This is a genomic window from Micromonospora sp. IBSANI012 (assembly GCF_052814045.1).
Window position 1 is genome coordinate 166,264 of record NZ_CP199933.1, and the last position, 56,345, is coordinate 222,608.

The following is a 56,345-nucleotide window of genomic DNA, read 5'->3' on the forward strand; positions in this document are numbered from 1 at the left end:
GCCGTCACGCTGGCCGCGGCGGCGCTCGGGCTGATGGCGCTCGCCGCCGGGGCGTACGCCGTCGCGGCGCTGCTCGCCCTCGGCGGCACGGTGGACCGGCTCCGGTCGGCCGCCGCCGGTACGACCGCGGGCCCGGACGACGTCGACGGCGTGGTCACCCTGCTGCGGGTCACCACGATCCTCTCGGCGGTGCTCACCGTCCTGGTCGGCCTGCTGCTGCTCGGTCTCGCTGCCGGGTTGCTCGCCGGCCGCCGGGGCGCCCGGGTGGCGACCTGGGTGGTCGCCGGGCTGGGGCTGCTCTGCGGCTGCTGCGGCCTGGCCGCGCTGGTCGGTCAGCGGGCCGGCCCGCTGCGGACCGACGAGCAGAGCACCGTCGAGCTGCTGGGCCTGCTCGGCGACGCCTACCCGTCCTGGTGGCTCCCGCTCAACGCGGCCCTTTCGGTGGGCCAGGTGCTCGGCTACCTTGTGGTGGCCGTGCTGCTGGCGTTGCCCGCGGCGAACGGCTGGTTCGGCCGCGCCCGGCCGACGCCGCCCCCGCCCCCGGCGCCGCTGCCGTACGGCCCGTACCCGCCGCCGCAGGCTCCGCCGCCGTCCCGCTGAGGAGCGCCCGTGACGTCCGAAACCCCGGCCACCGAACGACGGGCGCTGGTCACCGGTGCCACCGCCGGCATCGGCGAGGCGTTCGCCCGCCGGCTCGCCGCCGACGGCTGGCAGCTGGTGCTGGTGGCCCGGGACGGCACCCGGCTCGCCGAGGTGGCCGCCGACCTGACCGCCCGGCACGGTCACGGGGTGGAGACGCTCCCCGCCGACCTGTCCACCAACGACGGATGCGCGGCGGTGGAACGGCGGCTGACCGACGCCACCGCCCCGGTCGAGCTGCTCGTCAACAACGCCGGGCTCAGCCTCAACCAGCCGTTCCTGCGGTCCACCGTCGCCGACGAGACGCGGTTGCTGCGGCTCAACGTGCACGCCGTCATGCGGCTCACCCTCGCCGCCCTCGGCCCGATGACGGATCGACGAAACGGGATAGTGATAAATGTCTCTTCCGTCGCCGGTTTCGGTCCGGTGATGCCCGGCTCGACGTATCCGGCGAGCAAGGCGTGGGTGACGAGCTTCAGCGAATCCGTCGACCTGTCGGTGCGGCCGCTCGGCGTACGGGTGATGGCGCTCTGCCCCGGTTACACCGCCACCGGCTACCACGAGCGCAACGGCATCGACATGTCCGGCACGCCCCGGTGGATGTGGCTGCGGGCCGACGACGTGGTCGACGGCGCCCTGCGTGACCTGCGTAAAGGCAAGCAGATCAGCGTCCCGGACTGGAAGTACAAGCTCGCCGTGGCCGGCCTGCGGCACGCGCCGCGACGGTTGCTGCGGATGGCCTACCGGGACCGCCGAGGTCGGGTCGAGCCGACCGACGGCTGACGCCGCGACCCCCGGCCGGTGCCGGTCACGGTGGCGCCGGCAGGGTACGGGATTCCAGCGTGGTCGCACAGCGTAGCCGTCCATCGCCACCGATCGGTCGCCCGCGAGGCTGACCCAGGTGGACCCCACATCCGGCGTACAGACTCGCGCAGTACCCTCTATCGCCATGGGGCACCGCGACGACCTGCGTAAATTCATCTCCGACCTGGCTGTGGTCCACGGCCGGGTGGTGCTCTCCTCGGGCCGCGAAGCGGACTGGTACGTCGATCTGCGCCGCGTCACGCTGCATCACCAGGCTGCACCGCTGGTCGGTCGGGTGATGCGCGAGCTGACCGCGGACTGGGACTATGAGGCTGTCGGCGGGCTGACCCTCGGCGCGGATCCGATCGCGGTGTCGATGCTGCACGCCGCGGCGGAGACCGATCGACCGTTGGACGCGTTCGTGGTCCGCAAGGCGGGAAAGGCGCACGGTCTGCAACGGCGGATCGAGGGGCCTGAAGTGGCCGGTCGGCGGGTACTTGCCGTGGAGGACACCTCGACGACGGGCGGCAGCGTGTTGACCGCCGTCGAGGCGCTGCGCGAGGCCGGGGCGGAGGTCGTTGGTGTGGCGGTTATTGTTGATCGAGGAGCCGGGGACGCCGTACGTGCCGCCGGACTGCCGTATCGGGCGGCCTATACGTTGGCTGACCTCGGCCTTGTGGCGTAAAAATTTGCCGATTCGGATCTGCTGATATGCAGGCGGATCGATGCTGCTGGTGGAAGGATGGAATACGTGGGAACTGCGTTGGCTGAAATGACCATGCCTCAGATCTCGCCGCTTGCCGGCGAGCCGATCGAACGTGCCGATGCCGAGCGGCTGGCGGGGGTCCTCAAGGCCCTTGCCGACCCCGCCCGGCTCCGGCTGCTCAGCCTGATCCAGTCGGCCCCCGAGGGCGAGGCGTGCGTCTGTGACCTGACGGCGCCGCTCGGCCTCTCGCAGCCGACGGTCAGCCACCACCTGCGTATCCTCACCGAGGCCGGCTTGCTGGAGCGGGAGAAGCGCGGTGTGTGGGCCTACTACCGGTTGGTGCCGTCCGCGATCGCCACGATCGCGGATCTGCTGACCCCGCCGCGCAAGCGGGCCACCAAGAAGGCCCGCTGACCTGGTGTCCGCGCGTCGTCCCCGACCGGGGCGACGTCCGGTGACGTACCAGGGGTGGCGTCATCGGGTGGTGACTCCTGTCTGTCACCAGCCAGCTCGCTGATCCGTCCACCGGCTCCTGACGGTGGCACGAACGGCCGGTCCCTTCCGGGGCCGGCCGTTCGTCGTGGGCGAGGGTCAGCGGCCCTGGCCGTGGTCCGGGTAGCGCCGCTCGCCCTGCGGCGGCTGCTGCCGGTACGGGTGCTGCTGCTGCGGCTGGTCGTGGTGCAGGTGGTGCTCGATGGTGTCGCGGACCGCGTCGACGGCACCGGCCGCGCTGGCCGCCGCCACCACCGCGACGGCCTCGCCGCGCTTGCGGGCCTTCCGGTCGCGCAGGAACTCGAAGAAGATCGGCAGCACCGAGATCAGGATGATCAGTGCGACCACCGGCAGGATGTACCGGTCGATCTTGTCGCCGATCGCGTTGTAGATCTGCTCGGCGAGCAGGTAGCCGATCAGCAGGATGCCGTCCACCCAGAGGACGGCGCCGACCACGTTCCAGATGAAGAACTGCCGGGCCGGCATGCCGAGCACGCCCGCCACCGGGTTGAGGAACGTCCGCACGATCGGGATGAACCGGGCCAGCACCACGGCCTTCGCCGGGCCGAACTTCTGGAAGTAGTGCTCCGCCTTCTCCACGTACTCCCGCTTGAAGAGGCGGGAGTTGGGCCGCTCGAACATCCGCCGGCCGTACCGGGAGCCGAGCCAGTGCCCGAGCTGGGCGCCGATGATCGCGCAGATCGGCCCGCCGATCAGCAGCCCGACCAGGGAGAGCCGGGTGCCGTCGCCGAAGATCGCGTCCGCCACTGGTGACGCCGCGACGCCCGCCAGGAACAGCAGCGAGTCGCCCGGGAAGAAGAAGCCGACAAGCAGGCCGGTCTCGGCGAAGAGGATGACCCAGACGCCGATCAGCCCGAAGGTCTGCAACAGCTCCTTGGGGTCGAGCGGATTCAACGCGACCGTCTCGACGACGACCCGGCTCTTCTCACCTGTGTCCACGGCCACACAGGCTACCCGCCCCTCACCTCACCCCGCCCCACCCCCGCCCCCCTCCCGCACCCCCGCGTTTGCGCGCACTTTCAGGGAAAGCGTGGCCATCGAGCGCGAAGTGGCCGCGCTTGCTCGGAGAGTGCGCGGATCTCGGGGGTGGGGGCGGGTTCAGAGGCGGGGGTCGACGGGTTCGGATTCGCAGGCCAGGATGGCGAAGACGAGTTCGTGGCGGCGCCAGAGCGGGGCGTCGTCGGCGAACGCGTCGAGGGCGGCGAGGCCGAGGGCGTGCTCGCGCAGGGCCAGGCCCCGCTTGCGGCCGAGCGAACGGCGGCGCAGCGCGGCGAGCTGATCCGGGGCGGTGTAGCCCGGGCCGTAGATGATCCGCAGGTACTCCCGGCCCCGGCACTTGATCCCCGGCTGGAGCAGCGAGCCGCGCGCCGACCGGGCGGCCAGCCCCGCGTACGGCTTGACCACCATGCCCTCGCCCCCGGCCGACGTCAGCTCCAGCCACCAGTCGGTGGCCGCCGCCACCGCGGCGGCGTCGGCGAGGTCGACCACCTGCCGCCGGGTCGGGGTGAAGAACTCCGGGTCGGCCGCGCAGAGCCGGTCGGCCAGGTCGAGGTGCCAGCCGTGGTCCCGGTCGGCGAAGCTCACGCCCGCGCCCGCCAGCACCGCGAACGGCGCCAGGGTCACCCCGCGCAGCCCGTCGGTCGGCGCCACGTACGCCCGGTAGGCCGCCGAATAGCCGTCCACCTCGGCGCGGCGGGCCGCCATCCGCTCCCGCAGCCCGTCCACCGGCAGCCCCCGGGTCGCGGCGGCATCCAGCGTGGCGAGCACCGCCGGCAGCGCCGCCCGGCCGGCCGCGCCGACGCTGGCGTACTGCTCGCGGATCAGCCCGCCCGCCTTCGCCGACCAGGGCAGCAGCTCGCAGTCGAGCAGCAGCGCGTCGGTGCCCAGCTCGGCCCAGAGGCCGGCGGCGGTCACCGCCGCGCGTACCCGGGCCAGCAACTGCTCGTCGAGCGGTGCGCCGAAGAACGGCCGGCCGGTGCGGGTGTGCACCACGCCGCCGCCGAACGGCCCACCGGTGGGCTCCCGCTCCACCAGCACCACCGCCCGCGAGCCCATGTGCTTCTCCTCGCAGACCACCCGGTCCACGCCCGCCGCCCGGTAGTCCTCGAACGCCTGCGCCGGGTGCTCCAGGAAGCCCTCGACCGTGGCGGTCGAGCAGGGCGCCATGGTGGGCGGCAACCAGACCAGCCGGCCCGGGTCGACCGCGAACCGGCTCATCACCTCCAGCGCGGCGGCGGCGTTCTCCGCCGGCACGGTCAGCGTCCCGTACGCGTGCTCGAGGTGCCGGCGGCCGGTGACGTCCGCCAGGTCCAGCACCGTGTCCGGTCGGGCCGGGGCGCTGACCAGCGGGCGGACCGGGGCGTACCACTCCTTGACCGCCGGGACGGCGACCAGCTCCTTCTCCGGGTAGCGCAGGGCGGTGAGCCGGCCGCCGAAGACGCAGCCGGTGTCGATGCAGATGGTGTTGTTCACCCACTCCGGCTCCGGGGTCGGCGTGTGGCCGTACACGACCATGGCCGAGCCCCGGTAGTCGCGGGCCCACGGGTAGCGCACCGGCAGGCCGTACTCGTCGGTCTCCCCGGTGGTCTCCCCGAAGAGCGCGAACGCGCGGACCCGGCCGGACGCGCGGCCCTGATAGGCCTCCTTCAGGCCGGCGTGCGCGACCACCAGCCGACCGCCGTCCAGCACGAAGTGGCTGACCAGGCCGTCGACGAAGGCGGCGACCTCCGCGACGAACTCCGCCGGCTCCGACTCCAGCTGGGCCATCGTCTCGGCCAGGCCGTGGGTGAGCCGCACGTCCCGGCCGCGCAGCTTGCGCAGCAGCTTCTGCTCGTGGTTGCCCGGCACGCAGATCGCGTGCCCGGCCGCCACCATCCCCATCACCAGGCGGAGCACGCCGGGGGAGTCCGGGCCGCGGTCCACCAGGTCACCCACGAAGACAGCGGTACGACCAGCCGGGTGCACCGCGTCCACCGGGCGGCCCGCGTCGTCGCGGCGCAGCGACCAGCCGAGCCGGAGCAGCAGCGCCTCCAACTCCTCCCGGCAGCCGTGCACGTCACCGACGATGTCGAACGGCCCGGTCAGCTCCCGCCGGTCGTTGAAGAGCTTCTCGTACCGGATCTCCGCGGTCTCGATCTGCTCGACGCCGCGCAGCACGTGCACCTTGCGGAAGCCCTCCCGGGCCAGCAGCCCGTACGTCCGGCGCAGGTCCCGCTGCATCCGGATCAGCACCTGCCGGCCGAAGGTCCGGTCGGTCCGCCCCTCGGTCCGCTCCCAGGCCAGCGCCTCCGGCACGTCCAGCACGATCGCCACCGGCAGCACGTCGTGCTCCCGGGCCACCCGGACCAGCGCGGCCCGGGCGTGCGACTGGAGGTTGGTCGCGTCGACCACCGTCAACCGGCCCCGACGCAGCCGGGTCGCGGCGATGTGGTGCAACGCCTCGAACGCGTCGGCGGAGGCGGACTGGTCGTTCTCGTCGTCGGCGACCATCGCCCGGAACATGTCCGAGGAGAGCACCTGGCTGGGCAGGAAGTGCCGGCGGGCGAAGGTCGACTTGCCCGATCCGGAGACGCCGACCAGCGCCACCAGGGCCAGCTCGGGGATGTCGAGGGTGGTCATCGGCGCTCCTCCTTCCGGTCGGTCGTGGTGTTCTCGGTCGTAGTGCTTTCGATCGTGGTCAGGACGGCCAACTGGGTGGGGGCGCCCACCTCCGGGTCCTCCTCCCCGACGCCGCCGATCGTGGCGGTGTAGCCGTACGTCGCAGCCACCCGCCCGACCCAGTCGGCGAACTCGGCGCGGGTCCACTCGAAGCGGTGGTCGGCGTGCCGGAACCGCCCCGCCGGCAGCCCCTCGTAGCGGACGTTGTACTCGACGTTCGGCGTGGTCACCACCACGGTGCCCGGCCGGGCGTGGCCCAGCACCGCGTCCTCCAGCGCCGGCAGCCGGGGCGGGTCGAGATGCTCGATCACCTCCATCAGCACCGCCGCGTCGTAGCCGCGCAGCCGGTCGTCCCGGTAGGTGAGGGCGGACTGCCAGAGCCGGATCCGGTCGCGCTGCCGCTCCGGCAGCCGGTCCAGGCGCAGCCGGCGGGCGGCCAGCGTCAGCGCGTGGGTGGAGACGTCGGTGCCGACGACCTCCGTGAAGCGCCGGTCGGCGACCAGGGCGGTGAGCAGCGCCCCGCCACCACAGCCGAGGTCGAGCACCCGGGTCGCGCCGCTGGCTGCGAGCGCGGCGAGCACCGCCTCGCGCCGCCGTACCGCCAGCGACGCCCGCCCCGGTCCGGCCGCGTCCGTCGTCACGGCCGCTCCGCCTTCGTGTCCCGCTGCACCGGCCTCGCTCTGCGGGGTGCCGGCGTCGGGTCCGGGCACGTCGGCCACGGGTCGCGGGTCGGCCGGGGGCTCGTCGATGCTGTCGTCGGGCAGGGGCTCGTCGGCGAGGCGCAGCTCGGTCAGCCGGGCCAGCGCCTGCCCGGCCAGCGCCCGCCGGTGGGCCAGGTAGCGACGGGTGATCAGGGCCCGCTCCGGGTGGTCGGCCAGCCAGCCCGCGCCGGCGCGGAGTAGCTTGTCGATCTCGTCCGGTGCCACCCAGTAGTGCTTCGCGTCGTCCAGGACGGGCAGCAGGACGTACAGGTGGTTGAGGGCGTCGGCGACCCGGAGGGTGCCGGTCAGGACGAGGTCGACGTACCGGCTGTCACCCCAGTCGGGGTGCTGCTCGTCCAGGGGGATAGGGGTGGCGGTGACCGTCCAGCCCAGCGGGGCGAAGAGCCGCCCCGCCACGTCGGCGCCGCCGCGGCAGCGCAGCACCGGCACCCGTACCTCCAGCGGGATCGCGGTGCCGGCCAGCTCCGGGCGGTCCCGGGACTCGCCGCGCAGCGCCGACCGGAACACCGTGGACAGTGCCGAGGCGAGCAGGCTGGACGCGGCGTACGCCCGGTCGTTGACGTACTGCCCGAGGGTGAAGCTCTCCGGGGTGCTGGCCTGCCGGCGCCCGCGACCCCGACCCGTGCCGAGCCGCTGCGGGTCGATGTCGACCAGCAGGGCGGCGGTGCACCGCTCCTCGCCCGCCTCCGGGTAGAAGACGTGCGCGGTGCCCGCCGGGAGTTCGAACGACTGGACCCGGTCAGGGTGCTTGACCAGCAGGTACCCGAGGTCGGTCGCCGGCCGGTGGGTGGTGGTCAGGGTGAGCAGCACGGGCTCATGGTCTCAGGGGTTTCGATCTTGCGTCGCCCTGTTTTTCTCCCTGTGGGTGGGGCTCCCCCGGAAACCGACGGGGTTGAGCGGCGTGCGCCGGCTCAGGGTGCTGCCGGCGTGCTGCTTCTGGTTCGGGATCTGGGTGGTGCTGGTGCTGGTGCTGGTGCTGGTCCGGGGTCGGGTCAGGGGCGGACGTGCTGAGTGGAGGACAGGTTGGCCGGCGGTCTGCCCTCGGCGGGGACGGCGGCGCCCCGCCGACCTGGGGTCGACGGGGCGCCGGGTGGTGCGGGGTGAATCAGGCGACGAAGCGGGTCCGGCGGCGGCGGGCCACCACGTAGCCGCCGACGCCGGCGGCGAGCAGCAGGCCGCCGATGCCGGCGATCAGGCCCGTGTTCTCACCGGTGATCGGCAGCGAGCCACCGTCGCCGCCACCGTTGCCACCGTCGCCCGGGTTGCCGTTGCCCGGCTTGATGACGACGGCCGCCTCGTTGTTGTCCGCCTTCGGGTCGCCGTCCAGGTGGGTGATCACCTTGCCGGAGGTCGGCCCGGTCAACTTGTCGATCCGCAGGGTGAACGGGTACGAGCCGCCCACGCCCGGCTCCGGGTCCCCGGCGGAGATGCAGCCGTACAGGTCGGCGCCCGGCTCACCCGCGTGATCCCAGGGATACCAGGGCTCCTCGCTGTCCTTGTCGTACGGCGCGCACTCCTCCGAGACCTCGATCGCCTCGGTGCCCTGCGGAATCTCCACGGTCACGATCGGCTTGGTGAGCCGCCAGCCGTCCACCGTGGCGGGACCCAGGTTCGTGAAGCCGGCGGTCACCGTGACCTTGTCGCCGACCTTGCCGGTGGCGGTGCCGCCCACGGCGGCCAGGTCGGCCCAGTTGTCGCCGCCGACCTTGATGTCGACGACCGTGAAGTTGTTCGACTGGTCCACGTCGGTCTGCGGGACGGACGCCTGCCGCGCGGCCGGCAGCTCGACCAGGCTGAGCTTGTCACCGGTGCCCGGGGTGCCCGGCGGCAGCGGGAACCCGGGATCGTCGATAATCTGGGCCCAGTCGTCCTTGGTCAACCAGTCGACGTAGTTCTGCAGCGTGCTGCCCGTACGGGCACCCTTGTCCAGCTTGACCGGGAGCTTCTCCGAGAGCCGGTAGCTCTTGCCCGGCTCCAGGTCGGTGTCGAAGGTGCAGATGACGGCCAGGTACTCGATGTCTTCGCAGTTGCTGAAGTTACCGACGTACGAGCTGAGGTAGTCGGCCTGCAGCCGCAGCACCGCGCCGTGCGCCGTGTTGTCGCCCGAGTTGCGGACCACGTCGCCGGTCAGCCCCACGGTGGCGCCCGGATCGCCGTCGACCGTGGCCTCCGGCTCGGACTGGAGGTCGACGCCCTCGGCGATGGTGACCGTGACGCTGCTGCTGGCCGCCTGGCCGCCGCCGGTCGCCTTGATGCCCAGCTCGGCCTTTTGCCCGGGCTTCGCGTCCGCCTTGGCGGTCAGGTAGTAGTCGAGGCTGGGCACGCCCCACTCCTCGGCCTCCGCCTCGCAGTGCAGGGTGTCGCCGGAGGGGACGCACTCCCAGTCGGAGGTGGCCAGCTCGATGGTGGCGACGTCGTTGACCTCGGACAGGTCCAGGTCCAGGGTCGCGCTCTTCAGCTCTTCCTCGCCCGCGATGTACGTGGCGATGAAGTTGTACGTGGTGTGTTCCGGGGCGACGAGGACGTCCCAGGCGGCGATCTCCAGGGGGTCCGCCGCGTGGGCGGGGGTGGCGGAGGCGGCGACGATCGCGCCTGCGACGCCCAACCCGGCGAGCCAGCGCCGGGTGGAGTGCGTGAGCATTGGGGGTTCCTCCCGTGGGGGTGTCCAGGTGGAGCCTGCGGATCTTAAGGACTCCTTAAAACACCGCGTCACCCCGAATGGCGTCCGGAGCAGGCAAACGAGCCGAACGGCTGAGCATCTTCGGCGCATCGGGCGGACCATGGCGACGCCCCGTCGCCAGGGCGGCGACGGGGCGTGACGCGGCGCTGGTCAGGCGATGAAATCGGTGCGTCGGCGGCGGGCCAGCAGGACCCCCGTCGTACCGGCGGCGAGCAGCAGCCCGCCGACGGCCAGCGTCAGGGCGGTCGATCCGCCGGTGATGGGCAACGAGTCGTCGCCACCGCCGTTGCCGCCGGTTCCGGCCGCCGGCACGAGCACGATCTCCGCCCGGTCGTTGGCGGGGTCGGTGTCGGCCTCGACATCGATGGTCACTCGCCCGGCGGTTGGCCGCGGCAGCCGGTCCACCCGCAGGGTGAAGGAGTACGAGACGGTCTCGCCGACACCGGCAATGTCGCCCGGGCCGCTGCAGCCGTACTCCCGGGCCCCGGGTTGGCCGAACGTGTCGCCGGGTTTCCAGGGGCCGGCGCCGATCGGCGCGCATCCCCAGTGCACCTCGATCGCAGTGGTCCCGTCGGGGATGCGGAACCGCACCAGCGGGATCTCCCGCCAGGTCTCCACCGCCGTGGGCCCGAGGTTGCGGAATCCGGGCGTCACCGTCACCCGGTCGCCGACCTTGGCGCTGACCCGCCCCCCGACGGCGGCCGCATCCGCGGTCCGGTCGCCGGTGACGGTGATGCTCACCGCGGTCCAGCTGTTCCAGGCGGCGGTGTCGGTCTGCCGCGCCGTCGGCTGCGCCACCAGGCGCAACTCGTCGCCGGTGCCGGGGGTGTCCGGTGGGAGCGGCACGTCCGGGTCCTGCTCGACCAGCGCCCAGTCGTCGGGGGTCCACCACTGCAGGCGGTTGGGCAGCACGAGGCCGCTGCGCAGGAGCGTCCTGAGGGTGAGCGGCAGCGGTGCCGACAGCCGGTAGCTGACCCCGGGCGCCAGTTCGGTGTCGAACCGGCAGATGGTGAGCCTCGCCTCCTGGCGTCGACAGTTGCGGAAGTTGTCGGCCGACAGGACGTCCATGTCGGCGTCGAGGGTCAGCACCGCGCCGTGCACCGGCACCGGGCCGGCATTGCGTACGGTGCTGGTCAGGTCGACGGTGCCGCCGGGTCCGGCGCGCAGCGCGGTCTTCGGCTCGGTCACCAGGTCGACGCCCTCGACCACGCTGACCGTGATCTTCCGGGTGGCCGTGCCGACGGTCGAGGAGCCCGTTACGGTCAGCTCGGCCCGCCCGTCCAGCGGGGCGTCGGCCCGCGCGGTGAGCCGGAAGTAGAGGGTGGGCGTCCGGCTCCACCTGCCGAAAGCGCCCAGGCAGCGCAGGGTGTCGGCGCGCCGGACGCAGTCCCACCCGCCGTCGTCGGTCACCGTGAAGGTGCCCAGCGAGTCCCACTCGGACAGCTCGATGTCGAGGGTCACCGGGCGGCCGTCGGGGGAGGGGTAGCCGTCGAAGTCGACCCGTACCGCGCCGGGAGCGGTGTGTCCCGGGGCGACCAGCAGGTCCCGGGCGGCGATGCGGAGTTCGCCGGCCGCGATCGCGGGACCGGCGGTGGCGGCCAGGAACGCGCCCGCGACGGCCGCGCCGGCGAGCGAGCGCCGGATGGAGTGCCGGAGCATCGACTGTCCTCCCCTATTGATTGCGGAGCGTGGCCAGCCTCTCACGGATGTCACTCGCCGCCGGCCTGCCGCGCCCGGCGAGCGGGCGGCGCAACGTTTCGGGCGCCCACTCCCGTCATCAGGGTCGGGACACCGGGAGGTGCAGTGACGTACGAGGAGTTCGCCGACTCGCGGCTGACCGCGCTGCTGCGGTACGCGGTCATGCTGACCGGCGATCCGCACCAGGCGCAGGACCTGGTGCAGGACACGATGGTCCGGGTCCAGCTGAACTGGCGGAGGGTGGCCCGGGCGGATTCCCCGGAGCGCTACGTGCGCCGGATGCTGACCAACCAGTACGTCGACTGGCGGCGGGGCTCCTGGATGCGTCGGGTGCTGCTGCGCGGCGAGCCGGACGAGTCCGCGCCGCCGGCCGCCGACCACGCACAGGACGCCGTGGACCGGGACCAGGTCTGGTCCCTGCTGGCCCGGTTGCCCCGCCGGCAGCGCGCCAGCCTGGTGCTCCGCTACTACGAGGACCTGCCGGACGCGGAGATCGCCGAGGTTCTCGGCTGCGCCGTCGGGACCGTCCGCTCGTCCATCTCCCGGGCGCTGGCCACGCTGCGCGCCGAACACCTGGAGGTCTGCTCATGACCGTCGAGGAGGAGCTGCGGGCCGCCTTCGCGCGGCACGAGTCGCTCACCCCGCCGGCCGGGCCGCTGCGGGCGGCCGTCGACCGGATCGTCGTACGCCGTCGTCGCCGGCACCGTCGGCTCCAGGCCGGGGCCGGCGCGCTGGCGGTGCTGGGGTTGCTGGGCCTCGCGGTGCCGCGGGTCGTCCCGTCGCTCGGCGGGCACACCGCCACCGCGGAGTTCCTCGCCGACCGGGTCGCGCCCGGCGGCGCGCTGAACGTGCTGCTGGTCGGGGTGGACGGTGCCCCCGAATCGCGGGTCCACGGCGCCGATTCCGTCCGCCTCGCCGACTCGGTGCTGCTGGTGCACGTCCCGGCGGACCGGAGCCGGCTCTATCTCGTGTCGCTGCCGCGCGACCTGATGGTGGCGATCCCCGGGCACGGCACCAACAAGCTGAACAGCTCCTTCCAGTTCGGCGCCACCGCATCGCGGCCCGACCTGCGCCGGGGCTACGACCTGACCCGTCGGGTGGTCGGCGACGCCACCGGCGTACGCATCGACGCCGGCGCGGTGTTGACGTACCCGGTGCTGCGGCGACTCACCGACGGCGTCGGCGGGGTGGAGGTCTGCCTGCCGGAGCAGGTCCGCTCGGTGCACACCCGACGCGTCTTCCCGGCCGGCTGCCAGCGGCTGGACGGCACCGGCTCGGTCGACCTGCTCCGACAGCGTTACGGCATGACCTGGGGGGCCCAGGACCGGGACCGCAACGCCCAGCGCTACGCGGCGGGGCTGGTGCGGCAACTCGACAGTGGGGGCGCCCTGCACAATCCGGTGGCACTCAGCCGGCTGTTGGCCGTACTCGGCCCGGACCTGGTCACCGACACCGCCGACGCCTCGCTGCCGGACCTTCTCGCGCGCACCGTGCAGGCGTCCCGGGCCGCCCCGGTCGGCCTCGCGCTGCCGACCGTCGAATCGCCGAAGCGGCCGGGCAACCTGCTGCTCGACGAGCGCGCCGCACCGGCCCTGCTGACCGCGCTACGCCAGGACCGGCTGGCCGAGTGGGCGGCGGCGAACCCCGACCGGGTGACCGCCCTGGGGTCTCAGCGGTAGTCGTCCTCGTCGCCGGTGACCACCCGGGCCTGCTCCATCGCGTCCCAGTCGCCGACCTCCAAGCCACGGTGCGGCTCGGTCTCGGCGTCGCCCGGGTCGATCGAGGCGGCCTGCTCGACCGCGTCGGCCGGCTCGGCCTCCAGGTCGCGCTCCTCCGGGCTGAGGTGGTCGCTCGGCGCGAAGTCCTCGTCGGGCTGACCCATGGTCCCTCCCTGGTTCCGGCGGACTACCCCCCACACCGTACGGGCTGCGCGGCGCGGGTGCCCGGTGGGCGCGGCATGCGGACTCGGTGGATCGTCCCACCGGGGCCTCCCGGCGGTGCCAGGATGGGGGCGTGGGCTTCCTGATCCGGCTGGCGATCACCGCGGTCGCGCTGTGGGTCACCACGCTGATCGTGCCCGGCGTCGACGTGACCGGCCGCAACGGCGCCGAGACGGCGTTCACCCTGATCGTGGTGGCGCTGATCTTCGGCGTGGTCAACGCCGTGCTCAAGCCGGTCATCAAGGTGGTCGGCTGCGTGTTCTACCTGCTCACCCTCGGTCTGATCGCGCTGGTGGTGAACGCGCTGCTGTTCCTGCTGACGGACTGGATCGCGCGGGGGCTCGACCTGCCGTTCCGGGTGGACGGTTTCTGGGCCGCCTTCTGGGGGGCCATCGTGATGGCGGTGGTGAGCTGGCTGATCAGCGTCGCCGTACCGGACAGTCTGGATGACCGGTGAGGGGAGGCGGTTGTGCCGGCCGCCACCTTCTACGGGATACTGCCGGCGGTGGACAGCGCGGTCCGGCGCACCCGATGGAAGACAGCGGCCAGCTCGGCCGAGAGCGGTAAGTAAGGAGCGTTCGACATGCCCATCGCTTCCCCCGAGACTTACGCGGAGATGCTGGACCGGGCCAAGTCCGGCCGGTTCGCGTACCCGGCGATCAACGTGACGTCCTCGCAGACGCTGAACGCGGCGCTGAAGGGCTTCGCCGACGCGGAGAGCGACGGCATCATCCAGGTCTCCACCGGTGGTGCCGAGTACCTGTCCGGCCCGTCGGTCAAGGACATGGTCACCGGCGCGGTGGCGTTCGCCGCGTACGCCCGCGAGGTGGCCAAGAACTACCCGGTCAACATCGCGCTGCACACCGATCACTGCCCGAAGGACAAGCTGGACAAGTTCGTCCGGCCGCTGATGGGGATCTCCCAGGAGCGGGTGAAGCGCGGCGAGGAGCCGCTCTTCCAGTCGCACATGTGGGACGGCTCGGCCGTGCCGGTGGCGGAGAACATGGAGATCGCCGCGCAGCTCCTCGACGAGGCCGCCAAGGGCAAGATCGTCCTCGAGATCGAGGTCGGCGTGGTCGGTGGCGAGGAGGACGGCGTCGAGAACGCCATCAACGAGAAGCTCTACACCACGGTCGAGGACGGCCTGGCCATGGTGGAGGCGCTCGGCCTCGGCGAGAAGGGCCGCTACATGGCGGCGCTGACCTTCGGCAACGTGCACGGCGTCTACAAGCCGGGCAACGTCAAGCTTCGCCCCGAGGTCCTCGACCACATCCAGATGGCGGTCGGCGCCAAGTACGGCAAGGAGAAGCCGCTCAGCCTGGTCTTCCACGGCGGCTCGGGCTCGCTGCTGTCGGAGATCCGCGAGGCGCTGGACTACGGCGTGGTCAAGATGAACATCGACACCGACACCCAGTACACCTTCACCCGTCCGGTCGCGGACCACATGTTCCGCAACTACGACGGCGTGCTGAAGGTCGACGGCGAGGTCGGCAACAAGAAGATGTACGACCCGCGCGTCTGGGGCAAGGCCGCCGAGGCCGGCATGGCCGCCCGCGTCGTGGAGGCCTGCGAGCACCTGCGCTCGACCGGCACCAAGCTGAAGTAACAGCTGTCAGCACGACGGCCGGCTCCCGGATCGGGAGCCGGCCGTCGGCGTCTCAGGCGGTGAGCACCCGGACGGCCTCCCGGACGTCGTCGGTCAGGTGCACGGTGGTCGACAGGTCACCGAACGGGGACGCCGCGAACAGCGGCCGCAGCAGCGACTCGATCGGCAGCTCCCGGGTCCAGTACGCGCGGTCCAGGAAGACGTACGCCCCGCTCGCCCCGTCGGTGCCGTAGTAGGTCTTCGTCGCCGCCTGGAACACCTCCTGCACGGTGCCCGCCCGGCCGGGCGCGAAGACGATCCCGCCCCGGGCCAGCCGCAGGATCGTGTCCTCCCGGATGGCGTTGGAGAAGTACTTGGCGATCCGCCCGGCGAAGAGGTTCGCCGGTTCGTGCCCGTACAGCCAGGTGGGGATCGCCAGCCCGCCGGAGCGGGCCCAGTCGAGCTCCGGCGCCCGCTGCTGCGGAACGGCCGGCCCGGTCGCGTACCGCTCGCGGACCGCCAGCGCCGCCGCCGTGTAGCGGTCGTGGTCGGTGAAGTCCGGCGCCGCGGCGAGCAGATCGATCGCGGCGGTCAGCTCCTCGGCCGGCCAGCCGGCGAGGAACGCGCCGAGGTTGGCCGCCTCCATCACGCCCGGTCCGCCGCCGGTCACCACCAGCCGGTCGGCCCGCGCCAGCTCCCAACCCAGCACCGCCGCCATCCGGTACGGCACGCTGCCGCGCGGGACGGCGTGCCCGCCCATCACCCCCACCACCGACTGCGGCCCGTGCTCCGCGAGCCAGGACCGGGTGGCGTCGACCAGCGCGTTGTCCACGCCGTGGTCGTGCAGCCGCTGGCCGAGCGCCTCCCGGACGTCCGGCAGCGCGCCGCCGTGCTCGCGGAAGTGCGCGTACACCCGGGTGTCGTACATCCCGGCGAAGCCGCCCTCGGCGAACCCGGCGGCCAGTTCCTCGGGGGTGTAGAGGTGCGACGGCTGGGTCGGGTACGGCAGGCCGGAGAAGGGCGGCACCACGTTCGCCCCGCGCCGGACCAGGTCGGCACCCACCTCCCGGGAGGCGAACCGGCAGCCGACGAAGAGGGTGCCGGCGACCTCGGTGCGGGTCAGGTCGGGGGTCGGGTCCAGGTCGAGGCGGAGCCCCTGCACGGTCAGGCCGGCGAGGCTGCCGGTGGCCAGCCGCCGGTCGAACTCGGCGCGGGTCTCGATCTCGTCGTGGCTGGTGTCGTGCGGCGCGATGACGTCCGCGGGAGGTGGGGTCGGCACCAGGCCATCCTGCCCGGGCCGGGCAATGGCCCAAACCTGCCGGTCCCGGGACCGGGACGACAGGAGCCCGGCGGTCGAAACCACCGGGCTCCTGCGTAACCGGGTCCTGGGGAGGCTCCGGATTAATAGTTGTAATGGAAAACATCTCGCGGCGGCATGGGCCGCAGGCGTGACGGACGCCTCCCCCGTTCAGCCAGCGCGCCGGGCCGATCCTCTCGCGCGCGGTGGGGCGAAGCCGGTTGAATGGGACGATGCAGAACCTGTTGCCTGAGCCACCGGCCACCCTCCTGCCCGCGCACGAAGAGGCCGACGCCACGCTCGCGGCCGCCGCCGAGAAGGGCACCGACGAGGCGTACGCCGAGGTCGCGGCCCGCTTCCCGACCTACAGCGCGGCCTGGGCGGTGCTGGCGACCCGGGCCTTCAACGCCGGCCAGGTCATCCCCGCGTACGCCTACGCCCGCACCGGCTATCACCGGGGCCTGGACCAGCTGCGTCGCAGCGGCTGGAAGGGTCACGGGCCGGTGCCCTGGTCGCACGGCCCCAACCAGGGCTTCCTCCGCTGCCTGTACGTCCTGTCCCGGGCGGCGGGCGAGATCGGCGAGGCGGACGAGGCGGCCCGCTGCGCGCAGTTCCTGCGCGACTGCGACCCGGCCGCCGGGGACGCCCTCGGCAGCGAGTGACCCGTCGCGGCGGCCGGCCCGGCGCTGACCGGGCCGGCCGTCGCGGCTACAGCCCCTCGGCCACCGCGGCGGCGATCTTCAGCCAGGCGTCCCGCGTCGCGGAGGAGAGCCCGCCGTACCGGATCGGCTCCCCGGTGTCGATCAGACGCTCGTACGGCGCGAGCAGCACCGCCCGGGTGCGGGCGGCGAAGTGCTCCTGGATCGCCGGCAGGTCGATCTCCTTGCGGGACGGCGGCATCGACACCACCGTCACCGCCTGCCGGACCAGCCGCTGCCGGCCGCTCTGCTCCAGGTGGTCGAGCATCCGGGCGGCCGTCTCCGCCGAGTCGTTCCGGGCCGACATGGTCACCACCAACTGGTCGGTGGCGTCCATCGCGGCCTGCCAGTTCTGCGCCCGGACGTTGTTCCCGGTGTCCACGAAGATCAGCTTGTAGAACCGGCTGACCACCTCACGGATCTCCGCGAAGGCCGCCGCGGTGAGCATCTCGCCGCCGGTGGCCGACTCGTCCGAGGCGAGCACGTCGAACATCCCCTCGCCCTGCGAGCGGACGTACTGCGACAGGTCACCGATCCGGCCGTGCGCGCCCTGGAACTGCCCGAGGTCGCGCAGCATGTCCCGGACCGTACGGGAGTGGAAGTCCTGCTGGGCGCGCATGCCCAGGGTGCCCTGGGTCTCGTTGTTGTCCCAGGCCAGCACGTACCCGCCGCGCTTCTGACCGAAGGTCATCGCGAGCAGCAGGATGGCCACCGTCTTGCCGGCGCCGCCCTTCGGGTTCACCACGGTCACCTGGCGCAGCCCGCCGAAGTTGCGGCGGACCATCTCGACGTCCCGCTTGATCTCCTGCTCGTGCCGCCCCGGCGGCAGCTTCAGGCCGATCTTGTTGACCACCGCCCGTACCCCCATGGTGGCGACCGGGTCGGCCGGGCGGGCCTGCCGGCGGCGGGCGAAGTCCTCAGCGGTCGGCGCCGATGCGCCGTCCGGCGTCCAGCCCGCGTCCGGGTAGCCGCCCTGCGCCGCCCGCGCCGGCGGCTCCGGGTACGACTGCCGGGGCAGCCCGGCCGGCGGGGTGCCCTCCTGCCAGGACGGCTGGTACCACCCGGCGGGCGGCCCCGGCGGCCCGGGGGTCATCGGCCCGGGCTGCGGCGGGCCGGCGTGCGCAGGCGGCACCGCGAGCGTGGGCCCCGGTGGGTACTCCGTCGGCGGATGCGGGCCGGGCGGCGCCAGCGGCGTGCCCGGCGAGGGCGGGAACGGACCCAGCTTCGGCGCCGGGGGTGTGGGCTCCGCGGGCTGGCCCGGCACCGTTGCGCTGCCGATCGCCTCGTCCCCGAATGCGGCTTCGCCGTGATCGCCCCGCATCGCTGGGTCGCCGCGCATCGCCGGGTCGCTGGCGGCGGCGGAGCGTTGGGGTGGCTGGGCCCACGGCGACTCGCCCTGTCCCCGGGCCGCCTGCGGGATGCTCGCCACGGGTACGACCGGGGTGCCCGGCGCGGTGTGCGGCGGGGGTGCGGTGATGGGCTGGTCCAGGGTGAAGGGCAGGTCGAGGTCGACCGGGGCGGGCTGCCCCACGCGGGGTGCCGGGGCGGTGCGTCCCGGCCGTCCGGCGTTCTCCGCCGGCTCCGGCTCGGCTTGCGGCCAGGCCTTTCCGGACGCTGGGCCCACCGCGGCGTGCCCGGCCGGTAAGCCCGCCTCGGCCACCATTCCGGGTTCGGTCCTGCCGTTGGTCGCTGGGATGCTCGGGCCGGCGGCAGTGCCGCTCACGGTGGAGATGTTCGGGCCGGGTGCGGTGCCGTTGGTGGCCGGGATGCCGGGTCCGGCGAAGGTGCCGTCGGGGGTGGCGTTCGGGTCGGTGGTCGTGTCGCCCGTGGCGGGAGTGTTCGGGCTGTTCGCCGTGCCGTTCGTGGCCAGGGCGCCGTGTCCGGCGAAGCTTTCGTCGGGGGTTGGGCTCGGGTCGGTGGTCGTGTCGCCCGTGGCCGGAGTGGTCGGGCTGTCCGGCGCGCCGCTCGTGGCCGGAATGCCCAGGCCGCTGGTCGTGCCGCTCCCGGTCAAGGCGGTGTCTCCGTCGGTGGCCGCAGCCGCATACCCGGTGACCGGGCCGTCCGGGCCGGTGGCGCCGCCGTTCGTGCCGGCCCCGCCGTTCCCGTTCGCCGCGAACCCCGTCGTGGGCGGGCCGCCGCCAGCCAGGTGTTCGACACCGGCCAGGCCGCGCGCACTCTCCCCACCGACCGGGCCGCCGCCAGCGCTCACCGGGGCGCCGCCAGTGGCGGCACCCTCACCGGCGCTGGTGTCGTGGCCGAGATGGGAGGCGTATTCCTCGCCCGCATCGGCCGGCGTGGCGGGCCAGTCGGGACCGGCCGCGTACGGCGGCATCGGCGGGGCCGGTTCGTCGGCGCGCAGGGACGCCCAGTCGCCGTCCGGCGGGGGTGCCGTCCAGCCGTCGGCGGCGGGGGCGGCGTTGACCTCGGCGGTCAGCGACGGGTACAGCGGTGAGGCCTGGACGCCCCAGGTCGGGGCGGTGTCGGTCGCGTCGGGCGGCCAGAGCGGTTCGATGTCCCGCTCCGGCACCGCATGCGGGCCGGGCAGCCGGCCCCGGTCGGCGTTCTCGTCCACCACGGTTCCTCCCCATTCCTCCTGCCGAGGATAGGCCGTCCCGTTCCGGTCACGGAACGTAGCGGAGCGCCGTTCCGGGTCAGCTCGTCCAGACCGCCCAGGCGCCCGCCTCGGTCCACCAGGACCGCTTGCGGCTCAGTTCGCCCTCCACACCGTCGTCCAGGAAGGGGACCTTCTCGTCCCGGGGGACGACCGCGACCGCCCGGCCCCGGGCCCGGCGGACCTCGAACCGGATCCGCTTCCGGCCGAACGCCTTCCGGGTGACCACCGGCACGGCCACCGCCACCTCGACCACGCCGTCGGTCGGGTCCGGAGCGGTCAGCAGCGGCAGCCCGTCCAGGGACGCGTACCCGCCGGCGTTGCCGATCGCGCAGGCCAGGATCGGGTCCTCGCCGTCGGAGAGCACCGCGTCGTCCACCTCGACCCGGCCGCGCCAGTGCAGCGGGCGCCCCGCGTCGTCGGACGCGCCGAGCAGCGCGCCGTCCAGGGTCACCGAGCCGGCGTCGTTGCGCAGCAGGTCGAGTCGGCGGGCGGTGCCGTCGAGCACCGCGGCGGCCACCGCCGCCGGGTCGCGGGGCAGCCCGAGCTGCGCCGCCAGGTCACTCCGCGTGCCACTCCGGGCGGGGTCGAGCGGGAGTACGCCGATCGGCGGCAGGTCCGGCACCGTGCGGTTGCCGGCCAGCTCGGCCGGGCGGCGGCTGGGCGGTGGGGCGTACCGCCGGACCAGCCGGCGCAGGACGGCGCGCAACTGTGCGTCACTGGCCGTGGCGACGACCAGCCGGGTCTTGGAGTCGGGATCCGGCCAGGTGAGGCCGTCGGGGCGGGCGGGGGCGTCGAGCCGGGCCAGCACCTCGTCGATCTCGGCGTCCGATCGGGCGGTGACGGTCTCCACCCGGGCGCCCCGGGCGGTCAGCGCGTCCGCGCAGGCCAGCACCGGTACGCGCGGCGTCTCGCAGCGCTCCTCGGTCGGCTTCGGCGCTTCCGCGCCGGCAGACTCGGTCGCGCCACCGCAGCAGGCTCCGCCGCTGCCGCAGCCCCCACCGGGAGCGTCCCGCTCCGAGCCGAGGGTGAGCAGCACCACGTCGTACACTCCGAGCCTCCTGCCTCTCGACGCGACCCCTGCCGGTCCCGCCGTCACTACTTGTTAGCCTGACACCCCGGGCTCGCCAACCGGTCGCCACCTGGCACCCGAGCCTTCTGGAGGCGGAAGAGATGCCAGCGATCGTGCTCATCGGCGCTCAGTGGGGCGACGAGGGCAAGGGCAAGGTTACCGACCTGCTGGGTGAGCGGGTCGACTACGTCGTGCGCTACTCCGGCGGCAACAACGCCGGTCACACGGTGATCACTCCGGACGGGCAGAAGTACGCGCTGCACCTGATGCCGTCCGGGGCGCTCTCGCCGAGCGCGATGATCGTCATCGGCAACGGCGTGGTGGTCGACCCGAAGGTGCTGCTCGCCGAGATCGACGGGCTCGCCGAGCGCGGCGTGGACGTCTCCCGGCTGCGCATCTCCGGCGACGCCCACCTGATCATGCCGCACCACCGGGCGCTGGACCGGGTGGTCGAGCGCTACCTCGGTAGCTCGCGGATCGGCACCACCGGGCGGGGCATCGGCCCGGCGTACGGCGACAAGGTCGCCCGGATGGGCATCCGGCTCCAGGACCTGCTCGACCCGGGCATCCTGCGCAAGAAGCTGGAACTCGCGTTGCGCGAGAAGAACCAACTGCTGTTCAAGATCTACAACCGCAAGGCGATCGACGTCGACGCGACGATCGAGGAGTACCTCCAGTACGCGGAGCGCCTCCGGCCGTACATCGCCGAGACCCGGGTGATGCTCTGGGACGCGCTGGACCGCGGCGAGACGGTGCTGCTGGAGGGCGCTCAGGCCACCATGCTCGACATGGACCACGGCACCTACCCCTTCGTGACCTCGTCGAACCCGACGGCCGGCGGGGCGTGCGTGGGCGCGGGCATCCCGCCGACGGCGATCAACCGGGTGATCGCGGTGAGCAAGGCGTACACCACCCGGGTGGGCGCGGGGCCGTTCCCGACCGAGCTGTTCGACGACAACGGCCGGCACCTGGTCAAGATCGGCCATGAGTACGGCACCACCACCGGCCGGGAGCGCCGCGCCGGCTGGTTCGACGCGGTCGTCGCCCGGTACGCCTGCCGCCTCAACGGCGTCACGGACCTGGTCGTCACCAAGCTCGACGTGCTCACCGGCATGGCGAAGGTGCCGATCTGCGTCGGGTACGAGATCAACGGCGAGCGCTTCGACGACATGCCGATGACCCAGACCGACTTCCACCACGCCACGCCGATCTACGAAGAGCTCGACGGCTGGTGGGAAGACATCACCAAGGCGAGAACCGAGTCCGACCTCCCCGAAAACGCCCGCCGCTACATCGCCAGGATCGAAGAGATCACCGGCACCCGCGTCAGCGTGGTGGGAGTAGGCCCCGGCCGCGAAGAAAACGTAGTCCGCCACCCCCTCCTCCCCTAACCCCCCGGGCCTCCACCCGGCCGCGCTGGCTGCGCCTCGGTGATCAAGAGGTTTGCGTCAAGTTCGGGCCGAATCCGGACGCAAACTTCTTGATCACCGGCACAGCTGAGGTGGTTGTCCACAGGGTTGGGGCGGTTGTCCACAGGGGGTCGTCTGTGGGGGTGGGCGGGGGCAGGCTGGGTGGGTGGGTGAGTTCGGCGCGTTGCGGCACGGCGGGGTGGTGACCGTCGCCCAGGCGTTGACCGCCGGTTACAGCCGGGATCAGATTCGGCACCTGTGCCGGTCAGGTCGGTGGCTTCGGGTGGCGCGTGGGTGCTTCGTGCCGGCATCCGAGGTGAGCGGGGATGCGCTGCGCCAGGCCCGCATCCGGGCGGCGGTCACGAGTCTCGGCGCCGGCGCGTTCGCCGTGCTCGACACCGCCGCCGAGTTGCACCGCATCGGCGGCCTCAGGCCGACTTCGGCCATCCACGTCTCGGTGCCGGTGGACCGTCCGCGCCCTCAACGTCCCACCGACCCGGCTCTGGTGGTGCACCAGTTGACCGTCGGCCGGGGCGACACCTGCCGGGTCGCCGGTGTGCCCGCCACCACCCCGCTGCGGACGCTTGCCGACGTCATCCTCCGGGCGGACCGCTATGCCGCCGTGAGTGCGCTGGACTGCGGGCTGCACCGGCAGCTGGTCACCGGTGCCGACCTCTCGTCGATCCCCGCTCTGATCGCGGGTCGTCGGGGCGCCGTCGCGGCCAGGAGTCACCTGGCGGAGGCGGACGGACGGGCGCAGTCGCCGCTGGAGACGCGGACCCGGCTGCGGTGTGTCGATGGTGGGGTCCCGCCCGACGCGCTCCAGTTGGAGGTACGCGACCACGACGGCTATCTGCTCGGTATCGGCGACCTCGGCTGGCGAGCCGCACGCCTGATCGCCGAGGCAGACGGCCACGACCCGCACCGCACACCGCAGGCGGTCTACGAGGACCGGACGAGGCAGAACCGCCTGATCAACGCCGGTTGGCGGATCCTCCGCTTCACCTGGTCCGACACCCTCCGCCCCGACTACATCCCCTACACCGTGAAGGCCGCCCTCCGCGCCCCCTGACCCACCCACCCACCCACCCGCCCACCGGTCCCGGCGGTCAGGTACCCCTTGTCGACCAAGAAGTTTCGGTCTCCGAAGGGCCGTATTGAGACGCAAACTTCTTGATCAACAGGGGTGGGGGTGGGGGTCGGTAGGATCGCCGGCGTGCGGGTTCTTCTTGTGGGTGGTGGGGGGCGGGAGCATGCGCTCGCGCTGGGGTTGGTCGGCGACCCGAGTGTCGAGGGGGTGATCGCGGCGCCGGGGAATCCGGGGATCGCCGGCATCGCCGAGCTGCGCGACGTGGCGGCCGCGGACCCGGAGGCCGTGGCGGCGCTCGCGGTCGAGGTGCAGGCCGATCTGGTGGTGATCGGGCCGGAGGCGCCGCTGGTCGCCGGGGTCGCGGACGCGGTGCGGGCCAAGGGCATCGCGGCGTTCGGCCCGTCGGCCGAGGCGGCTCGGCTGGAGGGTTCCAAGACCTTCGCCAAGGAGATCATGACGGCGGCCGGCGTGCCGACCGCGCGCGCCCACACCTGCACGGACGCCGAGAGCACCGCCCGGGCCCTGGACGATTTCGGTGCACCGTACGTGGTGAAGAACGACGGGCTGGCCGCCGGCAAGGGCGTCGTCGTCACCGAGGACCGGGACGCCGCGCTGACGCACGCGCAGGAGTGCGGCCGGGTCGTCGTCGAGGAGTACCTCGCCGGGCCCGAGGTCTCGCTCTTCGTGGTCACCGACGGCGAGGCGGCGCTGCCGCTGCTCCCGGCGCAGGACTTCAAGCGGGTCGGCGACAGCGACAGCGGCCCGAACACCGGCGGCATGGGCGCGTACGCGCCGCTGCCCTGGGCGCCGCCCGGCCTGGTCGACGAGGTGATGCGCGACGTCGTGCACCCGACGCTGGCGGAGATGCGCCGCCGGGGCACCCCGTTCGCCGGGTTGCTCTACGTGGGCCTGGCGCTGACCGCCGCCGGCCCCCGGGTGATCGAGTTCAACGCCCGCTTCGGCGACCCGGAGACCCAGGTGGTCCTCGCCCTGCTGGAGACCCCACTGGCCGGGCTGCTGCACGCCGCGGCCACCGGCACGCTGGCCGCGCACCCGGCGCTGCGCTGGCGCGACGGCGCCGCCGTCACGGTCGTGGTCGCCGCCGACGGCTACCCCGCGTCCCCGCGTACCGGTGATGTGATCACCGGCGCGGACCGCGCCGGTATCATCCACGCCGGCACCCGCCGGGCCGCGGACGGCGCGTTGCTCTCCGCCGGGGGCCGGGTCCTCTGCGGTACGGCCACCGGTCCGGACCTCGCCGCCGCGCGGGACGCCGCCTACGCCCTGGTACGCGGCGTCGAGCTGGCCGGCTCGCACCACCGCACCGACATCGCCGCCGCCGCGGTCGACGGTCGGATCGCCGTTCCCGACTGACGGGCAACCTCCGGCACCGCAACCTCCGTTTGAACGGTGAGGTGAGGAGGTGGCGGGATTGCCTGCCGACATCGAGGGCTACCGCGAGTACGTCGCGGCGCGCCTGGAACCGCTGCGCCGGACGGCGTACCTGCTCTGCGGCGACTGGCACACGGCCGACGACCTGGTGTCGACGGCGCTGGTCAGGCTGCTGCGGCACTGGCGACGGGTGTCCGCCATGGACAGCCCGGACGCATACGTCCGACGGATCCTGCTGCGGGTCTGGCTCGACGAGCGACGCCGGCCCTGGCGGCGGGAGGCCGCCTGGGCCGAGGTGCCGGACCGCCCGGTCCGCGCGACCACCGAGGGTTCCGTGGACCGGCTCACGATCCTCGCCCTCCTCGCCGAGCTGCCGCCGCGCCGCCGCGCGGTGCTCGTGCTGCGCTACTTCTGCGACCTCTCGGTCGAGGACACCGCGCGCGAGCTGGGCTGCACCCCGGGGACCGTGAAGAGCCAGTCCGCGCGGGGAATCGAGGCGTTGCGGGGTCGTCTCGTCGCCGCGCCGACCAGTCGGGAGGCACGTACCGATGGATGAGATCTCGCGCGAGCTGCGCGTCGCGGTGGCCGACGCGCCCCCCAGCCGGATCGACGTCGACCAGCTGATCGCCGCCGACCGGCAGCGTCGCCGGCACCGGACCTGGGTGTGGAGCGGCACCGGGGTGGCCGCGGCCGTTGCCGTGGCGGTCGTGACGCCGGTGCTGATCGCCGGGGGGCCGGCGCCCCGGACGGCCCTGCCTCCGGCGATCGGCTCGCCCACCGCCGGCCCCGCCACCGCCGTGAAGCTCTGCACCGGCGTGACACCGAAGCCCACCGGGCCGCAGCCGCCCCTGCAGTCGTACGGCACGGTGCGCCCCCGGCCGACGGAGGAGCCCGCCGCCGGCGTGGCCCGACTGACGGCGGCGCTGCGGGACGGACTACGTACCCGGCTACCCGCCGGGGTACGCCTCGACCCGGCCCAGAAGGGCTGCACCGAGCCGCAGTTCCAGTACCACCCCAGCTACCGGGAGTACGAGGTCGGCGCCACGGTCCGGCGGGGGAAGGAGAGCGGCTTCTTCCTGCTCCGGGTGGCGCCGACCCCCCGGGAGGAGTCGACCCCGGACTGCGCGCGGGCGATGAACTCCGAGGACTGCCGGATCGTCCGGTTCCCGGACGGCTCGACGGCCATGCTCAGCAGGTTGGAGGCGGAGCGGGGGCAGTGGCAGTTCTGGGCGTTCGTGGCCCGGCCGGACGGGACCTCGGTGCTGGCCATCACCAACAACTTCCGCAGCCAGCCGGTCGGCAACCAGATGCAGACCTCGACGACGGCCGACACGCCGCTGCTCACCATGGACCAACTCGTCGAGATCACCCGGGCCCCCGGCCTGACCCTCTACCCCTGAGCGACCCCGGGGGTCGCGCCGCCCGCGCGGCCCCCGGCCCCGGCGCTCAAGGGCGGCCCTGAAACGGTCAGCCGTAGTAGCGGCGCAGTTCCCGGGTCAGCACCTTGCCGGTGGCGTTGCGCGGCAGGTACTTCACGAAGATCACGTCCCGGGGTACGGAGAACCGGGCCAGGTAGTGCCGGACGTACTCGCGGACCGCCTCGGGGTCGAGCACCTCGCCGGGGTGCAGGCCGAGGAAGGCGGCGAGCCGCTGCCCGTACTCCGGGTCGGGTACGCCGATCACGGCGGCCTCGCGGACCTGGGGGAGGCGGGCCAGCAGATCCTCCACCTCGGACGGGAAGACGTTCTCCCCACCGGAGACGATCATGTCGTCGGCGCGGCCGTCGACGAAGAGCAGTCCGTCGGCGTTGATCCGGCCGAGGTCGCCGGTGTCCAGCAGCCCGTCGTGGGTCTCCCGCCGCGCTCCCGAGGTGTAGCCCTCGAAGAGCATCTCGTTGCCCACGAAGATCCGCCCGACCCGCCCGTCGGGCACCGGCTGGCCGTCGTCGTCCAGGATCTCCAGCCGGGTGCCGTGCGGCGGCCGGCCGGCGGTGGTGGGCGCCTCGCGCAGGTCGGCGGGGCCGGCGATGGAGGCCGAGGAGACCTCCGTGGAGCCGTACAGGTTGTAGACCACGTCGCCGTAGACGTCCATGAAGCGGGGCGCCAGCCCGCCGGGCAGCGCCGAACCGCTGACCGCGACCACCTTCAGCGGCGGCCGCGGGTCCGGCGGCGGCACGTCGAGCAGTCGCTGCACCATCACGGGTACGGCGAAGAGCACCTGGCACCGGTGGGCCACGAGCGCGGCCAGCGTGGCGGCCGGGTCGAAGCGGCGGTGCAGCACGATGGTGGCGCGCAGAGCGAAGGCGAACTGGAGGGCCGAGTACCCCCAGGTGTGGAAGAGCGGCGCGGCGATCATCACGGTGTCCCGGGTGTGCAGCGGGATCCGGTCGATGATGGACACCAGCGGACCGAAGCCGTTGGGAGTGGGCCGACGGGCACCCTTGGGCGCGCCGGTGGTGCCGGAGGTGAGCACGATTGTCCGCCCGTCGCGCTCGGGCGGTTGCAGGTCGCCGGGGAGCGCGCCGGCGATCAGCTCGTCGAGGCCGCGCTCGTCCACCCGGTGCACCTCGGCGGGGAGGCCGAGGATCCGGTCGGCGAACTCGTCGTCGTGGACCAGCACCCGTAGCCGCTGCTCCTCGGTCACGGTGGCCAGTTGCGCGGCGGAGAGTCCACTGTTGACCAGCACCGCGTCGGCGCCGAGCACGGTGGCGGCGACGACCGCCTCGATCAGCCCGTGGTGGTTGCGGCAGAGCACCCCGACCCGGTCGCCGGCCTGTACGCCGAGCCCGGTCCGCATCGCCCGGGCCAGCCGTTCGGCCCGGTCGAGCAGCTCCTGGTAGGTCAGTTCGGTGCCCTGCTCGTCGATGACGGCGGTCCGGCCCGGGTCGCGGGCGGCGGCCTGGCGCAGCTCGCCGGCGAGGCTCCAACCCCACTTGCGCAGCGCCTGGAGCTGGGAGGCGACCCGGATCGGCCGGCCCGGGGTGAGCAGCCCCCGCCGGGTCAGCGTGGCCACGACGAACGGCAGGTCCATGTGGCGGCCTCCTTCGGGGGTGCGGTGAAGGGCCCCCGTGGGGGCCCTTCACCCGGACGTCACCTTTCGATCATGCACCGGATGCCTCCGTGAGCCCAACCGGTGCGAGCAGTTGCCAACTGGTGGACACCCGGCAGTGGCGGACGCCACCACCGACGGTGACGGGTCAGCGGATCTGCATGCCGGAGATCGCGCGGGAGATGACCAGCCGCTGGATCTCCGAGGTGCCCTCGAAGATGGTGTAGATCTTGGCGTCCCGGTACCACCGCTCGACCGGGTGGTCGCGCAGGAAGCCCGCGCCGCCGAGCAGCTGCACCGCCCGGTCGGTCACCGCGACGGCCACCTCGCCGGCCTTGAGCTTGGACATCGAGCCCTCGCCGGCGGTGAAGGGGCGGTTGTTGCGGCCCATCCAGGAGGCCCGCCAGACCAGCAGCCGGGCGGCGTCGATCTCCATCTTCATGTCGGCCAGCGCGAACGCGACCGCCTGGTTCTCGATGATCGGCCGTCCGAACTGGACTCTTTCCTTCGCGTAGTCCAGGGCGTACTCGTAGGCGGCCCGGGCCACGCCGAGCGCCTGCGCGCCGACGGTGGGCCGGGACAGCTCGAAGGTGCGCATCGCGGCCTGGCCGGAGGCCTTCCGGCCGGAGCGGGCCCGGTCGAGTCGTTCCAGCAGGGCCTCCCGGCCGCCGAGCAGGCAGCGCCCGGGCACGCGTACGTCGTCCAGGAAGACGTCGGCGGTGTGCGACGCGCGCAGCCCCAGCTTGCGCAGCTTGCGGGTCGCGTTCAGCCCGGCGGTCCCCGGCGGTACGACGAACGCCGCCTGCCCGCGCGAGCCCAGCTCCGGCTCGACCGAGGCGGTGACCACGTGCACCCCGGCGATCCCGCCGTTGGTGGCGTACGCCTTCTGCCCGCGCAGCACCCACTCGTCGGTGGCCTCGTCGTAGACCGCCCGGGTACGCATCGCGCCGACGTCGGAGCCGGCCTCCGGCTCGCTGGTGCAGAACGCGGCGACGGCGGGCTGGTCGACGTCGCCGAAGCACTGCGGCACCCATTCGACCATCTGATCGGGGGTGCCCGCGCCGTAGATGGCGGCGACCGCGAGGCCGGTGCCGAAGATGCTCAGGCCGATGCCCGCGTCACCCCAGAAGAGTTCCTCGCTGGCGATCGGCAGGGAGAGGCCGGTGGGGTCGGCCCAGCAGGTGGCGAGGAACTCGAAGCCGTAGAGGCCGACCTTCGCCGCTTCCTGGATGACCGGCCAGGGAGTCTCCTCCCGGGCGTCCCACTCGGCCGCGGCCGGGCGCACGACCTCGGCGGCGAAGCCGTGCACCCAGTCGCGTAGATCCCGCTGTTCCTCGTTCAGGTCGAGCGAGAACTCGGCCATGTCAGGACTTCGGGATGTCGAACAGGTTGGCGATGTTGGCCGCCAGGCCCAGGTCGCCCTTGGCCTTGAGCTTGCCGGTCATGAACATCATCACCGGGTTGGCGCCACCGGAGACGATCTTCAGGAACTCGACCGGGCCCATGGTGAGGCTGAGCTTCGGGTCGTGCTGCGGGGTCTCGTTGACGGTGCAGGTGCCGTCGGCGATGGCGACCTCGTAGGTGTCGGTGCCACCGTCGGGCCGGCCGGTGATGTTCCAGTGGATGACCGCGTTGGTGGAACCGGCCCGGTCGGCGCGGAACAGCTGCGGCATCCGGCCGAAGACCTCGCTGAGGATCTTGCCGCGCAGGTCGCCGGACATCACCTCGGCGATCTTGTCGTCGGGGGTGGACTTGACCAGCTGCGCGAACTCCTTGGGGCCGACGTTGGCGAAGTTGGCCGGGTCGAAGTCAGTCATGGGGGAATGCACCTCTCGGGCGGGCCGACTTTGGTTACTCGGGCGTAACCTTACGCACGAGTAGGTATGCTCGCAAGGGTGTCCAGCACACCCACGTTCAAGCGCCTGCCCCGGGCCGTACGCGAGCAGCAGATGCTCGACGCGGCGGTCAAGGTCTTCTCCCGGCGCGGCTTCCACGCCGCCAGCATGGACGAGATCGCAGAGGACGCCGGCATCTCCAAGCCGATGGTCTACGCCTACCTCGGCACCAAGGAGGAGCTCTTCGTCGCCTGCCTGCACCGCGAGGGCACCCGGATGATGGAGGCGATCGCCGGGGCCGCCGCCCCGGACCTGCCCGCCGACGAGCGGCTCTGGCGCGGGCTGCGCGCCTTCTTCGGCTTCGTCGGGGCGCACCGGGACGGCTGGGCGGTGCTCTACCGGCAGGCCCGGGGCTCGCAGCCGTTCGCCGCGGAGTTGGCCACGATGCGCGCCCGGCTGGTCGAGGTGGTCGCCGGGATGCTCGACCACGCGCTGCGCGCCGATGGGCGCGAGGTGAGCGAGACCGACCTGGAGGTCGTCGCGTACGCCCTGGTCGGCGCGACCGAGTCGCTGGCCGACTGGCTCGCCGACCACCCCGAGGCCGACCCGGAGAAGACCGCCACCCGGATGATGAACGTCGCCTGGCTCGGCGCCGGCCAACTGCTGGGCGGCGCCACCTGGCGACCCCCGGCGGCCTGACGGCCACGCCAGGAAGCGACGGTCAGCGGCGGGCGAGGGCGCGGCGGCGGGCGCGGCGGCGGGCGCGGCGGCTGGCGCGGCGGCGCAGCCAACGGGCCGACTCCACCAGCCCGGTGACGGCGAGGGAGAGGCCGACGCCGGCGAGCAGGGCCTTGACCGGGTCGCGCTCGAAGGCCAGGCCGCCGAAGTAGCCCAGCAGGGCGCAGTAGGTTCCCCAGGTGCTGGTCGCGAAGGCGTCGAAGAGCAGGAAGCAGCGCAGCGGGTAGCGGACCGCGCCCATGGTCAGGGTCACCGCGGTGCGGCCGCCGGGCACGTACCGGGAGGTCATCAGGATCATCCCGCCGCGCCGGTGCACGGCCCGGCGGGCCCACTCGGAGCCGGTCCGGCGGCGGCTCTCCGCCGGGAGCCGGGCCAGCCGGTGGGCACCGCCACCCCGGCCGATGCCGTAGGAGATGTGGTCACCGACGAGCGCCCCGAGCGCGGCGGTCACGATCACCGCCACGATGTTCGGCTCACCGCCGGCGGCGAAGACCCCGGCGGTGATCACCACGGTCTCGCCGGGCACTGCCGGGAAGAACGCGTCGACCGCGGTGACCACGATGATCACCAGGTACACCCACGGCGAGGTGACCGTGTGGTGGAGCAGGTCGAGCACGGACTCCATGCCCTCATGCTCCGGGCTCGACCACCGCCCCGGGCCGAGTCGGCGGATCAGGCCACCGCCGACCGCCGCGGCGCCAGCCCCCTCGTTCAGCGGACGGTGCCGACCAGGTGCGGACGGCCGGTGCGCGCGTCGTGCAGGGCGAAGTCCCAGGCCGGGGTGGCGCTGAACGCCACGGTGCCGGGCAGCGGCACCGGCAGCTTGAACGCCACGTCCACCGTGTACGCCTCCGGCAGCCGGCTCTCCAGCGCCGCCAGGCAGCGGGCCTTGCTCCACATCCCGTGCGCGATCGGGCGGGGGAAGCCGAGCAGCCGCGCCCCGAGCCGGGAGGTGTGGATCGGGTTGTGGTCGCCGGAGACCCGGGCGTAGTCCGTACCGACCCGGGGCTCGACCCGCCAGCGGGCGGTGGCGGCCGGCGGCGCGGGCCGCTCACCCCGCTCGCGCCGCCCACCGTCGCCGGGCGTGCGCTCCTTGCCCAGGTACGTCGAGACGCCGCGCCAGACCTCCTCGCCGCGGACCGACCCGACCAGGACGACGTCGACCTGCCGCCCCCGCTCGTGCGGCCGCAGGTTCTCCGCGTGGGTGACGAAGTCCAGCGTCTCGCCGGCCTCGATCGGGCGGTGCACGGTGATCCGGTTGCCCACGTGCACCACGCCGGTCAGCGCGATGGGGAACTCCGGCGTGGTCATCAGCCGCAGCGACAGCGGAAAACCCATCACGTGCGGGTACGTCGCCGGCAGCCGGTCGGAGAGCCGGAACCCGCAGACCCGGTCGTAGTCGGCGAGGTGCCTGCGGTCCACGGTGACGTCGGCGACGGCCAGCTCGACCTCCGGCGGGGCGTCCGGGCGGCGGGACCGGCCGATGACCGGCACCGCGTCGCGCAGCGCCCGACGGTAGAGCGCGCCGGGCGCGGGCATCCGGGGCAGCTCGACCCGCGCCCGTGCCGCCGGGGCGGCGTGCGCGGACAGGTCCGTCGTGGCGTACGCCGACAGGTCGTGGGTGGCTTCCAGGCTCACGTCGTGCTCCGACGAGGCGGCCCGGACGGCGGCCAGGTCCGCCGCCGAGATCACCTCGGTCGGCCCGTCGATGAGGTCGTGGACGGAGAGGTTCTCCGCCGGGCCGTCCTCCGGCCGCTTCTTCCTCGCCATCACGCCCCCAGCAGACTCTGGCCGCAGACCCGGACCACGTTGCCGCTGACCGCGCCGGACGCCGGCCAGGCCAGCCAGCCGATCGTCTCGGCCACGTCCACCGGCAGGCCGCCCTGCGACATGCTGTTCATCCGGCGGCCCGCCTCGCGCAGCGTCAGCGGGATACGCGCGGTCAGCCGGGTCTCGATGAACCCGGGGGCGACCGCGTTGACGCTGATTCCGCGCCCGTGCAGCGCCGGGGCCAGCGACTCGACCAGCCCGATCACGCCGGCCTTGCTGGTGGCGTAGTTGGTCTGGCCCCGGTTGCCGGCGATGCCGGCGATCGAGGAGACCGAGACGATCCGCCCGCCGGCCGGGATCAGGTCGCGTGCCAGCAGCACGTCGTTGATCCGTTCCTGGCTGGAGAGGTTGACGTCGAGCACCTGGTCCCAGCGGTCGGCGTCCATCCGGCCCAGCGTCTTGTCCCGGGTGATGCCGGCGTTGTGGACCACCACGTCGACCCGGCCGTGCCGGCCGGCGAGGTGCTCGGCGAGCCGGGTGGGAGCGTCCGGGGCGGTCAGGTCGAGCTGGACGGCGCTGCCGCCGATCTCGTTGGCCACCGCGGCCAGCTCGTCACCGGCCGCCGGGATGTCCAGCGCGACGACCTGCGCGCCGTCGCGGGCGAGCACCCGGGCCAGCGCCGCGCCGATGCCCCGCGCCGCGCCGGTGACGAGGACGACCTGCCCGTCGAGCGGGCGGTCCCAGTCCGCCGGCGGCTGGGCGGTGCCGGCACCGACCCGGACCACCTGGCCCGAGACGTACGCGGACCGGCCCGAAAGGAGGAATCGGAGGGTCGATTCCAGGCTGATGAGGGTGCCGGCCTCGCCGTCCTTCGTGACGTAGACGAGCTGGGCGGTGACCCCGCGACCGAACTCCTTGCCGATGCTGCGGGTCAAGCCCTCCAGGGCCCGCTGGGCGGTCGCCTCGCGCGGCGAGTCGCACTCCGCCGGCGGGGTGCCCAGCACGATCACCCGGCCGCTCGGCAGCAGCGCGCGGGCCTGCGGGTGGAAGAAGTCGTACAGCTGGCGCAGGTCGGTGGAGTCGGTGATGCCGGTGGCGTCGTACACCAGGGCACCTAAGCGCGCGGTGGCGTCGACGGCGGCGGGATCGCGCAGCTCGACCCCGGCGGCGGTCAGGATCTTGCCGACCGGCTCGGCGAGCCGGCCCCCGGTGGCCGCCCCGAGCAGCACCGGCCCGGGGACGAGCGGGTCGCCGGGCGTGTGCCGGCGCAGTCGCGGCGGATCGGGCAGCCCGAGGCGCTTGACCAGCGCGCGGCCGGCCCCCGATTGGACGAAGCTCGCGTACCTGTCGGTCATAGGCGTAGCCTACTGGCCAGTAGGTTGTGGGCAAGTCCTGAAACGGAGGCGGGATCGTGCAGAGCATCCGGCGGGTCGCGGTCATCGGCGGCAACCGCATCCCCTTCGCCCGGTCCAACTCCCGCTACGCGAACGCGTCCAACGCGGACATGCTGGGCGCGGCGCTGGACGGGCTGGTGGCCCGGTTCGGCCTGGCCGGGCAGCGGGTCGGTGAGGTGGTCGCCGGCGCGGTGCTCAAGCACGCGAAGGACTTCAACCTGACCCGCGAGGTGGTGCTCGGCTCGAAGCTCGACCCGCACACCCCGGCGTACGACATCCAGCAGGCCTGCGGCACCGGCCTGGAGGCGGCCATCCTGGTCGCCAACAAGATCGCCCTCGGCCAGATCGAGGTGGGCATCGCCGGCGGCGTCGACACCACCTCCGACGCGCCGCTCGCGGTCAACGAGGACATGCGCCGCACGCTGCTCAAGCTCAACTCCGCCCGCACTCTCGGCGAGCGGTTGAAGATCGCCGCCAAGCTGCGGCCGCACCAGCCGTTCAAGCCGGAGGTCCCGCGCAACGCCGAGCCGCGTACCGGGCTGTCGATGGGTGAGCACGCCGCGCAGACGGCGGTGCGCTGGCAGGTCGACCGGCAGGCGCAGGACGAGTTGGCGCTCCGGTCGCACCAGCGGCTCGCCGCCGCGTACGACAAGGGTTTCTTCGACGACCTGATCACGCCGTACCTGGGGCTGACCCGGGACCAGAACCTCCGCCCGGACACCACCCTGGAGAAGTTGGGTTCGCTCAAGCCGGTCTTCGGCGCCAAGGGCCCGGACGCCGACCAGGCGACCATGACCGCGGGCAACTCCTCCCCGCTCACCGACGGCGCGTCGGCGGTGCTGCTGGCGTCGGAGGAGTGGGCCCGGGAGCACCACCTGCCGGTGCTGGCCTGGTTCTCCTGGTCGGAGGCCGCCGCCGTCGACTTCGTGCACGGCGACGAGGGGCTGCTGATGGCCCCCGCGTACGCGGTGCCCCGGATGCTGGCCCGGGCCGGGCTGACGTTGCAGGACTTCGACTACTACGAGGTCCACGAGGCGTTCGCCTCGCAGGTGCTGGCCACCCTCGCCGCCTGGGAGTCGCCGGAGTTCTGCAAGGACCGGCTGGGCCTGGACGCCCCGCTCGGGTCCATCGACCGCGACAAGCTCAACGTCAACGGCTCCTCGCTGGCCGCCGGGCACCCGTTCGCCGCCACCGGCGGCCGGATCGTCGCCACCCTGGCGAAGCTGCTCGCCGAGAAGGGAAGCGGCCGGGGGCTGATCTCCATCTGCGCGGCGGGCGGGCAGGGCGTCACCGCGATCCTGGAGCGCTGACCGTTCCGGGTGGCTACCCGCTCGTCCACGGGACGAGCGGGTAGCGGTCCCCCTTTCGGCGGCAAAGGGCACAAAGCCTCACATTCTCGCCCCGCCCTCCCGACGATGAAGGCGTTGACCGTCCTTCATCGGGAGGTTCGTCGTGGACCGCAGACGCTGGCTGCTCGCCCTGCTCTCCGGCGCGGCGCTGATCCTCTTCCCCGGGCCCGCCGACCAGGCCGCCGCGCCCGACGTGGTCGCGCGGGCCGGCACCCAACCCGACAACGGCACACCCGAAGCGGGCGACACCGGCGACCCGCGTGGTGTCCGCCCCGGCGACGACCACCCGCAGCCGCCGGCCGCGCCGAGCCCCTGCCGTCCCGGCCTGCCGCCGAACGCGCCGCCGACCACCCGGTACCTCGACGACAACCCGCTGCTCGGCCCGGCCCGGTTGCCCACCGCGTCGCCGCTCGGCCCGCTGCTCGCCGGCTACCAGCGCTTCGGCGGGCTGACCGAGAGCCGGTTCCTGGCCCGGTACACCACCGGCACCCCCGCCGAGTACGTCTTCCCGCGGGCCAACGGCTTCGTCGTCGCGCCGGACGGCACGCCGCTCAAGACCCGGCAGACCCTGCTGGCCGGGTACCGCCTGGACCGCTTCGGCTTCGCCGGCGGCGCGTTCCTGGCCCCGCTCGGCACCCCGGTCAGCGCCCGCTCCCTGGCGCCGCAGAGCCTCGACACGCCGCCACTTCCCGCACCGCGGCCGGCGCTCCCGTCGGCCGCGCCGTTGGCGAACTACCACACCTACTGCGTGCTCAAGCCGTTCGACGTCGACTCCGGCCCGACCGCGCCGTGGTTCGCCCAGCCCGGCCTGGGCACCCAGTTCCAGCTGAACCCGGCCTACCTGCCGCAGGCCGGTGCGAACCTGACCGTGCAGTGGCTGGTCGACCACCAGTTCCTCGTGGAGGAGTCCCTGGCCGGCGGGGTGTGCGGGACCGACAGCGTGCCCCGGCGGGGTGGCGCGGGTGGCGGCGTTCCCGCCGTACACGTCTGCTGAATCGGCGGGCGGTCGCCGCAGCGGCGACCGCCGAGCGGCCGGTGCGGAGCGGGAGGTCGGGAGTGGATCGGCACGAGGTGCGCAACGCCCTGCTGGCGACGGGACTGTCGCCGGACGCCTTCGAGTTGGAGGGGGTGCACGAGCACGTGCCGGTGCCGCCCGACTTCTGGTTCCTGCGCCGGTCGACGGGTGGGCGCTGGGAGATCGGCCTGTACGAGCGCGGGACGCGGGACGTGCGGCAGGTCTTCGACACCGAGGAGGAGGCCTGCGCGGGACTGTGGCGGGCGCTCACCGGCCGCCCCGCGTGACGCGAAGGGGGGCTGCGAGAGAACAGGGGCGAAAGGCCTTCGTCGGACCCGTGGTGGGACCTAATGCCCGATTGGTGTGCGAACAGCCGCAATCGTGAGTCGGTGGGCCTTTGCCCTGGCCTGGATAGGGTGACAGGGCCTCAAGCGGACAAAAAAACGGCCCCTTGCGGGGCCGTTCCTGCCGCATCTCTCGGCGTCGTATGGGACAACCATACACCCTCGTGGCTGTGAAGGAGTGGACGTGGCCACGGTCGCTGCCTACATCGACGGCTTCAACCTGTACTACGGGATGAAGAACAAGTACGGCCGCAAGCACCTGTGGCTGGACGTCGTAGAGCTTGTTCGTCAACTGCGACCGAAGGACCAGGTGAGGATGGTTCGCTACTTCTCGGCCATCGTGAAGAACGAACCAGCGGCGGCGCAGAACCAGCTGGACTACATCGAGGCCATGAAGACGCGCAACGGCCCCCTGCTCGACGTGCATCTGGGCCGCTTCAAGGACCGCACCATCCGGAACTGCCACCGCTGTGGTCAGCCCTACATGTGTAAGTGCGGTCGGATGTACCGGAGTTACGAGGAGAAGGAGACCGACGTGGCGCTCGGGGCCATGATGGTCGCCGACGCGGCGCTCGAGGTCGCCGACACGACGCTTCTGGTGAGCGCCGACACCGACCTCGTGCCCGCACTGGTGGCCGTCCGGCGGGTGAAGCCTTCGCAGCGGATCTACCTGGCCATGCCGCCGGGGAGCGGCGGGGTGGCCCGCCACAGGGCCAGCGTGGGCGATCTCGGCTCTTTCTCGATCAACGAGGCTGCCCCGAAACGCCCAGATGCCCGCCCTCGTGGCTGATCGCGGGACCGGGGTGTCCTACCGCCGGCCCGTGAAGTGGGCCTAGCCACGCGCCCGGCGTGGCCAGCGCTTGTGCGTACGAGAGAATGAGGCACGTGACGACGATCCCGAACGTGCTCGCCAACCGGTACGCCTCACCCGAGCTGGTCGCCCTCTGGTCACCGGAGGAGAAGGTACGGCTGGAACGGCGGCTCTGGCTCGCCGTACTGAAGGCGCAGCGCGACCTCGGCGTGGCCGTGCCAGACGGGGTGGTCGAGGCGTACGAGCGGGTGGTCGACGACGTCGACCTGGCCTCGATCGCCGAGCGGGAGCGGGTCACCCGGCACGACGTGAAGGCCCGGATCGAGGAGTTCAGCGCGCTCGCCGGGCACGAACACGTGCACAAGGGAATGACCTCCCGGGACCTCACCGAGAACGTCGAGCAGCTCCAGGTGCGCCGCTCGCTGGAGCTGATCCGGGATCGCGTCGTCGCCGCCCTGGCCCGGCTGGCCTGGCTCGCCCACGAGCACTCCGGACTGGTGATGACCGGGCGCTCGCACAACGTCGCCGCGCAGGCCACCACGCTGGGCAAGCGCTTCGCGTCGGCCGCCGAGGAGCTGCTGATCGCGTACGAGCGGCTGGAAGACCTGATCAACTGGTACCCGTTGCGCGGGATCAAGGGCCCGGTCGGCACCGCCGCCGACCAGCTCGACCTCTTCGACGGCGACGCGGAGAAGGTGGCCGAGCTGGAGCGCCGGGTGGCCGGGCACCTCGGGTTCAGCCGGGTGCTGGACAGCGTCGGGCAGGTCTACCCGCGCTCGATCGACGTGGCGGTGCTCGCGGCGCTCTCCCAGGTCGCCGCCGCGCCGTCCTCGCTGGCCACCACGATCCGGCTGATGGTCGGCCAGGAGTTGGTCACCGAGGGCTTCAAGCCCGGCCAGGTGGGCTCCAGCGCGATGCCGCACAAGATGAACACCCGCTCGTCGGAGCGGGTGAACGGCTTCGCCGTGATCATCCGGGGTTACCTGTCGATGGTCGGCGAGTTGGCCGGCGACCAGTGGAACGAGGGGGACGTCTCCTGCTCGGTGGTCCGCCGGGTGGCCCTTCCGGACGCGTTCTTCGCCGCCGACGGGCTGTTCCAGACCTTCCTCACCGTGCTGGACGAGTTCGGGGCGTACCCGGCGGTGATCAACCGGGAACTGGAGCGGTTCCTGCCCTTCCTGGCCACCACCAAGATCCTGGTGGCGGCGGTACGCCGGGGCGTCGGCCGGGAGGTCGCCCATGAGGTGATCAAGGAGCACGCGGTCGCCGTCGCGCTCGCCATGCGGGAGAAGGGCGCCGCCGAGAACGATCTCTTCGACCGCCTCGCCGCGGACGGCCGCCTCGGCCTGACCCGCGCCGAGATCGACGCTCTGGTCGCCGACCCTACCACCTTCACCGGCGCCGCCCAGGCCCAGGTCGACGCGGTCACCAAGCGCATCACCGCGGTCGTGACCGCCCACCCCGAGGCCGCCACCTACTCCCCGCCGCCCATCCTCTGACCCCCTGAGATCGCCTCCGTTTGCGAAGTGTCGCGGTGTCGTCCGGTCGGGACACCGCGACACGCCGCAAACCGAGTGGATCAAGCGCGGCGTCGCCGGCCCGGTCAGGAGTTGCGGGTGGGGGTGTCGGCGGCGGTGGAGAGGTTCGGGGCGCTCGCCGGTTCCGCGATGCCGCCGGGGGCCTCGGTGAAGCCGGGCTCCTGGGCGGTCTCCGCCGCGACCAGCGGCTGGTCGCTCGGCATGACGTCGGGCACCTTGGGTACGACGATCACCGCCGTGCCGTACGCGCAGATCTCCATCCACATCTCGCCGCAGTCGCGGCTGTCGAAGCGCATCCCCACCACGGCGTTCGCGCCGAGCCGGAGGGCCTCCTCGCCGAGCCGGGCCACCGAGTCGGTCCGCCACCGGGTGAGGTTGTCCGGCGCCATCGGGTCGTACGCGCCACCGCGCAGGTTCTTGACCCCCTCGCGGTACGGGTTGCGCGTCCGGGCCATCGATGAGACCACTTCGCCGAGGATCTGGCGGATCTCGTAGCCAGGCAGTTGATCCGTCGTCACGACCAGCACGGTTCCGATGCTGTCAGTCCACGCCCGGGCCGTTCGCGAGCCGTGTTCACCTGATCGGATGCTGCAAAACGAGGCGGCGCGGACGGCGGGCGCTCGGCCGACCATCCGCGCCGCCACGGCGCTAACCGTCAGACACCGGAAACCGAGGTGATCCAGGCCCGGTTGTACGCGACGCTGCCGTAGTTCTGGATGCTCACCCCGTCGGCGGTGGAGGCCACCCCGACCTGCCGGCCGTTGTAGAACTGCGGGCCGCCCGAGTCGCCCTTCCAGGCGTTGCCGCTGATCTCCGTGCTGCGGATCGCCTGCCCGCCGTACGCGTCGGTGACGTTGGTGCTGGTCACCTGGACCGAGGCGGTCTTGAGCTGGCTGGAGGCCGAGCAGCCGCTGTAGCAGGTCATGCCCCAGCCGTAGATCGAGTTGGTCGAGCCGATCGGCGGGTTGCTGCTGGCCAGCGTCACCGCGCTGGTGGTGACCGGGCTGGACAGGCGCATCAGGGCGAGGTCGTAGCGGGTGTAGGTGGCGCTGACCGTACGGGTCACGCCGCCCGAGGAGCGGTAGACGCTGCCCACCCGGACGGACATCGAGCCGCTGATGCAGTGCCGGGCGGTGAGCACCCACTGCGACGAGATCACGCTGCCGGAGCAGGTGAACGAGCCGTTGCTGAACACCGCCGCGGCCCACGGCGCGGAGGAGACGGTGCTGCCGCCGATGATCGGCTGGGGGCCGGCCGGGGCGGCGGTGGCGCCGGAGGCGGTGGCGAGGACGCCGGCGAGCGCGGTGGTCAGCACCGCGAGCAGGGGGCGGAGGCGCATGGGGGAACTCCTTGGTCGGGGGCCCGGGGTCGCCGGGGGGTCGGCCTCGGCGGGTGGGGGTGACCCGCCGGGGACGTCGAAGGCATCGACATCCGCCGATGTAGGCTAGAGCCCGCGAGTCCCCGTTCACAAGAGTTAATCGAGATTAACGGATGTGACGCCGTGGGCTCGGGGCGTGCTCGTCCCTGTTTGTCGGGAACCGGTCAGCCCCGGCGAACTCCCACCGAGATTTGCCTGGTCAGCGGGGTGGCGACGGCGGTCCGCCGCCGCGGCAGGCAACGAAAGCGCATCGGCCTGGCAACGAACGCGCATCGACCCTCCGTCGGGACAGGTCGTTATGTCGATCACTGCCTGAACTGCCCCCGGCCGGTGCGTCCGGACCGGAATCTGCCAGGTACGCTGGCTGCGCTCGCCCGTAGTGGGCCGGCACCCAACTGCGTACACAGTCAGGAGTGCCCAGTGCCTCGCGTCGTCGTCGACGTCATGCTCAAGCCCGAGATCCTCGATCCTCAGGGCCAGGCCGTCGCAAACGCGCTGCCGCGGCTCGGCGTCAGTGACGTCGCCTCTGTCCGGATCGGCAGGCGGATCGAGATCGAGTTCACCGGCGAACCGGACCTGGACCGGGCCCGCGAGATCGCCGACAAGCTGCTCGCCAACCCCGTCATCGAGGACTTCACCGTCCGGGTGGTCGAGGCGGACGAGACCGTGGACGCACACTCGTGACCGCCCGCGTCGGTGTGGTGACCTTCCCCGGTTCGCTCGACGACGGGGACGCGGCCCGGGCCGTACGGATCGCCGGGGCCGAGCCGGTCCGGCTCTGGCACGGCGACGCGGAACTGCACGGGGTGGACGCCGTCGTCCTCCCGGGTGGCTTCTCCTACGGCGACTACCTGCGCTGCGGCGCCATCGCCCGGTTCGCCCCGGTGATGGACCGGATCGTGGACGCGGCCCGGGGCGGCCTGCCGGTGCTCGGCATCTGCAACGGCTTCCAGATCCTCTGCGAGGCCCACCTGCTGCCCGGGGCGCTCACCCGCAACCAGCACCTGCACTTCCGCAACCGGGACCAGATCCTGCGCGTCGAGTCGACCGGCACCGCCTGGACGAACGCCTTCCAGGCCGGTCAGGAGATCCTGATCCCGGTCAAGAACGGCGAGGGCTGCTACGTCGCGGACACCGCGACCCTGGACGAGCTGGAGGGCGAGGGGCGCGTCGTCGCCCGCTACGTCGGCGGCAACCCCAACGGGTCGCAGCGCGACATCGCCGCGATCACCAACCCCGCCGGCAACGTGGTCGGCATCATGCCGCACCCCGAGCACGCGGTGGAGGCGCTCACCGGCCCCTCCCTGGACGGTCTCGGCTTCTTCACCTCGGTGCTCAAGCACCTGGTGGGGGCGCCGGCGTGACCGTGCGCGGCGGGATCATCGGTCGGCTCCCCCGCCCGTCGGGCGGCCACGAGCGCAGCGAGGAGAGGTCATGACCACCCATCCGGACCCGGTCGTACGGGAGACGCCGGGCGCCTTCCCGGCTGCCCCGACTGAGCCGCGCGCGGCCACCGTGGTGCCGCAGGGCGGCCCGGCCGACGCGGGCCGGCACGCCGGCTCGGCGCCGGCCGCCGACTGGACCGCCGGCGTGGACACCGTGTCGCAGGCCGCCGGCACTCCCGAGGAGCTCCAGCCGTACGCCGAGCTGGGCCTGCGGGACGACGAGTACGACCGGATCCGGGACATCCTCGGCCGGCGCCCCACCCAGTCCGAGCTGGCCATGTACTCGATCATGTGGAGCGAGCACTGCTCCTACAAGTCGAGCAAGGTGCACCTGCGCCAGTTCGGCGAGAAGGCCCCGCCGAGCGACCGGCTGCTCGCCGGCATCGGTGAGAACGCCGGCGTCGTGCGGATCTCCGACGAGCTGGCGGTGACCTTCAAGGTCGAGTCGCACAACCACCCGAGCTTCGTCGAGCCATACCAGGGCGCGGCGACCGGCGTCGGCGGCATCGTCCGGGACATCCTCGCCATGGGCGCCCGCCCGGTCGCCGTGATGGACCCGCTGCGCTTCGGCGCGGCCGACCACCCGGACACCGCCCGGGTGCTGCCCGGCGTGGTCGCCGGCGTCGGCGGCTACGGCAACTGCCTCGGCCTGCCCAACATCGGCGGCGAGCTGGTCTTCGACCCCTGCTACCAGGGCAACCCGCTGCTCAACGCGCTCTGCCTCGGCGTGCTGCCGGTCGACCGGCTGCAGAAGAAGGACGCCACCGGCCCGGGCAACATCGTGGTGCTGCTCGGCGCCAAGACCGGCCGGGACGGCATCGGCGGCGTGTCGGTACTGGCCAGCGCCACCTTCGACGAGGGCAGCGAGCAGCGCCGCCCGTCCGTGCAGGTGGGTGACCCGTTCACCGAGAAGCTGCTGATCGAGGCCTGCCTGGAGCTGTACGACGCCGAGCTGGTCGTCGGCATCCAGGACCTGGGCGGCGCCGGCCTGACCTGCGCGCTCACCGAGACCGCCGCCTCTGCCGGCACCGGCATGCGGGTGTGGCTGGAGCGGGTGCCGCTGCGCGAGCCCTCGATGGAGCCGCACGAGATCCTGGCCAGCGAGTCCCAGGAGCGGATGCTGCTGGTCGTCGCCCCGGAGAAGCTGGAGGCGGTGCTCAAGACCGCCGACAAGTGGGGCGTGCTGGCCACCGCGATCGGTGAGGTCACGGCGCCGTCTCCCGACGGGCAGCCGGGCCGGCTGCTGGTCACCTGGAACGACCACGTGGTGGTCGACGTGCCGCCGGGTTCGCTGGTGGACGACGGCCCGGTCTACGCCCGCCCGATGCGCGAGCCGGCCGACCTGATCCTGCTCCAGGCCGACCGGGCCGAGACGCTGCCCCGGCCGAGTACGCCGGAGGCGCTGCGGGAGACCCTGCTCCGCATGATCGCGTCGCCGAACCTGGCCGACAAGACCTGGGTCACCGAGCAGTACGACCGGTACGTGCTGGGCAACACCGTGCTCGCCCAGCCGGAGGACTCCGGCGTGATCCGGATCGACGAGCGCACCGGCCTCGGGGTGGCCCTGTCGGTGGACGGCAACGGCCGGTACGCCCGCCTCGACCCGTACAACGGGACCAAGCTGGCGCTGGCCGAGGCGTACCGGAACGTGGCGGTGACCGGCGCGAAGCCGATCGCCGTGACCAACTGCCTCAACTTCGGCTCGCCGGAGGACCCGGGCGTGATGTGGCAGTTCGCCGAGGCCGTGCGCGGCCTGGCGGACGGCTGCCTCGAGCTGGGCATCCCGGTGACCGGCGGCAACGTCAGCTTCTACAACCAGACCGGTGCCGCCGCGATCCACCCGACCCCGGTGGTCGGCGTGCTCGGCGTGCTGGACAACGTCGCCGACCGGGTGCCGATGGGCTTCGCCCCGCGGGCCGGTGGCGACCACGACCAGCTCTTCCTGCTCGGTGACACGCACGTCGAGCTCTCCGGCTCGGAGTGGGCCTGGGTGACCCACGAGCACCTGGGCGGTATGCCGCCGCAGGTCGACCTGGCCCGCGAGCGGGTGCTGGCCGAGCTGATGGCCGAGGCGGCCCGGGTGGGTCTCCTCAGCTCCGCGCACGACCTCTCCGACGGTGGTCTCGCCCAGAGCCTGGTCGAGTCCTGCCTGCGGCGCGGGGTCGGCGCCCGGATCGCCGTGCCGGAGCGGTTCGCCGACGGTTCGCTGCCGTTCGTCTTCCTGTTCAGCGAGTCGGCCGGCCGGGTGCTGGTCTCGGTGCCGCGCGGTCGCGAGAAGGCGTTCACCGCCCTCTGCGGTGAGCGTGGTGTGCCGTGGGAGCTGATCGGCGTGACCGACCCGGCGGGCGGCGCCCTCGAGGTGCACGGCCAGTTCCGGATCGGCTTGGACGAGCTGCGCGAGGTGCACACCGCCACCCTGCCCCGGCTCTTCGGCGGCGCCGAGGCAGCCCAGGTCGAGGTCGAGGCGACCCGGACCGACACCACCACCGTCGCGCCGGCCACCGCCGTGCAGCCGGTGGACGTGCCGACCGCCGCCGACGCGGAGGCCGAGCGGGCCGAGGCCGACGAGGACGCGCAGCCGGAGCCGGCCGCCGCCGACGAGTCGCCCCGGCCGGAGGCCGGCGTCGCCGAAGGCACCGTCGCCGAGCCCACCGCCGCCGAGGCGGCGGAGCCGGAGCGTCCGACCACGGAGGTCACCGCAGATGCGACGGCTCCCGACGCTCCGGCGGCCCCGTCCGACCCGGGTGACGACGAGCAGTCCTCCGCGCCCGATAAGCGCTGAGGCGTTGGCCGGGGCCGTCTACGCCCAACCCGGTTCCGGCGCCCGGTTCGACTGGGGGCTGACCGGGGCGGCCGAACTGGGCCGGGTCTGCGCCGTGCTGGTGGTGGTGGACGTCCTCTCGTTCACCACCGCCGTCGAGGTGGCGGTCGGCCGGGGCATGCGGGTGCACCCGTTCCCCTGGGGTGAGCAGGCGGCGGACTTCGCGCGGCGGGTCGGCGCGGTCGCCGCGGTCGGCCGCCGGCAGACCACCCCGGAGCACCCGTGGTCGCTCTCGCCGGCGGCGTTGAGCACCGCGCCGGTCGTCACCGACCTGGTGCTGCCGTCGCCGAACGGCTCCGCCATCAGCGCCGCCGCCAGCGCCACCGGCCTGCCGGTGGTCGCGGCGTGCCTGCGCAACGCCCGCGCCGTCGGGCGCTGGCTGCGCCGCCAGGGGTACGGCTCGACCGACGCCCCGGTGGGCGTGGTGGCCGCCGGTGAACGCTGGCCGGACGGCTCGCTGCGTCCCTGCGTGGAGGACCAGTTGGGCGCGGCGAGTGTGCTGGACGCCCTGTCCGGCGTACGAGGTGGGCTCTCGGTGGAGGCGGCAATGGCGCTCGCCGCACTGGCCAGCACCCCTGACGTTCCGGCGGCGGTGCGCGGCTGCGTCTCCGGCCGGGAGCTGATCGAGGGCGGCTTCGCCGGCGACGTGGAGGTCGCCGTGCGGGTCGGCGTCTCCGAGGTGGTGCCGGTGCTGCGTCAGGGTGTCTTCTCCGCCGCCTGACCAGGCAATGCGAAAGGGCCGCCCGGTGCTCTGGGCGGCCCTTCCACGTCGGTCCTTCGGGTCAGTCGTCCAGCCAGTCGAGGCGACGCCCGCCGCGATCCTGCTGCGGCGCCGCCTCCGGCCGCCCCCGACCCGCCTGGGCCTGGTCGCCGTAGTAGCCGCCGCCCGGCTGCTGGTCGTAGCCCCGGTCGTCGTACCCGCCGGTGCGCTGCTGCGGCGGCTCCTGGTCGTAGCCGCCCTGCTGGCCGTAGCCACCCTGGCCGGCGCCGTAGCCGCCGGTCGGCTGCTCGTAGCCGCCCTGCTGGTCGTACCCGCCCTGGCCGGCGCCGTAGCCGCCCTGGGCAGCGCCGTAGCCGTTGTCGTAGCCCGGCTGCTGGCCGCCGGCGTCGTAGCCGCCGCCCTGCCCGCCGTAGCCGTTGCCGCTGCCGTTGCCGTAGCCGCCGGCCGGTTCCTGGCCCCGGCCGTACGGCGCCGGGTCCGGCTGGCCGTAGCCGTGGCCCTGGTCCGGCTGGTAGGTGCTGGTCGGGTACGGGTCGGCCGCCGGGGCGTACGCGCCGGTGCTCTCCCCGGTGTACCGGCCGGTGGGCTCGTCGTAGCGCTCGCCGTAGCCGCCACCCTGGTCCTGGCCGCCGTAGCCGGGGCCGCCGGCCGGCGCGCCGTAGTCCCGGCTGCCGTAGCCGCCGCCGGAGGCGGGAGCGTTGCCGTAGCCGCCAGCTGCCGCGCCGGCCGCGCCGTAACCGGCGTCGGCGGACGGGGCGCCGCCGTAGCCGCCACCCGAGGCGGGCGCGGTGCCGTAGCCGCCGCCGGAGGAGGGGGCGTTGCCGTACCCGCCCTGCTGGCCGTATCCGCCCTGGGCGGGCTCGTCGCCGTAGCCGCTGCCGGCCCAGCCGCCCGCTGCGGCGCCCGCGGCGCCGTACGGCTGCGGCGGAGCCCCGTACGGGTCCGGCGGGACGTCGTCCACGACCGGGCGGTGCATCATCGTCGGCGCGTCGCTGAGCGAGGTGCCGCCGACCATGGTCGGGTCCGGTCCGGCCGCACCGACCCGGTTGACCACGCGGGTCTGGTCGTCGGCTCCCCGGAACGCGCCCCGCGCGCCGGGGACCGCGCCCGCGGCGGCGCCGGCCGGGGCGTCGTCGTCCTCGTCGGCGTTCTTGCGTCGCATCAAGAGCAGCACGATCGTGCCGACGCCGGCCGCGACCAGCAGGCCGCCGAGCAGGATGATCATGAAGGAGCCGAAGCCCCCGCCGTCGTCCGACGCGGCCTGGGACTGACCGGGAGCAGCCGCCTCGGCGCTCTCGTCGGCGGGCTCCTCGGTCACCTCGTCGGTGGGCAGCGCCTCGTCGGTGGCCGACGGCGTGGCGCTCGGGGAGACCTCGACCTTCAGCGCCAGGGCGATCCGCTGGCCGGTCAGGCTCTGCCCGGCGCTCGCGTTGAGCGTCCTGGTCGCCTGGATGTTGTCCTTGGTGGCGCCGAGGTCGATCCGGCCGGGGCTGATCGGCTGCGAGCTGGAGCCGGTGAAGCGGTAGTTGCCGCTGCCGTCACTGGTGGTCTGGTACTGGTGGTTCTGCGAGTCGCGCAGCATCACGATCGCGTTCGGGACGGCGTCGCCGTTGGCGGCCACGGTCACCTTGCCGGAGATCGACTTGACCGTCTGGTTCTGCGGCGGGGTGGTCGGCGGGGCCGCCTTGGCGTTCACGGTCACGCTGAGCGGCTTGGAGTCGGAGCCCTTGTCACCCTCGACACGCACGGTCGCCCGGGTCCCGTTGGCTGCCGGCGCGTCGTCACTGGCGGAAAGGGTCAAGGTCACCCGCTGCGGCCCGGGAATCAGGCCGAAGTCGACCTCTCCGCAGCCGCCGCAGGACACGCCTTGCGGAAGACCGGTGACGCTGACGTTCGCCTTCGACTCGCCGTCGTCCGGATTGATCTGGACGCTGATGCGGCTGCTGCGGCCGGCGTCGATGGTGACCGAGCCGTCGGAAGAGGTGATCTTGGCCGCGAGGGCCGGTGTGGCGGGGACGGTGAGCAGGGCGCCGGCAACCAGCGCTACGACCACACCGGCCCGCTGCTTCCAGGCACGTCGGTGTGTTGACACGTCCACCGCCTTCCGGACTGACTTCCCGGGCCGGGTGGGCCCGGGATCATCACGGTACGAATACGCCGTCGGCAACTATGCCTTGTCTGACCGGATCAGCGCGACCCAGGGCCAGCGTCGCGGCCTCCGCCAACGAGTCGTATCGTCCCGTCGTGTCCTCTCCGCACATTAAGTCCGCCGCGGTCGCGGCGGCGTTGTCGGCGCTCGACGAGGGGCGTACGCCCGAACGGCCGGTGTACCGAGAGGCGGTCCGTGCCTTGTTGACCGCCCTCGCGGAGCGCGCCCCCGGCCGATCGGTGGAGGTGCGTGTCCCACCTTACGGTGCAGTTCAGTGCCTTCCGGGCCCCCGACACACCCGGGGCACCCCGCCGAACGTCGTGGAGATGGATCCGGCGACCTGGTTGGCGCTGGCGACCGGACGGCTCTCGTGGGCGGAAGCCGTCACCGAGGGTCGCGTACAGGTGAGTGGGAACCGGGCGGACCTCTCCGCGCATCTACCCCTCTAGCAGCGGCTCCACGGTCATCGTGGTGACGCGCTGGAGCCAAACCGTGACTATCTGTATCGACTGCCATTCGCGTACACTGTCAGGCGACGACAGTGGTCCCGGCCGAGGAGTGCGGATCAGCACCTCTGATTCCGCCAGGCCAGTCCAGACCAGCATGAGGGAGCGGCAGGGTGCCCCGAGGCGACGGCCGGCTGAGCCACGACCTTGATCCCCAACGACCCGGCCCGCAGGACGCCTGCGGCGTCTTCGGTGTCTGGGCCCCCGGCGAAGAGGTCGCCAACCTGACCTACTTCGGCCTCTACGCGCTTCAGCACCGGGGCCAGGAGGCCGCCGGCATCGCGGTGAGCGACGGTTCCGGCGTCGTGGTCTACAAGGATCTCGGTCTGGTGGCCCAGGTCTTCGACGAGCCGACGCTGGCGAGCCTGCGCGGCCACGTCGCGATCGGGCACGCCCGTTACTCCACCACCGGCGGCTCGACCTGGGAGAACGCCCAGCCGACCATCCGGTCCACCACCTCCGGCACCACCATCGCGCTGGCCCACAACGGCAACCTGGTCAACACCGCCGAGCTGCAGAAGGAGGTCGCCGAGCGGGGTCTGGTCGCCGACGGCGCCACCAACGACACCTCGCTGGTGACCATGCTGCTGGCCAGCCGCCCCGACCTGTCCGTGGAGGCCGCCGCGCTGGAGGTGCTGCCGCAGCTGCGCGGCGCGTTCAGCTTCGTCTTCATGGACGAGTCGACGCTCTACGCGGCCCGCGACCCGCACGGCGTGCGCCCGCTGGTGCTCGGCCGGCTGGAGCGTGGCTGGGTGGTGGCCAGCGAGACGGCCGCGCTGGACATCGTCGGCGCCAGCGTGGTCCGCGAGGTCGAGCCGGGTGAGCTGATCGCCATCGACGCCGACGGGCTGCGGTCGGCCCGGTTCGCCGCGCCGGAGCCCAAGGGCTGCCTCTTCGAGTACGTCTACATCGCCCGCCCGGACGCCACCATCGCCGGGCGCAACGTGCACTCCGCCCGGGTGCAGATCGGCCGCCAGCTCGCCAAGGAGCACCCGGTCGAGGCCGACCTGGTGATCCCGGTGCCGGAGTCCGGCACGCCGGCCGCGATCGGGTACGCCGAGGAGTCCGGCATCACCTACGGCGCCGGCCTGATGAAGAACCCGTACGTCGGGCGCACCTTCATCCAGCCGTCGCAGACCCTGCGCCAGCTCGGCATCCGGCTCAAGCTCAACCCGCTGCGGGAGAACGTGCGGGGCAAGCGGCTGGTGGTGGTCGACGACTCGATCGTGCGCGGCAACACCCAGCGGGCCATCGTGCGGATGTTGCGCGAGGCGGGCGCGCTGGAGGTGCACGTGCGGATCTCCTCCCCGCCGGTCACCTGGCCGTGCTTCTACGGCATCGACTTCGCCACCCGAGCCGAACTGCTGGCCAACGGGCTGGACAACGAGGGCATCCGGCGGTCGATCGGCGCCGACACCCTCGGGTACGTCTCACTCCCGGGGCTCATCGCCGCGACCGAGCAGCCCAAGACCCGGCTCTGCCGTGCCTGCTTCGACGGGGAGTACCCGATCGAGCTGCCGGCCGGGAACCTGATCGGCAAGCACGTGCTCGAAGGAGTGGGGCGGCGGGTCACGAACCAGCCCTCCGACGACCTCGGGCACATCGCCCCACCGCTCGTCGCCACTCCCGGCGGCGCGACCGTCCACCCGTAGCACCACCGGCGCCGCCCGGCACCCCGAGCGGCACCGAGAACCAAAGGGGAGAACCGTGACGCACGTGTCCGAGCGCAGCGGCGCAGGAAGCAGCCCGACGGGCGCCGGCGGCGACCGCCAGCCCTGGACGGCCGGCTCCGGCCGCACGGCGCGCAAACGCTCGGTCTCGTACGCGGACGCCGGTGTGTCGATCGAGGCGGGCGACCGCGCGGTCGAGCTGCTGAAGTCCAAGGTCAAGCAGACCCGGCGGCCGGAGGTCATGGGCGACCTCGGCGGCTTCGCCGGCCTGTTCCGCCTGGACACCAAGAAGTACAAGAACCCGATCCTGGCCTCGTCCACCGACGGCGTGGGCACCAAGCTGGTGATCGCGCAGCAGATGGACATCCACGACACGGTCGGCATCGACCTGGTCGCGATGGTCGTCGACGACCTGGTGGCCTGCGGCGCCGAGCCGCTGTTCCTGCTCGACTACATCGCCACCGGCGAGGTCGTGCCGGACAAGGTCGCCGAGATCGGCGCCGGCATCGCCGACGGCTGCCGGTACGCCGGCTGCGCGCTGCTCGGTGGCGAGACCGCCGAGCACCCGGGTGTGCTGCGCCCCGACGAGTACGACATCTCCGCGACCGGCGTCGGCGTGGTGGAGGAGAGCGACATCCTCAGCCCGGAGCGGGTCGAGGTCGGCGACGTGGTGATCGCCATGCGCTCCTCGGGCCTGCACTCCAACGGCTACTCCCTGGTCCGGCACGTGCTGCTCGGCGCGGGCCGGATGCGGCTGGACGTGGTGATCGAGGACTTCGGCCGGCAGCGCACCCTCGGCGAGGAGCTGCTCACCCCGACCAAGATCTACGCGCAGGACTGCCTCAAGCTGATCGCCGAGGCCGAGGTGCGGGTGCTGGCCCACGTCACCGGCGGCGGCATCCCGGGCAACCTGGTGCGGGTCCTGCCGGAGCACGCCGACGCGGTGGTCAACCGCTCCACCTGGAAGCCGCAGCCGGTGTTCGACCTGATCCAGTCCAAGGGCCGGATCGAGGACCCGGAGATGGAGGCGACCTTCAACATGGGCGTCGGCATGTTCGCGATCGTCTCGGCCGAGGACGCCGACCGCGCGCTGGCCACCCTGACCGGCCGCGGCGTCGACGCCTGGCAGGCCGGAGAGATCATCGAGGGTTCCGGCAACGTGCAGATGATCGGGCAGCACACCCGCGGGTAATCACGCTGCGTTGATCATCCTGGCACCTGATCAGGGCTTCACCCGAGTGGCCATCGCCGCCTAGCCTGAAGGGCCTCAGGCACGGGGGAGGAGGGCCGATGGCTGCTCGAGCACAGCCCGTGACGGGAATGCGGGGTATCGCCGGAGTTCCCTCGTACGTGGTGATGCAGCCGACGACCCTGTGCAACCTGGACTGCGTCTACTGCTACCTGCCGTTCCGCGCCGTCGACCGGCGGATGCCGGTGGCGGTCGCGGAGGCGGTCGCCGCCGCTGTCGACCCGTGGGCGGCCACCGGGCGGTTCTCGGTGGTGTGGCACGGCGGGGAGCCCCTCGCGACCGGCCGGGAGCACCTGGCCGCCCTGATGGCCCCGTTCGGGCCGCAGGTGGAGCACCACGTCCAGACCAACGCCACGCTGATCGACGACGCCTGGTGCGCGTTCTTCGTCGAGCACGGGGTGCGGGTGAGCGTGAGCGTGGACGGCCCCCGGGAGCGCAACGGCGACCGGGTGACCCGGGCCGGGCAGCCGGCGTACGACCGGATCGTGCGCGGGGTGGCGGCGCTGCGCCGGCACGGCCTGCCGTTCTCGGCGCTCGCCGTGGTGAGCCGGCCCGCCCCCGGCTACGCCACCGAGCTGTACGACTACTTCCTCGACCTCGGCTGCGACGTGCTCGGCGTCAACATCGAGGAGACCGAGGGGGTCAACACCCGGCGCAACGCGCACGACGCGGCGACGGTGACCGCGTTCTGGGCGGAGCTGGTCGCGGCCTGGCGCCGGGCGCCCCGCATCCACCTGCGGGAGGTGGAGTGGTCGTTGCGCTACGCCGCGGCGGTGCTGGACGGCGCGGCCGACGACCTGCTGCCCCGGCAGCTCGACCCGATCCCCACGATCGGCCACGACGGGTCGGTGACCGTGCTCTCCCCCGAGCTGGCCGGCTTCACCCACCCCCGCTACGGCGACTTCAGCAGCGGCAACGTGCTGGCGACCCCGCTGGCCGAGATCCTGGCCGGCGCGGCGGGCACGCCCTGGGTCGGCGAGTTCCTGGCCGGGGTCGAGGCGTGCCGGTCGTCCTGCCCGTACTTCGGCTTCTGCGGTGGCGGCCACGCGGCCAACCGTTACTTCGAGCTGGGGCGTTTTGACGGTACGGAGACCGAGCACTGCCGCAACAGCAAGATCCGCCTACTGGAGGGAGTGTTGGAGCATGCCCGAGACCACGAGTCACCGGCAGCCTGAGCACGTCGGGAGAGGTGCCGTCGATCCGGTCGTGGACCGGGTCCGGCAGGCCGCCCCGGGGCTTACCGCCCTGCTCCACGAGGCCGAGGCCGCGCGTCGGTCACGGGCGGAGGTGTCGGGTTCCGACGGGGCCAGCGCGGTCTGCGCGTGGAACCACTTCGAGAACATCCCGACGTTCTACAACTGGAACAACCGCCCGCGCTGAACAGGCCGCGATCAGGGACCTGCCGGCCGGCCGGAGAGTGTTCCGGCGGGGCGAGGTCCCTGATCGTCGGTCGTGGCGCCGCTTCTGTCGGGCACATGCGTGAGCACGCGGGGAGTTACCGCGTGCTCAGATGCGACCGGAGGTCAGCGGGTTGGAGGAACCCAGGGATCCGGGTCGTCGTCCGCGTGATCCTCATCATCGTCGTCGACATACTCTTTGTAGTCGTCGTCGAAGTTGTGCTCAGACTTACCAGCACCCGCCAGTTCGCGCTGCAAGGCGGTGAGGTCGGTGTTCGGGGAGTGGTACTTCAACTCCCGGGCCACCTTCGTCTGCTTGGCCTTAGCACGGCCGCGCCCCATGGCTCGACCCCCTCGCACAGAATGCGGGGCAGCCCGAAGGCGGGCCCCGATGACGTCAGGCATCTCTCGTGGCTCTTACGGTACATGGGGATGCCACCGTTCGGCACCTCGGGTTACCGTCAGCCGGCCCTGCGCGTCGCAGCGATCCGGCCGTTACCGAGTGTACCCGGTAAGGAGTGGATGCCGGGGCCGGCCGTGACACCGGACAGATCGTGATGAACTCCCCGAATGGAGCTTACTCGGGGCTGCCCCGGGGCGCGGGGCGGTGCCCGCACCCCGGGGGCCGCCGTCAGCGCAGGAGGATGCTGCGCAGCCGGCCCACGTCGGCCATCCGGCGCTCGGCCAGCCGGTCGGCGGCCACCGCCGGCGGCACGCCCTCGTCGTCGGCGAGCTGCAGGATCTCCCGGGTGGTGTCGTAGATCTTCGTGGCGCGCAGCTTGGCGCGCTCGAAGTTGAAGCCCTCGATCTCGTCGGCGACCTGGATCACGCCGCCGGCGTTCACCACGTAGTCGGGGGTGTAGAGGATGCCCCGGTCGGCGAGCAGCTTCTCGATGCCCGGGTGGGCGAGCTGGTTGTTGGCCGCCCCGGTGACGACCTTGGCGCGCAGCGCCGGCACGGTGTCGTCGTTGAGGGCGCCGCCCAGCGCGCAGGGGGCGTACACGTCGATGTCGGCGGCGACGAGCGCGGAGGCGTCGTCGACCAGCTCGACCTGCGGGTGGGTGGTGCGCACCCACTCCAGGGCCTTCGGGTTGACGTCGGTCGCCACGACCTCGGCGCCGTCGTCGAGCAGGTGCTTGGTGAGGTACTTGCCGACCTTGCCCAGGCCGGCCACGCCGACCCGCTTGCCGGCCAGCGTCGGCGCGCCCCAGACGTGCTCGGCGGCGGCGCGCATGCCCTGGAACACGCCCCAGGCGGTGAGGATCGAGGAGTCCCCGGCGCCGCCGTGCTCCACACTGCGGCCGGTGACGTAGCGCGTCTCCCGGGCGATCACGTCCATGTCGGCGACGTAGGTGCCGACGTCGCAGGCGGTGTAGTAGCGGCCGGCCAGGGACTCGACGAACCGGCCGTACGCGCGCAGCAGCGCCTCGCTCTTGATCTGCTCCGGGTCGCCCCAGATGACCGCCTTGCCGCCGCCCAGGTCCAGCCCGGCGAGGGCGTTCTTGTACGCCATGCCGCGCGACAGGTCGAGCACGTCCGCCAGCGCCGCCTCCTCGCTGGCGTACGGGTAGAACCGGGTGCCGCCGAGCGCGGGGCCCAGCGCGGTCGAGTAGATGCCGATGATCGCCTTGAGGCCGGTCTGCTTGTCCTGGCAGAAGACGACCTGTTCGTGACCGGTCGATCCCGGATCGTCGGTGCTCGCGAATACGCCCATGGCTTGCTCCTGTATCGGTGTGCGCCCTTGTGGGACGCGGACCTGGTGGACGCCGGCGGGATGCTGCCGGTGCTGTTGAGCCTAATATCGGTCCACGCCGCACCGGCGTCCACGTCATGCCCGCCGGGCGCTGACGGCGCTGGGGCCCCGTCTCGTGGGAGGATCGCGCCGTGCCGTCGCTCTTCGCTGCTTATCTGCGCGTCTACGAGCCGCTGACCGCCTTCGACCGGGACCGTCAGTCGTACTGGCGGCGCTACGTGCGGGAGGGGCGGGCGGTCGCCCCGCTGGAGGGCCCCGGACGGCAGCGCACCTCGGTGATCGAGGCGCTCGGCGCGGGCTGGACCCGACTGCCCGACCTGCCGGACGAGGCGTACGTCCTGGAGGCCGACGACACGCTGCTGGTCTGCCCGTGGAACCTGCGGATCCGGGTGGCCGAGGCGGCGCTCAGCGCGCGGGACGGGGTGCCGTCGGTGCTCGCCGACGCGTTCGTCCCGCCCGTGCTGGCGGGTCAGGCCAAGGCGGTGGTCGACGACTGGCGCAGCGGGGCGCGGGTGCTCGAACACGGGGTCCCGCGGCTGCACGAGCAGATCGCCACCTGGGGCGTGCCGCTGCGGTGGTTCGTGCTCTTCGAGCCGGCGGAGCGGGACCTGGTCACCCACCCCGGGCGGCGGGCGATGCGCTACCGCACCGAGATCTCCAAGGCCCGCCGCCGGTCGTCCCGGGCCTTGTCGGTGCTGCGTAAGTCGGTCGGGGAGGCACCCATCACCGAGGCGGTCGAGGAGGCCGCCCGCTGGCTGGAGGAGTTCCATCCGCGCTCGGTGGTGGAGCTGGACTACGGCGGCCTGGTGCAGCTGCTCTCCGACGAGACGCTGACCGCGGACGACTCGACGGAGCTGGTCGCCGCCGGCCTGGCCGGGCTCGCCCGGGGCGAGGCGGAGGAGGCCTCCGCGGCGTACGACCGGCTGGTGGCCCGCTGGCGTGCGGTGCAGCTGCTCGAGCGGTGCAACTGACCACGAATCCACCCAGCGATGCCGTCAGATACGAGGCAATCTCGTAGTTGACGCATCACGAACCGTGATCATGAGTCCGAATAAGGTACTTTCTGCCGTGTAAAAGTCAGATAAATCGGGCATGGTTCATCCGTCCGTCTAGGGACCTTCGGCCGTTCGGCCCATGTCGGACATCGGGGACTAGCCGGACCATGGGAGACGCGTCGGCCGGCGGGACCCCGGCCGATGTCTATACACGTGGAGGAGTGACCGATGGCATCGCGAACGCACGAACCAGAGCCGCTACTCACGCCGGCCGAGGTGGCGTCGATGTTCCGTGTCGACCCGAAGACGGTGACCCGGTGGGCCAAGGCGGGAAAGCTCAGCGCGATCCGGACCCTGGGCGGCCACCGTCGGTACCGTGAGTCGGAGGTTCGGGCCCTGCTTCAGGGGCAGATCCCGCAGCAGCGTCAGGGAGACTGACCTACCGACACCGAGAAGCGTTCCGGTCTCAGGGGCGGGCGGACGTCGCGACAGCGACGATCCACCGCCCCTGAACCATGTCCGGGCTCCGACGCTCACTCCTGGACGGTGATCCGGATCCCGATCGTGCCCCGCTCGCCCCGGCGCAGCCGGCTGCCCAGCAGGCTGAGCCGGCCCAGCAGCCGGTACTTCCGCTTGATGAGGTCGCGGACCCGGTTGGTCTCCTCGGGGGAGCAGAGCACGGCCTGCCCGGGGACCGCCGTACCGCGCGGGCGGCCCCGCACGTCGCAGGGGGCCACCGTCACCGTGCCGTCGCGCCGGATCCGCTTCACCTTGCCCGAGTCCGCGGCCGTCCAGACCGCCAGCGTGTCGCCGTCGCGCACCGCCCAGACCGGGGTCGGCACCGCCCGACCGTCCTTGCGGAACGTCGTCAGCAGGACGTACTTCTCCGCCGCCAGGCGGTCCAGGTCGGTCACGCCGCCCAGGATACGACCGCGACAGGGTCCGGCCGCACGGATAGCGTGAACCCCGTGACCGGGGAACCGAGGATCGGCGACGTGTTCGGCGAGATGCTGCGCGACGCGTACGCCGTGCACACCGGGATCGGTCCCCGGCCGCTGGTGGGCGGGCGGCTGCCCCGGCCGGTCATCGAGATCATCGAACGGGAGGACGGGCTGATCAACGGCGCGCCCGCCGCGCACTACCTCGACGGGCCGCAGGACTGGCAGCCGTACGACCACCGGGCCGTGGACCGGGTCCGGGGCGCGACGCTCGACATCGGTGTCGGGGGCGGGCGGATCGCGCTGCTGCTCCAGGAGCGCGGCGTACCGGTGACCGGACTGGACACCTCGGCGGGCGCGCTGCGGGTGTGCCGGCACCGGGGGGTGCGCGACCTCGTCCTCGGCACGGTCGACGAGCATGCCGCCGACGGCCGGCGGTACGACACGTTCCTGCTGCTCGGCAACAACCTGGGGCTGATCGAGGGGCGGCACCGGGCGGCGGCGTTCCTGGCCGCGCTCGCCGCGATGGCCGCCTCCGGTGCACAGGTCATCGCGCACGGCACCGACCCGTACGGCACGAAGGACCCGGTGCACACCGGCTACCACGAGCTCAACCGGCGGCGCGGCCGGTTCGGCGGCCAGTTGCGGCTGCGGCTGCGTTACCGCGAGCTGGGCACGGAATGGTTCGACTACCTCGTCTGCTCGGCCGAGGAGCTGGCCGAGCTGGTCCGGGACACCGCCTGGCGGCTGACCGACGTGGACGACCGGGACGCCCCGTACTATCTGGCCACCCTGCGGCTGGCGGGCTGAGCGCGCTGCCGGGACCCCGGTCCGGGGCCCCGGCGCGGGCCTAGACCTGCACGGTCGGGGGCAGCTGCTCCGGCGGGAGCCCGCCGTCGCCGTCGACCACCTCGTCCGGGGTGCCGTCCTCGTCGATGTCGACCATCGTGATGTCGACCTTGCCGTCA

Annotated in this window: 54 protein-coding genes (2 of these 54 only partly in view); 32 read left to right on the forward strand and 22 right to left on the reverse strand. The window is 73.0% G+C overall.

Annotation, left to right across the window (positions count from 1 at the left end):
* The 4 genes from ACTWM8_RS00830 to ACTWM8_RS00845 form a co-directional block, all read left to right on the forward strand.
* Positions 1-600 carry the 3' portion of a hypothetical protein gene (locus tag ACTWM8_RS00830; protein WP_446212110.1) on the forward strand. 39 nt of this gene lie to the left of the window's left edge, so the window shows 600 of its 639 coding nt (coding positions 40-639); the start codon falls outside the window, past its left edge; the stop codon is at positions 598-600.
* A 9-nt stretch (positions 601-609) separates the two neighbouring features.
* A complete protein-coding gene (locus ACTWM8_RS00835) occupies positions 610-1,422 on the forward strand; it encodes an SDR family NAD(P)-dependent oxidoreductase (protein WP_446212111.1) in 813 nt (270 codons plus the stop codon).
* A 166-nt stretch (positions 1,423-1,588) separates the two neighbouring features.
* Positions 1,589-2,128, forward strand: a complete 540-nt coding sequence (gene pyrE, locus ACTWM8_RS00840) for an orotate phosphoribosyltransferase (RefSeq protein ID WP_154940739.1) — start codon at positions 1,589-1,591, stop codon at positions 2,126-2,128.
* 57 nt (positions 2,129-2,185) lie between these two features.
* On the forward strand, positions 2,186-2,563 hold the full coding sequence (locus tag ACTWM8_RS00845; protein ID WP_007454255.1) for an ArsR/SmtB family transcription factor: 378 nt from the start codon (positions 2,186-2,188) through the stop codon (positions 2,561-2,563).
* A gap of 177 nt (positions 2,564-2,740) precedes the next feature.
* On the opposite strand, the gene ACTWM8_RS00850 is transcribed toward ACTWM8_RS00845, so the two are convergent.
* From ACTWM8_RS00850 to ACTWM8_RS00870, 5 genes are all read right to left on the reverse strand, one after another.
* Complete coding sequence (locus ACTWM8_RS00850) at positions 2,741-3,607, reverse strand: DedA family protein (RefSeq protein WP_446212112.1); 867 nt, start codon at positions 3,605-3,607, stop codon at positions 2,741-2,743.
* Positions 3,608-3,760: 153 nt separating this feature from the next.
* The gene (locus tag ACTWM8_RS00855; RefSeq protein ID WP_446212113.1) at positions 3,761-6,280 is read right to left on the reverse strand and encodes a polynucleotide kinase-phosphatase; all 2,520 of its coding nucleotides are present in this window, start codon (positions 6,278-6,280) and stop codon (positions 3,761-3,763) included.
* Positions 6,277-7,851 (reverse strand): 3' terminal RNA ribose 2'-O-methyltransferase Hen1, encoded by a 1,575-nt coding sequence (locus ACTWM8_RS00860; RefSeq protein WP_446212114.1) that lies wholly within the window; start codon positions 7,849-7,851, stop codon positions 6,277-6,279. Before ACTWM8_RS00860 ends, ACTWM8_RS00855 begins: the two co-directional genes overlap by 4 nt.
* A gap of 295 nt (positions 7,852-8,146) precedes the next feature.
* Entirely contained in the window at positions 8,147-9,682 is a 1,536-nt protein-coding gene (locus tag ACTWM8_RS00865) for an LPXTG cell wall anchor domain-containing protein (protein ID WP_446212115.1), read from the reverse strand.
* A 189-nt stretch (positions 9,683-9,871) separates the two neighbouring features.
* Positions 9,872-11,380 carry an LPXTG cell wall anchor domain-containing protein gene (locus ACTWM8_RS00870; protein WP_446212116.1) on the reverse strand — a complete coding sequence of 503 codons (1,509 nt, stop codon included), beginning with the start codon at positions 11,378-11,380 and terminating at the stop codon, positions 9,872-9,874.
* A gap of 144 nt (positions 11,381-11,524) precedes the next feature.
* Here ACTWM8_RS00870 and ACTWM8_RS00875 point away from each other — a divergent pair, with 144 nt between their 5' ends.
* Both ACTWM8_RS00875 and ACTWM8_RS00880 read left to right on the forward strand, forming a co-directional pair.
* Positions 11,525-12,010 (forward strand): SigE family RNA polymerase sigma factor, encoded by a 486-nt coding sequence (locus tag ACTWM8_RS00875; protein WP_446212117.1) that lies wholly within the window; start codon positions 11,525-11,527, stop codon positions 12,008-12,010.
* Complete coding sequence (locus tag ACTWM8_RS00880; protein ID WP_446212118.1) at positions 12,007-13,098, forward strand: LCP family protein; 1,092 nt, start codon at positions 12,007-12,009, stop codon at positions 13,096-13,098. The genes ACTWM8_RS00875 and ACTWM8_RS00880 overlap by 4 nt, the downstream gene beginning before the upstream one ends.
* Here ACTWM8_RS00880 and ACTWM8_RS00885 read toward each other — a convergent pair.
* Positions 13,089-13,301: a hypothetical protein gene (locus ACTWM8_RS00885; protein ID WP_334572268.1), complete on the reverse strand. Its 213-nt coding sequence runs from the start codon at positions 13,299-13,301 to the stop codon at positions 13,089-13,091. The two genes, ACTWM8_RS00880 and ACTWM8_RS00885, sit on opposite strands and share 10 nt — an antisense overlap.
* Positions 13,302-13,432: 131 nt before the next feature.
* Here ACTWM8_RS00885 and ACTWM8_RS00890 point away from each other — a divergent pair, with 131 nt between their 5' ends.
* The gene (locus tag ACTWM8_RS00890; protein ID WP_446212119.1) at positions 13,433-13,816 is read left to right on the forward strand and encodes a phage holin family protein; all 384 of its coding nucleotides are present in this window, start codon (positions 13,433-13,435) and stop codon (positions 13,814-13,816) included.
* A gap of 126 nt (positions 13,817-13,942) precedes the next feature.
* A complete protein-coding gene (gene fbaA, locus ACTWM8_RS00895; RefSeq protein ID WP_179802580.1) occupies positions 13,943-14,965 on the forward strand; it encodes a class II fructose-bisphosphate aldolase in 1,023 nt (340 codons plus the stop codon).
* 52 nt (positions 14,966-15,017) lie between these two features.
* On the opposite strand, the gene ACTWM8_RS00900 is transcribed toward fbaA, so the two are convergent.
* Entirely contained in the window at positions 15,018-16,223 is a 1,206-nt protein-coding gene (locus ACTWM8_RS00900) for an LOG family protein (RefSeq protein WP_446212120.1), read from the reverse strand.
* A 251-nt stretch (positions 16,224-16,474) separates the two neighbouring features.
* Here ACTWM8_RS00900 and ACTWM8_RS00905 point away from each other — a divergent pair, with 251 nt between their 5' ends.
* Positions 16,475-16,903: a DUF3151 domain-containing protein gene (locus ACTWM8_RS00905; protein ID WP_357611112.1), complete on the forward strand. Its 429-nt coding sequence runs from the start codon at positions 16,475-16,477 to the stop codon at positions 16,901-16,903.
* Between the two features lie 46 nt (positions 16,904-16,949).
* Here the strand turns inward: ACTWM8_RS00905 and ACTWM8_RS00910 are convergent, their stop codons facing one another.
* Together ACTWM8_RS00910 and ACTWM8_RS00915 are read right to left on the reverse strand one after the other, a co-directional pair.
* Positions 16,950-19,514 (reverse strand): chromosome partitioning protein, encoded by a 2,565-nt coding sequence (locus ACTWM8_RS00910; RefSeq protein ID WP_446212121.1) that lies wholly within the window; start codon positions 19,512-19,514, stop codon positions 16,950-16,952.
* Positions 19,515-19,590: 76 nt separating this feature from the next.
* Complete coding sequence (locus ACTWM8_RS00915) at positions 19,591-20,601, reverse strand: hypothetical protein (protein ID WP_446212122.1); 1,011 nt, start codon at positions 20,599-20,601, stop codon at positions 19,591-19,593.
* Between the two features lie 122 nt (positions 20,602-20,723).
* On the opposite strand from ACTWM8_RS00915, the gene ACTWM8_RS00920 reads away from it, so the two are divergent.
* The 5 genes from ACTWM8_RS00920 (at position 20,724) to ACTWM8_RS00940 (ending at position 25,913) form a co-directional block, all read left to right on the forward strand.
* Positions 20,724-22,013 carry an adenylosuccinate synthase gene (locus tag ACTWM8_RS00920; RefSeq protein ID WP_446212123.1) on the forward strand — a complete coding sequence of 430 codons (1,290 nt, stop codon included), beginning with the start codon at positions 20,724-20,726 and terminating at the stop codon, positions 22,011-22,013.
* Between the two features lie 184 nt (positions 22,014-22,197).
* The gene (locus tag ACTWM8_RS00925; RefSeq protein WP_446212124.1) at positions 22,198-23,103 is read left to right on the forward strand and encodes a type IV toxin-antitoxin system AbiEi family antitoxin domain-containing protein; all 906 of its coding nucleotides are present in this window, start codon (positions 22,198-22,200) and stop codon (positions 23,101-23,103) included.
* A gap of 144 nt (positions 23,104-23,247) precedes the next feature.
* Entirely contained in the window at positions 23,248-24,495 is a 1,248-nt protein-coding gene (purD, locus tag ACTWM8_RS00930; protein ID WP_446212125.1) for a phosphoribosylamine--glycine ligase, read from the forward strand.
* 49 nt (positions 24,496-24,544) lie between these two features.
* Positions 24,545-25,069 carry a SigE family RNA polymerase sigma factor gene (locus tag ACTWM8_RS00935; protein WP_446212126.1) on the forward strand — a complete coding sequence of 175 codons (525 nt, stop codon included), beginning with the start codon at positions 24,545-24,547 and terminating at the stop codon, positions 25,067-25,069.
* Positions 25,062-25,913: a hypothetical protein gene (locus tag ACTWM8_RS00940; protein WP_446212127.1), complete on the forward strand. Its 852-nt coding sequence runs from the start codon at positions 25,062-25,064 to the stop codon at positions 25,911-25,913. Before ACTWM8_RS00935 ends, ACTWM8_RS00940 begins: the two co-directional genes overlap by 8 nt.
* A gap of 67 nt (positions 25,914-25,980) precedes the next feature.
* On the opposite strand, the gene ACTWM8_RS00945 is transcribed toward ACTWM8_RS00940, so the two are convergent.
* The 3 genes from ACTWM8_RS00945 to ACTWM8_RS00955 all read right to left on the reverse strand — a co-directional run bounded on the left by ACTWM8_RS00945 (position 25,981) and on the right by ACTWM8_RS00955 (position 29,378).
* Entirely contained in the window at positions 25,981-27,543 is a 1,563-nt protein-coding gene (locus ACTWM8_RS00945) for an AMP-binding protein (RefSeq protein ID WP_446212128.1), read from the reverse strand.
* A 166-nt stretch (positions 27,544-27,709) separates the two neighbouring features.
* Complete coding sequence (locus ACTWM8_RS00950) at positions 27,710-28,924, reverse strand: acyl-CoA dehydrogenase family protein (RefSeq protein ID WP_446212129.1); 1,215 nt, start codon at positions 28,922-28,924, stop codon at positions 27,710-27,712.
* A 1-nt stretch (position 28,925) separates the two neighbouring features.
* Entirely contained in the window at positions 28,926-29,378 is a 453-nt protein-coding gene (locus ACTWM8_RS00955) for an SCP2 sterol-binding domain-containing protein (protein WP_179802590.1), read from the reverse strand.
* A gap of 78 nt (positions 29,379-29,456) precedes the next feature.
* Between ACTWM8_RS00955 and ACTWM8_RS00960 the strand changes: the two genes are divergently transcribed.
* The gene (locus tag ACTWM8_RS00960) at positions 29,457-30,095 is read left to right on the forward strand and encodes a TetR/AcrR family transcriptional regulator (protein ID WP_446212130.1); all 639 of its coding nucleotides are present in this window, start codon (positions 29,457-29,459) and stop codon (positions 30,093-30,095) included.
* A gap of 22 nt (positions 30,096-30,117) precedes the next feature.
* Here the strand turns inward: ACTWM8_RS00960 and ACTWM8_RS00965 are convergent, their stop codons facing one another.
* The 3 genes from ACTWM8_RS00965 to ACTWM8_RS00975 form a co-directional block, all read right to left on the reverse strand.
* Complete coding sequence (locus ACTWM8_RS00965; RefSeq protein ID WP_446212131.1) at positions 30,118-30,759, reverse strand: DedA family protein; 642 nt, start codon at positions 30,757-30,759, stop codon at positions 30,118-30,120.
* An 86-nt stretch (positions 30,760-30,845) separates the two neighbouring features.
* Positions 30,846-31,904 carry a MaoC/PaaZ C-terminal domain-containing protein gene (locus ACTWM8_RS00970; RefSeq protein WP_446212132.1) on the reverse strand — a complete coding sequence of 353 codons (1,059 nt, stop codon included), beginning with the start codon at positions 31,902-31,904 and terminating at the stop codon, positions 30,846-30,848.
* Positions 31,904-33,259, reverse strand: coding sequence for a 3-oxoacyl-ACP reductase (locus tag ACTWM8_RS00975; RefSeq protein WP_446212133.1), 1,356 nt, complete (start codon positions 33,257-33,259; stop codon positions 31,904-31,906). Before ACTWM8_RS00975 ends, ACTWM8_RS00970 begins: the two co-directional genes overlap by 1 nt.
* Positions 33,260-33,315: 56 nt before the next feature.
* Here ACTWM8_RS00975 and ACTWM8_RS00980 point away from each other — a divergent pair, with 56 nt between their 5' ends.
* The 5 genes from ACTWM8_RS00980 (at position 33,316) to purB (ending at position 38,316) form a co-directional block, all read left to right on the forward strand.
* A complete protein-coding gene (locus ACTWM8_RS00980) occupies positions 33,316-34,608 on the forward strand; it encodes an acetyl-CoA C-acetyltransferase (protein WP_446212134.1) in 1,293 nt (430 codons plus the stop codon).
* A gap of 142 nt (positions 34,609-34,750) precedes the next feature.
* The gene (locus ACTWM8_RS00985) at positions 34,751-35,641 is read left to right on the forward strand and encodes a TNT domain-containing protein (protein ID WP_446212135.1); all 891 of its coding nucleotides are present in this window, start codon (positions 34,751-34,753) and stop codon (positions 35,639-35,641) included.
* Positions 35,642-35,703: 62 nt separating this feature from the next.
* A complete protein-coding gene (locus ACTWM8_RS00990; RefSeq protein ID WP_446212136.1) occupies positions 35,704-35,949 on the forward strand; it encodes a hypothetical protein in 246 nt (81 codons plus the stop codon).
* 241 nt (positions 35,950-36,190) lie between these two features.
* Positions 36,191-36,796, forward strand: a complete 606-nt coding sequence (locus ACTWM8_RS00995; protein WP_446212137.1) for an NYN domain-containing protein — start codon at positions 36,191-36,193, stop codon at positions 36,794-36,796.
* Between the two features lie 95 nt (positions 36,797-36,891).
* On the forward strand, positions 36,892-38,316 hold the full coding sequence (purB, locus tag ACTWM8_RS01000) for an adenylosuccinate lyase (protein ID WP_154940684.1): 1,425 nt from the start codon (positions 36,892-36,894) through the stop codon (positions 38,314-38,316).
* Positions 38,317-38,420: 104 nt separating this feature from the next.
* Here purB and ACTWM8_RS01005 read toward each other — a convergent pair whose 3' ends face one another.
* Positions 38,421-38,987, reverse strand: coding sequence for a YbjQ family protein (locus tag ACTWM8_RS01005; RefSeq protein WP_446214434.1), 567 nt, complete (start codon positions 38,985-38,987; stop codon positions 38,421-38,423).
* Between the two features lie 23 nt (positions 38,988-39,010).
* Positions 39,011-39,694, reverse strand: a complete 684-nt coding sequence (locus tag ACTWM8_RS01010; RefSeq protein WP_446212138.1) for a S1 family peptidase — start codon at positions 39,692-39,694, stop codon at positions 39,011-39,013.
* Positions 39,695-40,153: 459 nt separating this feature from the next.
* Between ACTWM8_RS01010 and purS the strand changes: the two genes are divergently transcribed.
* From purS to ACTWM8_RS01030, 4 genes are all read left to right on the forward strand, one after another.
* Positions 40,154-40,417 (forward strand): phosphoribosylformylglycinamidine synthase subunit PurS, encoded by a 264-nt coding sequence (gene purS, locus ACTWM8_RS01015; RefSeq protein ID WP_210774383.1) that lies wholly within the window; start codon positions 40,154-40,156, stop codon positions 40,415-40,417.
* Positions 40,414-41,097, forward strand: a complete 684-nt coding sequence (gene purQ / locus ACTWM8_RS01020; protein WP_154940681.1) for a phosphoribosylformylglycinamidine synthase subunit PurQ — start codon at positions 40,414-40,416, stop codon at positions 41,095-41,097. Before purS ends, purQ begins: the two co-directional genes overlap by 4 nt.
* Positions 41,098-41,167: 70 nt before the next feature.
* Positions 41,168-43,960: a phosphoribosylformylglycinamidine synthase subunit PurL gene (purL, locus tag ACTWM8_RS01025; protein ID WP_446212139.1), complete on the forward strand. Its 2,793-nt coding sequence runs from the start codon at positions 41,168-41,170 to the stop codon at positions 43,958-43,960.
* A 4-nt stretch (positions 43,961-43,964) separates the two neighbouring features.
* Entirely contained in the window at positions 43,965-44,720 is a 756-nt protein-coding gene (locus ACTWM8_RS01030) for a 2-phosphosulfolactate phosphatase (protein WP_446212140.1), read from the forward strand.
* 61 nt (positions 44,721-44,781) lie between these two features.
* Here the strand turns inward: ACTWM8_RS01030 and ACTWM8_RS01035 are convergent, their stop codons facing one another.
* The gene (locus ACTWM8_RS01035; RefSeq protein WP_446212141.1) at positions 44,782-46,812 is read right to left on the reverse strand and encodes a carboxypeptidase-like regulatory domain-containing protein; all 2,031 of its coding nucleotides are present in this window, start codon (positions 46,810-46,812) and stop codon (positions 44,782-44,784) included.
* A 152-nt stretch (positions 46,813-46,964) separates the two neighbouring features.
* On the opposite strand from ACTWM8_RS01035, the gene ACTWM8_RS01040 reads away from it, so the two are divergent.
* The 5 genes from ACTWM8_RS01040 to amcA all read left to right on the forward strand — a co-directional run bounded on the left by ACTWM8_RS01040 (position 46,965) and on the right by amcA (position 51,674).
* Positions 46,965-47,318 (forward strand): sterol carrier family protein, encoded by a 354-nt coding sequence (locus tag ACTWM8_RS01040; protein ID WP_210774374.1) that lies wholly within the window; start codon positions 46,965-46,967, stop codon positions 47,316-47,318.
* Between the two features lie 170 nt (positions 47,319-47,488).
* Positions 47,489-49,027 carry an amidophosphoribosyltransferase gene (gene purF / locus ACTWM8_RS01045; protein WP_446212142.1) on the forward strand — a complete coding sequence of 513 codons (1,539 nt, stop codon included), beginning with the start codon at positions 47,489-47,491 and terminating at the stop codon, positions 49,025-49,027.
* 55 nt (positions 49,028-49,082) lie between these two features.
* The gene (purM, locus tag ACTWM8_RS01050; RefSeq protein ID WP_446212143.1) at positions 49,083-50,237 is read left to right on the forward strand and encodes a phosphoribosylformylglycinamidine cyclo-ligase; all 1,155 of its coding nucleotides are present in this window, start codon (positions 49,083-49,085) and stop codon (positions 50,235-50,237) included.
* Between the two features lie 128 nt (positions 50,238-50,365).
* Positions 50,366-51,469, forward strand: a complete 1,104-nt coding sequence (gene amcB, locus ACTWM8_RS01055) for a cyclophane-forming radical SAM peptide maturase AmcB (protein WP_446214435.1) — start codon at positions 50,366-50,368, stop codon at positions 51,467-51,469.
* Entirely contained in the window at positions 51,438-51,674 is a 237-nt protein-coding gene (gene amcA, locus ACTWM8_RS01060) for a multiple cyclophane-containing RiPP AmcA (protein ID WP_154940662.1), read from the forward strand. The genes amcB and amcA overlap by 32 nt, the downstream gene beginning before the upstream one ends.
* Positions 51,675-51,817: 143 nt before the next feature.
* On the opposite strand, the gene ACTWM8_RS01065 is transcribed toward amcA, so the two are convergent.
* The gene (locus tag ACTWM8_RS01065; RefSeq protein WP_179802609.1) at positions 51,818-52,033 is read right to left on the reverse strand and encodes a DUF3073 domain-containing protein; all 216 of its coding nucleotides are present in this window, start codon (positions 52,031-52,033) and stop codon (positions 51,818-51,820) included.
* 289 nt (positions 52,034-52,322) lie between these two features.
* On the reverse strand, positions 52,323-53,405 hold the full coding sequence (locus ACTWM8_RS01070; protein WP_154940658.1) for a Glu/Leu/Phe/Val family dehydrogenase: 1,083 nt from the start codon (positions 53,403-53,405) through the stop codon (positions 52,323-52,325).
* Positions 53,406-53,575: 170 nt separating this feature from the next.
* On the opposite strand from ACTWM8_RS01070, the gene ACTWM8_RS01075 reads away from it, so the two are divergent.
* Together ACTWM8_RS01075 and ACTWM8_RS01080 are read left to right on the forward strand one after the other, a co-directional pair.
* The gene (locus ACTWM8_RS01075) at positions 53,576-54,415 is read left to right on the forward strand and encodes a hypothetical protein (protein WP_446212144.1); all 840 of its coding nucleotides are present in this window, start codon (positions 53,576-53,578) and stop codon (positions 54,413-54,415) included.
* A 252-nt stretch (positions 54,416-54,667) separates the two neighbouring features.
* Entirely contained in the window at positions 54,668-54,877 is a 210-nt protein-coding gene (locus tag ACTWM8_RS01080) for a BldC family transcriptional regulator (RefSeq protein ID WP_007073996.1), read from the forward strand.
* Between the two features lie 95 nt (positions 54,878-54,972).
* Here the strand turns inward: ACTWM8_RS01080 and ACTWM8_RS01085 are convergent, their stop codons facing one another.
* On the reverse strand, positions 54,973-55,353 hold the full coding sequence (locus ACTWM8_RS01085; RefSeq protein ID WP_446212145.1) for a PPOX class F420-dependent oxidoreductase: 381 nt from the start codon (positions 55,351-55,353) through the stop codon (positions 54,973-54,975).
* Positions 55,354-55,407: 54 nt separating this feature from the next.
* On the opposite strand from ACTWM8_RS01085, the gene ACTWM8_RS01090 reads away from it, so the two are divergent.
* Positions 55,408-56,187: a class I SAM-dependent methyltransferase gene (locus ACTWM8_RS01090; RefSeq protein ID WP_446212146.1), complete on the forward strand. Its 780-nt coding sequence runs from the start codon at positions 55,408-55,410 to the stop codon at positions 56,185-56,187.
* Between the two features lie 40 nt (positions 56,188-56,227).
* Here the strand turns inward: ACTWM8_RS01090 and ACTWM8_RS01095 are convergent, their stop codons facing one another.
* On the reverse strand, positions 56,228-56,345 hold the 3' end of the coding sequence (locus tag ACTWM8_RS01095; protein WP_154940649.1) for a hypothetical protein. It continues 188 nt past the right edge of the window; the window shows 118 of its 306 coding nt (coding positions 189-306); its start codon lies off the right edge, out of view — the gene reads right to left on this strand; the stop codon is at positions 56,228-56,230.

Excerpts from the sequence above, each read along its gene's own strand:
- ACTWM8_RS00955 (WP_179802590.1), bottom strand. The coding sequence starts at position 29,378 with ATGACTGACTTCGACCCGGCCAACTTCGCCAACGTCGGCCCCAAGGAG.
- ACTWM8_RS00865 (WP_446212115.1), bottom strand. The coding sequence starts at position 9,682 with ATGCTCACGCACTCCACCCGGCGCTGGCTCGCCGGGTTGGGCGTCGCA.
- ACTWM8_RS00950 (WP_446212129.1), bottom strand. The coding sequence starts at position 28,924 with ATGGCCGAGTTCTCGCTCGACCTGAACGAGGAACAGCGGGATCTACGC.
- ACTWM8_RS01005 (WP_446214434.1), bottom strand. The coding sequence starts at position 38,987 with ATGGTCGGCCGAGCGCCCGCCGTCCGCGCCGCCTCGTTTTGCAGCATC.
- purL (WP_446212139.1), top strand. The coding sequence starts at position 41,168 with ATGACCACCCATCCGGACCCGGTCGTACGGGAGACGCCGGGCGCCTTC.
- ACTWM8_RS01080 (WP_007073996.1), top strand. The coding sequence starts at position 54,668 with ATGGCATCGCGAACGCACGAACCAGAGCCGCTACTCACGCCGGCCGAG.
- fbaA (WP_179802580.1), top strand. The coding sequence starts at position 13,943 with ATGCCCATCGCTTCCCCCGAGACTTACGCGGAGATGCTGGACCGGGCC.
- ACTWM8_RS00940 (WP_446212127.1), top strand. The coding sequence starts at position 25,062 with ATGGATGAGATCTCGCGCGAGCTGCGCGTCGCGGTGGCCGACGCGCCC.
- ACTWM8_RS01065 (WP_179802609.1), bottom strand. The coding sequence starts at position 52,033 with ATGGGGCGCGGCCGTGCTAAGGCCAAGCAGACGAAGGTGGCCCGGGAG.
- ACTWM8_RS00885 (WP_334572268.1), bottom strand. The coding sequence starts at position 13,301 with ATGGGTCAGCCCGACGAGGACTTCGCGCCGAGCGACCACCTCAGCCCG.
- pyrE (WP_154940739.1), top strand. The coding sequence starts at position 1,589 with ATGGGGCACCGCGACGACCTGCGTAAATTCATCTCCGACCTGGCTGTG.
- ACTWM8_RS00880 (WP_446212118.1), top strand. The coding sequence starts at position 12,007 with ATGACCGTCGAGGAGGAGCTGCGGGCCGCCTTCGCGCGGCACGAGTCG.
- ACTWM8_RS00920 (WP_446212123.1), top strand. The coding sequence starts at position 20,724 with ATGCCAGCGATCGTGCTCATCGGCGCTCAGTGGGGCGACGAGGGCAAG.
- ACTWM8_RS01010 (WP_446212138.1), bottom strand. The coding sequence starts at position 39,694 with ATGCGCCTCCGCCCCCTGCTCGCGGTGCTGACCACCGCGCTCGCCGGC.
- amcA (WP_154940662.1), top strand. The coding sequence starts at position 51,438 with ATGCCCGAGACCACGAGTCACCGGCAGCCTGAGCACGTCGGGAGAGGT.
- ACTWM8_RS00945 (WP_446212128.1), bottom strand. The coding sequence starts at position 27,543 with ATGGACCTGCCGTTCGTCGTGGCCACGCTGACCCGGCGGGGGCTGCTC.
- ACTWM8_RS00970 (WP_446212132.1), bottom strand. The coding sequence starts at position 31,904 with ATGGCGAGGAAGAAGCGGCCGGAGGACGGCCCGGCGGAGAACCTCTCC.
- ACTWM8_RS00965 (WP_446212131.1), bottom strand. The coding sequence starts at position 30,759 with ATGGAGTCCGTGCTCGACCTGCTCCACCACACGGTCACCTCGCCGTGG.
- ACTWM8_RS01070 (WP_154940658.1), bottom strand. The coding sequence starts at position 53,405 with ATGGGCGTATTCGCGAGCACCGACGATCCGGGATCGACCGGTCACGAA.
- ACTWM8_RS00905 (WP_357611112.1), top strand. The coding sequence starts at position 16,475 with ATGCAGAACCTGTTGCCTGAGCCACCGGCCACCCTCCTGCCCGCGCAC.
- amcB (WP_446214435.1), top strand. The coding sequence starts at position 50,366 with ATGCGGGGTATCGCCGGAGTTCCCTCGTACGTGGTGATGCAGCCGACG.
- ACTWM8_RS00855 (WP_446212113.1), bottom strand. The coding sequence starts at position 6,280 with ATGACCACCCTCGACATCCCCGAGCTGGCCCTGGTGGCGCTGGTCGGC.
- ACTWM8_RS00845 (WP_007454255.1), top strand. The coding sequence starts at position 2,186 with ATGGAATACGTGGGAACTGCGTTGGCTGAAATGACCATGCCTCAGATC.
- ACTWM8_RS00870 (WP_446212116.1), bottom strand. The coding sequence starts at position 11,380 with ATGCTCCGGCACTCCATCCGGCGCTCGCTCGCCGGCGCGGCCGTCGCG.
- ACTWM8_RS00975 (WP_446212133.1), bottom strand. The coding sequence starts at position 33,259 with ATGACCGACAGGTACGCGAGCTTCGTCCAATCGGGGGCCGGCCGCGCG.